Annotated in this window: 55 protein-coding genes (2 of these 55 only partly in view); 35 read left to right on the forward strand and 20 right to left on the reverse strand. The window is 71.2% G+C overall.

The features are described from left to right. The 3 genes in view from ACYVIP_RS41770 to ACYVIP_RS41780 are tightly spaced (at most 30 nt apart) and all read left to right on the forward strand, a layout consistent with a single transcriptional unit that may run on beyond the window. On the forward strand, positions 1–1,205 hold the final stretch of the coding sequence (locus ACYVIP_RS41770) for a GH92 family glycosyl hydrolase (protein ID WP_460406641.1). The gene continues 2,998 nt to the left of window position 1, outside the view; the window shows 1,205 of its 4,203 coding nt (coding positions 2,999–4,203); its start codon lies off the left edge, out of view; its stop codon occupies positions 1,203–1,205. A 30-nt stretch (positions 1,206–1,235) separates the two neighbouring features. Beyond that, on the forward strand, positions 1,236–2,183 hold the full coding sequence (locus ACYVIP_RS41775; protein ID WP_460406642.1) for a sugar phosphate isomerase/epimerase family protein: 948 nt from the start codon (positions 1,236–1,238) through the stop codon (positions 2,181–2,183). A 24-nt stretch (positions 2,184–2,207) separates the two neighbouring features. Beyond that, on the forward strand, positions 2,208–3,362 hold the full coding sequence (locus tag ACYVIP_RS41780; RefSeq protein ID WP_460406643.1) for a hypothetical protein: 1,155 nt from the start codon (positions 2,208–2,210) through the stop codon (positions 3,360–3,362). Here ACYVIP_RS41780 and dmpG read toward each other — a convergent pair whose 3' ends face one another. Beyond that, positions 3,363–4,385, reverse strand: a complete 1,023-nt coding sequence (gene dmpG, locus ACYVIP_RS41785) for a 4-hydroxy-2-oxovalerate aldolase (protein WP_460406644.1) — start codon at positions 4,383–4,385, stop codon at positions 3,363–3,365. Beyond that, on the reverse strand, positions 4,382–5,278 hold the full coding sequence (locus tag ACYVIP_RS41790) for an acetaldehyde dehydrogenase (acetylating) (protein ID WP_460406645.1): 897 nt from the start codon (positions 5,276–5,278) through the stop codon (positions 4,382–4,384). Before ACYVIP_RS41790 ends, dmpG begins: the two co-directional genes overlap by 4 nt. A 39-nt stretch (positions 5,279–5,317) precedes the next feature. Here ACYVIP_RS41790 and ACYVIP_RS41795 point away from each other — a divergent pair, with 39 nt between their 5' ends. Continuing rightward, entirely contained in the window at positions 5,318–6,079 is a 762-nt protein-coding gene (locus tag ACYVIP_RS41795) for an IclR family transcriptional regulator (protein ID WP_460406646.1), read from the forward strand. Positions 6,080–6,188: 109 nt separating this feature from the next. Here ACYVIP_RS41795 and ACYVIP_RS41800 read toward each other — a convergent pair whose 3' ends face one another. After that, complete coding sequence (locus ACYVIP_RS41800; protein WP_460406647.1) at positions 6,189–6,734, reverse strand: hypothetical protein; 546 nt, start codon at positions 6,732–6,734, stop codon at positions 6,189–6,191. A gap of 104 nt (positions 6,735–6,838) precedes the next feature. On the opposite strand from ACYVIP_RS41800, the gene ACYVIP_RS41805 reads away from it, so the two are divergent. Then, positions 6,839–7,438, forward strand: a complete 600-nt coding sequence (locus ACYVIP_RS41805) for a TetR/AcrR family transcriptional regulator (protein ID WP_460406648.1) — start codon at positions 6,839–6,841, stop codon at positions 7,436–7,438. Positions 7,439–7,510: 72 nt separating this feature from the next. On the opposite strand, the gene ACYVIP_RS41810 is transcribed toward ACYVIP_RS41805, so the two are convergent. The 3 genes from ACYVIP_RS41810 to ACYVIP_RS41820 all read right to left on the reverse strand — a co-directional run bounded on the left by ACYVIP_RS41810 (position 7,511) and on the right by ACYVIP_RS41820 (position 11,112). Next, positions 7,511–9,025 (reverse strand): alpha/beta hydrolase, encoded by a 1,515-nt coding sequence (locus ACYVIP_RS41810; protein ID WP_460406649.1) that lies wholly within the window; start codon positions 9,023–9,025, stop codon positions 7,511–7,513. A gap of 135 nt (positions 9,026–9,160) precedes the next feature. Next, on the reverse strand, positions 9,161–10,702 hold the full coding sequence (locus ACYVIP_RS41815) for a multicopper oxidase family protein (protein ID WP_460406650.1): 1,542 nt from the start codon (positions 10,700–10,702) through the stop codon (positions 9,161–9,163). Then, the gene (locus tag ACYVIP_RS41820) at positions 10,699–11,112 is read right to left on the reverse strand and encodes a hypothetical protein (protein ID WP_460406651.1); all 414 of its coding nucleotides are present in this window, start codon (positions 11,110–11,112) and stop codon (positions 10,699–10,701) included. The genes ACYVIP_RS41815 and ACYVIP_RS41820 overlap by 4 nt, the downstream gene beginning before the upstream one ends. A gap of 88 nt (positions 11,113–11,200) precedes the next feature. On the opposite strand from ACYVIP_RS41820, the gene ACYVIP_RS41825 reads away from it, so the two are divergent. Continuing rightward, positions 11,201–11,533 carry a PadR family transcriptional regulator gene (locus ACYVIP_RS41825; protein WP_460406652.1) on the forward strand — a complete coding sequence of 111 codons (333 nt, stop codon included), beginning with the start codon at positions 11,201–11,203 and terminating at the stop codon, positions 11,531–11,533. Then, positions 11,530–12,207 (forward strand): hypothetical protein, encoded by a 678-nt coding sequence (locus tag ACYVIP_RS41830; RefSeq protein WP_460406653.1) that lies wholly within the window; start codon positions 11,530–11,532, stop codon positions 12,205–12,207. Before ACYVIP_RS41825 ends, ACYVIP_RS41830 begins: the two co-directional genes overlap by 4 nt. 12 nt (positions 12,208–12,219) lie before the next feature. On the opposite strand, the gene ACYVIP_RS41835 is transcribed toward ACYVIP_RS41830, so the two are convergent. Beyond that, entirely contained in the window at positions 12,220–13,377 is a 1,158-nt protein-coding gene (locus ACYVIP_RS41835) for a hypothetical protein (protein WP_460406654.1), read from the reverse strand. Next, entirely contained in the window at positions 13,374–13,928 is a 555-nt protein-coding gene (locus ACYVIP_RS41840; RefSeq protein ID WP_460406655.1) for a hypothetical protein, read from the reverse strand. Before ACYVIP_RS41840 ends, ACYVIP_RS41835 begins: the two co-directional genes overlap by 4 nt. A gap of 121 nt (positions 13,929–14,049) precedes the next feature. On the opposite strand from ACYVIP_RS41840, the gene ACYVIP_RS41845 reads away from it, so the two are divergent. Then, entirely contained in the window at positions 14,050–16,869 is a 2,820-nt protein-coding gene (locus tag ACYVIP_RS41845; RefSeq protein ID WP_460406656.1) for an AfsR/SARP family transcriptional regulator, read from the forward strand. Positions 16,870–16,889: 20 nt separating this feature from the next. Here the strand turns inward: ACYVIP_RS41845 and ACYVIP_RS41850 are convergent, their stop codons facing one another. Then, positions 16,890–17,873: an ABC transporter ATP-binding protein gene (locus ACYVIP_RS41850; protein ID WP_460406657.1), complete on the reverse strand. Its 984-nt coding sequence runs from the start codon at positions 17,871–17,873 to the stop codon at positions 16,890–16,892. After that, positions 17,866–18,849: an ABC transporter ATP-binding protein gene (locus ACYVIP_RS41855; RefSeq protein ID WP_460406658.1), complete on the reverse strand. Its 984-nt coding sequence runs from the start codon at positions 18,847–18,849 to the stop codon at positions 17,866–17,868. The genes ACYVIP_RS41850 and ACYVIP_RS41855 overlap by 8 nt, the downstream gene beginning before the upstream one ends. Before the next feature lie 169 nt (positions 18,850–19,018). On the opposite strand from ACYVIP_RS41855, the gene ACYVIP_RS41860 reads away from it, so the two are divergent. Genes ACYVIP_RS41860 through ACYVIP_RS41890 form a run of 7 tightly spaced genes read left to right on the forward strand, consistent with a single transcriptional unit; the run spans position 19,019 to position 26,771 of the window. Next, complete coding sequence (locus ACYVIP_RS41860) at positions 19,019–20,227, forward strand: dipeptidase (RefSeq protein WP_460406659.1); 1,209 nt, start codon at positions 19,019–19,021, stop codon at positions 20,225–20,227. After that, positions 20,224–21,837, forward strand: a complete 1,614-nt coding sequence (locus ACYVIP_RS41865) for an ABC transporter substrate-binding protein (RefSeq protein ID WP_460406660.1) — start codon at positions 20,224–20,226, stop codon at positions 21,835–21,837. The genes ACYVIP_RS41860 and ACYVIP_RS41865 overlap by 4 nt, the downstream gene beginning before the upstream one ends. Positions 21,838–21,853: 16 nt before the next feature. Beyond that, positions 21,854–22,819, forward strand: coding sequence for an ABC transporter permease (locus ACYVIP_RS41870; RefSeq protein ID WP_460406661.1), 966 nt, complete (start codon positions 21,854–21,856; stop codon positions 22,817–22,819). Beyond that, entirely contained in the window at positions 22,816–23,673 is an 858-nt protein-coding gene (locus ACYVIP_RS41875; protein ID WP_460406662.1) for an ABC transporter permease, read from the forward strand. The genes ACYVIP_RS41870 and ACYVIP_RS41875 overlap by 4 nt, the downstream gene beginning before the upstream one ends. Beyond that, positions 23,670–24,857 carry a M24 family metallopeptidase gene (locus tag ACYVIP_RS41880; RefSeq protein WP_460406663.1) on the forward strand — a complete coding sequence of 396 codons (1,188 nt, stop codon included), beginning with the start codon at positions 23,670–23,672 and terminating at the stop codon, positions 24,855–24,857. The genes ACYVIP_RS41875 and ACYVIP_RS41880 overlap by 4 nt, the downstream gene beginning before the upstream one ends. 16 nt (positions 24,858–24,873) lie before the next feature. Further along, positions 24,874–25,761: an alpha/beta fold hydrolase gene (locus tag ACYVIP_RS41885; RefSeq protein WP_460406664.1), complete on the forward strand. Its 888-nt coding sequence runs from the start codon at positions 24,874–24,876 to the stop codon at positions 25,759–25,761. After that, positions 25,758–26,771, forward strand: a complete 1,014-nt coding sequence (locus tag ACYVIP_RS41890; RefSeq protein ID WP_460406665.1) for an Lrp/AsnC family transcriptional regulator — start codon at positions 25,758–25,760, stop codon at positions 26,769–26,771. Before ACYVIP_RS41885 ends, ACYVIP_RS41890 begins: the two co-directional genes overlap by 4 nt. Positions 26,772–26,787: 16 nt before the next feature. Here ACYVIP_RS41890 and ACYVIP_RS41895 read toward each other — a convergent pair whose 3' ends face one another. From ACYVIP_RS41895 to ACYVIP_RS41920, 6 genes are read right to left on the reverse strand one after another with little or no spacing between them, the layout of a single operon-like run. Further along, positions 26,788–27,360 carry a hypothetical protein gene (locus tag ACYVIP_RS41895; protein WP_460406666.1) on the reverse strand — a complete coding sequence of 191 codons (573 nt, stop codon included), beginning with the start codon at positions 27,358–27,360 and terminating at the stop codon, positions 26,788–26,790. After that, positions 27,357–28,670: a hypothetical protein gene (locus tag ACYVIP_RS41900; RefSeq protein WP_460406667.1), complete on the reverse strand. Its 1,314-nt coding sequence runs from the start codon at positions 28,668–28,670 to the stop codon at positions 27,357–27,359. The genes ACYVIP_RS41895 and ACYVIP_RS41900 overlap by 4 nt, the downstream gene beginning before the upstream one ends. Further along, entirely contained in the window at positions 28,667–29,446 is a 780-nt protein-coding gene (locus ACYVIP_RS41905) for an ABC transporter ATP-binding protein (protein WP_460406668.1), read from the reverse strand. Before ACYVIP_RS41905 ends, ACYVIP_RS41900 begins: the two co-directional genes overlap by 4 nt. Positions 29,447–29,459: 13 nt before the next feature. Then, positions 29,460–30,227 carry a zf-HC2 domain-containing protein gene (locus tag ACYVIP_RS41910; protein ID WP_460406669.1) on the reverse strand — a complete coding sequence of 256 codons (768 nt, stop codon included), beginning with the start codon at positions 30,225–30,227 and terminating at the stop codon, positions 29,460–29,462. Continuing rightward, a complete protein-coding gene (locus ACYVIP_RS41915) occupies positions 30,224–30,751 on the reverse strand; it encodes an RNA polymerase sigma factor (protein ID WP_460406670.1) in 528 nt (175 codons plus the stop codon). Before ACYVIP_RS41915 ends, ACYVIP_RS41910 begins: the two co-directional genes overlap by 4 nt. A 58-nt stretch (positions 30,752–30,809) precedes the next feature. Beyond that, positions 30,810–31,712 (reverse strand): LysR family transcriptional regulator, encoded by a 903-nt coding sequence (locus tag ACYVIP_RS41920; protein WP_460406671.1) that lies wholly within the window; start codon positions 31,710–31,712, stop codon positions 30,810–30,812. 128 nt (positions 31,713–31,840) lie between these two features. Between ACYVIP_RS41920 and ACYVIP_RS41925 the strand changes: the two genes are divergently transcribed. The 4 genes from ACYVIP_RS41925 (at position 31,841) to ACYVIP_RS41940 (ending at position 36,356) form a co-directional block, all read left to right on the forward strand. Then, positions 31,841–32,695, forward strand: coding sequence for an LLM class flavin-dependent oxidoreductase (locus ACYVIP_RS41925; protein WP_460406672.1), 855 nt, complete (start codon positions 31,841–31,843; stop codon positions 32,693–32,695). Position 32,696: 1 nt separating this feature from the next. Further along, a complete protein-coding gene (locus tag ACYVIP_RS41930) occupies positions 32,697–33,455 on the forward strand; it encodes a class I SAM-dependent methyltransferase (RefSeq protein ID WP_460406673.1) in 759 nt (252 codons plus the stop codon). Between the two features lie 184 nt (positions 33,456–33,639). Then, positions 33,640–35,844 (forward strand): eCIS core domain-containing protein, encoded by a 2,205-nt coding sequence (locus ACYVIP_RS41935; RefSeq protein WP_460406674.1) that lies wholly within the window; start codon positions 33,640–33,642, stop codon positions 35,842–35,844. A gap of 173 nt (positions 35,845–36,017) precedes the next feature. Next, entirely contained in the window at positions 36,018–36,356 is a 339-nt protein-coding gene (locus tag ACYVIP_RS41940; protein ID WP_460406675.1) for a hypothetical protein, read from the forward strand. A gap of 80 nt (positions 36,357–36,436) precedes the next feature. Here ACYVIP_RS41940 and ACYVIP_RS41945 read toward each other — a convergent pair whose 3' ends face one another. Next, the gene (locus ACYVIP_RS41945) at positions 36,437–37,717 is read right to left on the reverse strand and encodes a COG1470 family protein (RefSeq protein ID WP_460406676.1); all 1,281 of its coding nucleotides are present in this window, start codon (positions 37,715–37,717) and stop codon (positions 36,437–36,439) included. 157 nt (positions 37,718–37,874) lie between these two features. Here ACYVIP_RS41945 and ACYVIP_RS41950 point away from each other — a divergent pair, with 157 nt between their 5' ends. The 8 genes from ACYVIP_RS41950 (at position 37,875) to ACYVIP_RS41985 (ending at position 47,048) form a co-directional block, all read left to right on the forward strand. Further along, positions 37,875–38,480 carry a helix-turn-helix transcriptional regulator gene (locus tag ACYVIP_RS41950; RefSeq protein WP_460406677.1) on the forward strand — a complete coding sequence of 202 codons (606 nt, stop codon included), beginning with the start codon at positions 37,875–37,877 and terminating at the stop codon, positions 38,478–38,480. A gap of 116 nt (positions 38,481–38,596) precedes the next feature. Further along, positions 38,597–41,641, forward strand: a complete 3,045-nt coding sequence (locus ACYVIP_RS41955) for a hypothetical protein (protein WP_460406678.1) — start codon at positions 38,597–38,599, stop codon at positions 41,639–41,641. Between the two features lie 13 nt (positions 41,642–41,654). Further along, the gene (locus ACYVIP_RS41960) at positions 41,655–42,338 is read left to right on the forward strand and encodes a Pvc16 family protein (RefSeq protein ID WP_460406679.1); all 684 of its coding nucleotides are present in this window, start codon (positions 41,655–41,657) and stop codon (positions 42,336–42,338) included. After that, complete coding sequence (locus ACYVIP_RS41965; RefSeq protein ID WP_460406680.1) at positions 42,335–44,347, forward strand: ATP-binding protein; 2,013 nt, start codon at positions 42,335–42,337, stop codon at positions 44,345–44,347. Before ACYVIP_RS41960 ends, ACYVIP_RS41965 begins: the two co-directional genes overlap by 4 nt. 124 nt (positions 44,348–44,471) lie before the next feature. Further along, positions 44,472–45,983, forward strand: coding sequence for a phage tail sheath family protein (locus ACYVIP_RS41970; protein WP_460406681.1), 1,512 nt, complete (start codon positions 44,472–44,474; stop codon positions 45,981–45,983). 23 nt (positions 45,984–46,006) lie between these two features. Continuing rightward, positions 46,007–46,447, forward strand: coding sequence for a phage tail protein (locus tag ACYVIP_RS41975; protein ID WP_460406682.1), 441 nt, complete (start codon positions 46,007–46,009; stop codon positions 46,445–46,447). Further along, a complete protein-coding gene (locus tag ACYVIP_RS41980) occupies positions 46,444–46,893 on the forward strand; it encodes a hypothetical protein (protein ID WP_460406683.1) in 450 nt (149 codons plus the stop codon). Before ACYVIP_RS41975 ends, ACYVIP_RS41980 begins: the two co-directional genes overlap by 4 nt. Then, a complete protein-coding gene (locus ACYVIP_RS41985; RefSeq protein WP_460406684.1) occupies positions 46,890–47,048 on the forward strand; it encodes a DUF6760 family protein in 159 nt (52 codons plus the stop codon). Before ACYVIP_RS41980 ends, ACYVIP_RS41985 begins: the two co-directional genes overlap by 4 nt. A 426-nt stretch (positions 47,049–47,474) precedes the next feature. On the opposite strand, the gene ACYVIP_RS41990 is transcribed toward ACYVIP_RS41985, so the two are convergent. From ACYVIP_RS41990 to ACYVIP_RS42000, 3 genes are all read right to left on the reverse strand, one after another. Continuing rightward, positions 47,475–47,873, reverse strand: a complete 399-nt coding sequence (locus ACYVIP_RS41990; protein ID WP_460406685.1) for a hypothetical protein — start codon at positions 47,871–47,873, stop codon at positions 47,475–47,477. 405 nt (positions 47,874–48,278) lie between these two features. Then, entirely contained in the window at positions 48,279–48,473 is a 195-nt protein-coding gene (locus tag ACYVIP_RS41995) for a hypothetical protein (protein ID WP_460406686.1), read from the reverse strand. A gap of 42 nt (positions 48,474–48,515) precedes the next feature. Continuing rightward, positions 48,516–49,154 carry a hypothetical protein gene (locus ACYVIP_RS42000; protein WP_460406687.1) on the reverse strand — a complete coding sequence of 213 codons (639 nt, stop codon included), beginning with the start codon at positions 49,152–49,154 and terminating at the stop codon, positions 48,516–48,518. A gap of 94 nt (positions 49,155–49,248) precedes the next feature. Here ACYVIP_RS42000 and ACYVIP_RS42005 point away from each other — a divergent pair, with 94 nt between their 5' ends. The 8 genes in view from ACYVIP_RS42005 to ACYVIP_RS42040 are tightly spaced (at most 25 nt apart) and all read left to right on the forward strand, a layout consistent with a single transcriptional unit that may run on beyond the window. Then, positions 49,249–49,572, forward strand: coding sequence for a hypothetical protein (locus ACYVIP_RS42005; RefSeq protein WP_460406688.1), 324 nt, complete (start codon positions 49,249–49,251; stop codon positions 49,570–49,572). Between the two features lie 25 nt (positions 49,573–49,597). Next, on the forward strand, positions 49,598–50,023 hold the full coding sequence (locus tag ACYVIP_RS42010) for a phage tail protein (protein ID WP_460406689.1): 426 nt from the start codon (positions 49,598–49,600) through the stop codon (positions 50,021–50,023). Positions 50,024–50,048: 25 nt separating this feature from the next. After that, on the forward strand, positions 50,049–50,771 hold the full coding sequence (locus tag ACYVIP_RS42015; RefSeq protein WP_460406690.1) for a CIS tube protein: 723 nt from the start codon (positions 50,049–50,051) through the stop codon (positions 50,769–50,771). Then, positions 50,768–52,450: a VgrG-related protein gene (locus ACYVIP_RS42020; protein ID WP_460406691.1), complete on the forward strand. Its 1,683-nt coding sequence runs from the start codon at positions 50,768–50,770 to the stop codon at positions 52,448–52,450. Before ACYVIP_RS42015 ends, ACYVIP_RS42020 begins: the two co-directional genes overlap by 4 nt. A gap of 14 nt (positions 52,451–52,464) precedes the next feature. After that, complete coding sequence (locus ACYVIP_RS42025) at positions 52,465–52,779, forward strand: PAAR domain-containing protein (protein ID WP_460406692.1); 315 nt, start codon at positions 52,465–52,467, stop codon at positions 52,777–52,779. Further along, positions 52,776–53,189, forward strand: coding sequence for a GPW/gp25 family protein (locus ACYVIP_RS42030; RefSeq protein WP_460406693.1), 414 nt, complete (start codon positions 52,776–52,778; stop codon positions 53,187–53,189). Before ACYVIP_RS42025 ends, ACYVIP_RS42030 begins: the two co-directional genes overlap by 4 nt. Then, positions 53,189–55,117, forward strand: coding sequence for a putative baseplate assembly protein (locus ACYVIP_RS42035; RefSeq protein ID WP_460406694.1), 1,929 nt, complete (start codon positions 53,189–53,191; stop codon positions 55,115–55,117). Before ACYVIP_RS42030 ends, ACYVIP_RS42035 begins: the two co-directional genes overlap by 1 nt. Next, on the forward strand, positions 55,117–55,329 hold the beginning of the coding sequence (locus ACYVIP_RS42040) for a phage tail protein (RefSeq protein ID WP_460406695.1). 324 nt of this gene lie beyond the right edge of the window; 213 of the gene's 537 nt are visible here — the first part of the coding sequence; the start codon lies at positions 55,117–55,119; its stop codon lies beyond the right edge, outside the window. The genes ACYVIP_RS42035 and ACYVIP_RS42040 overlap by 1 nt, the downstream gene beginning before the upstream one ends.

A 55,329-nucleotide genomic window follows, 5' to 3' on the forward strand; every position in this document is an offset into this window, starting at 1 on the left:
GCACCAGCGCGCGCGACGTCCCGGACTCACCGACCCGGCCCGGCACGCGGCCGCGCCCGCTGCACGACGTGACCGGGAAGGGCAGGGGTCTCGCGTCGGCCAGCACCGGCGAGGACGTGACCGCCCTGCTGGACGACGACTCCCGCACCTCGACTGTCCTCAATGGACACGATCCGGCGGTGCGCTACGAGGTCAACGGCGGCGAGGACACCCTGGTCGAGTTCTACACGATCACGAGCGCGGACGATCCCGCCAAGGACCCCGGCCACTGGGTGCTCGAGGGCTCCGCCGACGGGCGGCACTGGGTGACGCTCGACCGGCGCAACGGCGAGGAGTTCCGCTGGCGGAACCAGACCCGCCCCTTCAAGATCAGGAAGCCGGCGAGCATGCGCGAGTACCGGCTCCGGCTCGGAAGCGCAGGCGGGCAACGGGTGTTCTCGCTGGCCGAGGTCGAACTGCTGACCAGGGACGACATTCCGGTGTCCCCGCTGACGGTGCGGACGAACGACATCGCGCTGCGGGCGGGCACGACCGCGCCCATGGACGTGACGGTCACCAACACCGGCGACACGGCGCTCGCGCCGCGGCTGTCGGTCACCGTGCCGGCGTCGTGGTCGGCCGAGCCCGCCACCGTCCCGCTCGCCCTGGCACCCGGCCAGTCGGCCACGGTCACCGTCGCCGTCACCGCCCCGCCCGACGCGGCACCAGGGCCGGCGCCGGTCGGGGTGACCGCCCGAGGAGACGGCTGGACCGTCGACGGCGGCGCGACCGCCCGGGTCGTCGGCGACGTCACCGAGATCGAGCCAGGTACCTCCTCGGAACAGGGCGTGCTGGTGGCCGACAACGGATCCCAGCTCGGCGGTGACGGCGAGGACGGGCAGGTGCGCTTCGCCGACCAGGAGAACTCGTTCACCTATCGCCTGCCGGTGCCGGCCGAGGTCGTCAGCGGCACGGTGACCCTGGACATCGCGAACGAGTTCCTCGTAGAGGCCTCGACCGACGGCCAGACCTGGACGACCGTCCTGCGAGAGCCGAACGCGGTCGTGTTCCAGAGCAACCGCGCGGCGCGGGCCATCGACCTGACCGAACTCCGTGCGCTGGCCGGCGGGGACGGAACGGAGCTGTACCTGCGGATCGGCGACAGCCGGCCGGCGGATGGCTGGGGTGGCTGGCTGGCGGGCGTCCGCCTGGAGACCACCGGCTGACCGAGAAATTCCCCATGATGAAGGAGAAAGATGAAGACACGTTCCACCCTGCGTGGCGCCGTCGCCATGGTGCTGGCCGCCGGTCTGTGCCTGACCGGGACCTCGGCCGCCGGTGCCGCGCCGGCCGAGGACCGCGCCGACGTCGAGAAGTGTGGTGCCGGCCGGGGCGTTCCCCTCAACCAGGTCTCGATCCAGCTCTACACCTTCGCCGAGTACGTCGGCTCCGGCGCAGACGCCGCCACGTTGGCGCGTCTCAACATCGTGCTCGCCGAGCTTGCCGAGATCGGCTACCGCCAGGTCGAGCCCTACACCTTCAACGGCCTGACCGCCGAGCAGTTCGACGACCTGCTGGCCGGCTACGGGCTGCGGGCCACCACCAGACACGGGGACACCACCGAGGCCAACTGGGACGCCGAACTGGCCGCCGCCAAAACGTTGGGGCAGAAGTTCACCGGCTCCGGCGGCTCGGCCGCCCCCGGCATCGGGTCCTATGAGGACACCCTGGCGACGGCGGCTACCCTGGACCGCCTCGGCAAGCGGTCGGTGCGCAACGGCACCGGCAGGATCTTCGTGCACAACCACCAGTACGAGTTCACCACGACCCACCTCGACCCGGAGACCGGCCGCCAGACCTCGGCGTGGGAACTGCTGCTGCGCAACTCCGATCCGCGCTACGTGAGCTTCCAGCTCGACGTCGGCTGGGCGGTGGACGCCGGTGTCGACGTGCCGCGACTCATCACGCGGTTCGGCGACCGCATCGACCTGTTGCACATCAAGGACGGCGTCGAGGTGGACGGTGAGTTCGTGCAGGCGCCACTTGGCGAGGGCGAGGTGGACCTGCTGCCGATTCTCCGCGCGGCCAAGGGAAAGGTCCGCTTCTACGTCTTCGAGCAGGACCCGATCTTCTTCGGTGAGGTGGACACCATGCTCGACGAGGCCCGCACCTCGTTCCGGTACCTGGACTGTGTGACCTTCTGACCGGTCAGTGACGGAGGAACAACCGTGACCCGTATCCGCACCGCCCTCACCGTGGTCCTGGTCGGCCTGGCCGGCTCGCTCACCCCCGTCCCCGCCGGCGCGCAGGTGCCGGTCACGCCGTCGTGCGACCCCGTCGTCGACCAGGTCCGGCCGGACCTGGCGACCCAGCGGAGCTGGCAGCGCTTCGGCGACGGGGCGCGGGCCGGCCAGTGGGCCGGTGCGGACGGCACGTACTCCGCGGCACTGCCCGACGGCCGCACCGCGTGGCTGTTCAACGACACGTTCCTTGGCCCGGTGGGGCCGGGGCACGCCATCCAGCCGCACAGCCCGGTGCACAACACGATCGTCACCACCCGGCCGGGCAGCGACCGGCCGGCCACCACCATGCTTGGCGGCGGCACACCGGCCGAGCCGCTGCCGATCGTGGGACCGCCGGGCACCGAGCAACCGTGGTACTGGAACCTCGACGGCATCGCCGACGGCGGCCGGCTCTACGTTTTCGAGGCACAGCAACAGGTGTCCGGGGACGGTCACTTCGGGTTCGAGTGGATCGGCACCGACCTGGCGGTGCTCTCACTGCCGGACCTGCGGGTCGAGCGGGTCGTGCCGACCTACGACTCGGTCGACATCGCCTGGGGCGTGGAACTGTTGCCCGTCGGCGAGCACATCTACGTCTACGGCGTGCGTCAACGCGAGGAGTGGCCGGGGACCAAGCAGGCCTACGTCGCCAGGGCGCCCAAGGGCGGGTTGGCCGGCGCGTGGGAGTTCTTCACCGGCGACGGGTGGTCCGCGACCGAGCGGGACGCCGCGCCGATCGCCGATGACGTCGGGTCGTCCTACGGGGTCGCCGAGGTGCACGGGCGGTTCGTGCTGGTCACCACGGACAGCTTCCTGAACCCGCCGATCCACGTGCTGACCGCGTCGACCCCGTACGGCTTCGCCGGCCTGCCGCGCCAGGAGATCTACGCCACCCCGGAGGGCCAGCCCGAGTTCGACGATGGCGCGTCGGGAGACATCTACACCTACAACGTCGCGGTGCACCCGGTGCTGAGCAAGCGGAACACGCTGGTGGTCTCCTACAACGTCAACAGCACCAGCATCGACGACCTCTTCGGCGACATCACCAACAACCGGGCGCGGTTCCTGGAGCTGCGGTTCGCGTCGCACTGCGGGAGGTGATCACCGTGCGGCGAGCTGGATGGCGACGTCGATGATCATGTCCTCCTGGCCGCCGACATACCCGAGCTCGCCACAGCGGCGGAGGATGTCGTGGGCCGGCACCTGGTAGCGCTCGGCGGCGCGTTCGGCGTGCAGCAGGAACGACGAGTACACGCCGGCCCAGCCCTGGACGATGGCGTTGCGGTCCAGCTTCGGCCAGCGGTGGAGGTAGGGGCGGACCACGTTCTCGGCGGCGTCGAGCAGCGCGAGCACGTCCAGGCCGGTGGACACGCCCAGCCGGTCGAACACCGCCGCCAGGACCTCGGTGGGGGAGTTGCCGGCGCCCGCGCCGAGCGCGCACACCGACCCGTCGAGGTAGCGGACCCCGACCTCCTGGGCGAGTACCGAGTTGGCCACGCCAAGGCTGAGGTTCTGGTGTCCGTGGTAGCCGACCCACGCCTGGTCGCCGACCTCGGCCACCACGGCCTGGAACCGGGCGGTCGCCTCGTGCATGAGCAGCGCGCCCGCCGAGTCGGTGACGTACGGGCACTGGCAGCCGGCGTCCACCATGATCCTGGCCTGTTTCGCCAGTTCCTCCGGAGTCGTGCGGTGGGCCATCATGAGGAACCCGACGGTCTCCATGCCGAGGTCGCGGGCGGCCGCGAAATGCTGGGGCGACACGTCTGCCTCGGTGCAGTGCGTCGCGACGCGCACCATGTCCGCGCCCGCGTCCCTGGCCCGCTTCAGGTGTTCGACCGTGCCGATGCCCGGCACCAGCAGCACCGCGATCTTCGCCTGTTTGGCCTCCTCGCGGGCCGCGGCGATCAGCGTCAGCTCGTCGGTGTGGGAGAACCCGTAGTTGAACGACGAACCGCCGACACCGTCGCCGTGGGAGACCTCGATGGTGTCCACGCCGGCGCGGTCCAGCGCGCGCACGGTGTCGCGCACCTGCCGCTCGGTGAACTGGTGGGCCATGGCGTGGCTGCCGTCGCGCAGGGTCGTGTCGGTGATGCGGACGCCGTGGCGCAGCGGTGGCCTGCTCATGCGGTCACCGCCGTCGACCGGGCGACCAGTTCGCCGACGCGGGTGGCGGCCGCGGTCATGATGTCCAGGTTCCCCGCGTAGGGCGGGAGATAGTCGCCGTTCCCTTTCACCTCAAGGAACACCGCGACCCGGCCGTGGTCGCGCCAGTCCGGGCGGGGATCGTCGAACTGGGGGTCCGCGCGCAGGGTGTAGCCCGGCACGTACTGCCCCACCTCCGCGACCATGTCGTGGATCGAGCCGGTGATCGCGTCCCGGTCGGCGTCGGGGGAGATCATGCAGAACACCGTGTCCCGCATGATCATCGGCGGCTCGACCGGGTTGAGGATGATGATGGCCTTGCCGCGGTCGGCGCCGCCCACCTCCTCGACGGCGCGGGCGGTGGTCTCGGTGAACTCGTCGATGTTGGCGCGGGTGCCCGGCCCGGCGCTGCGCGAGGACACCGACGCGACGATCTCGGCGTAGGGGACCGGGGTGATCCTGGAGACCGCGTGCACGATCGGGATCGTCGCCTGGCCGCCGCAGGTGATCATCGAGACGTTGGGGGAGCCCAGGTGCGCGGCCCCGTTCACCGGCGGGCACACCATCGGGCCCAGGTGCGCGGGCGTGAGGTCGATCGCCTGGATGCCGGCCTCGGCGTACCGCGGCGCGTTCGCGAGGTGCGCCCTGGCCGACGTCGCCTCGAACACCAGCCGCGGCAACGGGTCCTGGCGGAGCAGCCAGTCCACGCCATCGGCGCTGGCGGCCACCCCCTGTTCCCTGGCCCGAGCCAGGCCGGCGGACTCGACCACGCCGACGACGTAGCCGACCTCGACGCTGGTGCTGCGACGCAACTTCGCCAGCAGATCGGTACCGATGTTGCCCGGTCCGACGATGGCGGCGGTGACGGTGCTCATGGCTGGACTCTCGCACCGAGGGCCTGCGACGATGAACAGATGCGTGCCGCTGAGTGGAACGGTGGGCCGAATTCGGTGCTGGGGCGGGCGATGACGCTGCTGACCGCGTTCCGGCCGGACGACGTCGAGCTGACTCTCGCCGAACTGGTGCGGCGCACGGGCCTGGCGAAGTCCACCGCGCTCCGGTTGCTGACCGAGCTGACCGAGTGGGAGCTGGTGGAGCGGACCCCCGGCGGGCTGCGGCTGGGGATGCGGCTGTTCGAGCTGGGTTCGCTGGTGCCGAGGCAACGCGGGCTGCGGGAGCTCGCCGCGCCGTTCCTGGCCGACCTGTTCGAGGCAACGCACGAGACCGTGCATCTGGCCATTGTGGACGGATCCGAGGTGGTCTACGTGCAGAAGCTGGACAGCCGGAGCGGGCCGAAGGTGCCGTCCCGGGTCGGTGGCCGCCTGCCGGCCCACTGCACGGGGGTCGGCAAGGCGCTGCTGGCGTTCTCTCCACAGGAGACAGTCGACGCGGTGCTGGCCGACGGCCTGCGCCGCCGGGCGCCACGAACCGTGGTGGCGCCCGGCCTGCTCCGCCAGGAGCTGGCGGAGATCCGACAACGTGGGGTCGCCACGGAACACGAGGAGTCCACTGTGGGCATCACGTGCGTCGCCGCGCCCGTCCTTGGCGCCGACGGCACGGCGGTCGCCGCGGTCTCCATCACCGGCTGGGTCAACCGCCTGGAGACCGCGCGGTACGCACCGGCCGTGCGCACCGCCGCCCTCGGCATCTCCCGCACCCTTCGAGGCGGGCGCTAGCACAGAAACCCGCCGCCGCAGCACGGCTCCGGATGCGATGCCCTGAATGAGGCATTGGCGACGCTCAACGCCCTGAATGGGGCATTCAGGGCGTTGGCCTGGCCACGGGCTACCGCCGGCCGAGGTGCAGTGCGGAGACCAGGAAGAAGACGCCGCCGAGCAGGGCGTAGCCGGCCAGGTTGGTCAGCGTGGCGTCCGGGGCGGCGGCCTGCAGGGCGAACGCGATCCCGGCGAACGTGGAGATGGTGCCGCTGGCGATCATCGCCAACTGGCCGCCGAGATCGCGGCGCCGCAGCGCGACGACGAGCTGGATCAGGCCCGCGACGACGGCCCAGGCGCCCCACACCCGTAGGACCGCCGGAACGCCGGAGCTGACCGCGAGGACCAGCCCGACGGCGGCGAGCAGGCTGATCGCGATGTTGGCCTGGAGGCCGCGGGTGGACCGGGTCGCGCGGGTGTGCCGGGCGTCGACAACGGCGGCGCCCGCGTCGAACAGCGGGTACAGCACCAGCAGGGTCGCGCTGAGCGGCCCGATGCTCGACGACGACAGGAACAGCGCGCCGGCCCAGAGCAGGGCGAACCCGAATCGAACGAGGTAGAGGCGCCGAAGCGTCGGCGCGCCGGTGGTGGGGGCGGGCGCGGTGGTCGTGGTCATGGGTTCCTCCGGAGTAGAAAGACCGTTCTCTCTTGCATGACCCAGCCTGACATGAGCGGCGGGCGAAATGCAAGACCGATCGTTCTTTCTGCTATCGTGGTGTCATGCCCACCCGAACCACGTCGACCGGCCACCGGTCCGAGGCGAGAGCGAAGTTGCTCGCCACGGCCAGCGGGCTGTTCTATCGCGAGGGCATCCGGGCGGTCGGGGTCGATCGGATCCTCGCCGAGGTCCCGACCACGCGGGCGACGTTCTACCGGCACTTCCCGTCGAAGGAAGATCTCGTGGTCGCCTATCTGCGCGGCGTCGACTCGGGGATCCGGGCCGGCACCGAGGCCGCCGTCGAAGCCGCGCCGACCCCGGCCGACGCGCTGCGCGCGATCGGCGCCGCGGTCGCCGACGACCTGGCCAGGCCGGAGTTCCGCGGCTGCGCGTTCCTCAAGGCCGCCGCCGAGTACCCCGACCCCGACGACCGGGTTCGCCAGGTGATCCTCGAACACCGGGCGTGGTTCACGACCACGCTCACCGAGCTGTTCGCACAGGTCTTCGGTGACTCGCCGCGGCGCGGCAAGCCCGAGCACGCGGCCCGCCACTTCGTGATCATGCGCGACGGCGCCATGAGCGGCGCCGACCTCGATGGCGTCGACAGCGTCCGCGCCGTGTTCCACCGCGGCGTCGAGGGCCTGCTCACCGTCCTCCACTGAGGACTCGTCGGCCGGGACGGAAACGGGGCCCGGCGATGAACCGGGCCCCGCTTCCATCAGGTCGTTGCTGGGTCAGCGCGTCCAGGCGTACGGGCCGGGACTGTGCGGGTTCAGCTCACTGGTGCCCGGCGATGCCGGTGTCTCGGTCGCCGGGCAGGAAAGGCCGTCCGCCGGGACCGTCAGCTCCAGCAGGTAGGCGTCCACGGCGTCATTGACACACGTGCTCGGCCCGCCGTAGGCGGTGTGGCCCCAGCCCTCGTAGGTGATGAGGTGCGAACCACTCTGCTCGGCGGCCGCCGTGTTCCACGAGTACACCGTCGCCGGGTCGTGGATGTTGCCGACCATCACCAGCGGCGGCGCGCCCTCGATCTCGAGCGGCCGCTGCGGGTTGGTGTTCTCCAGCGGATCGCCGGCGCACGTCAGCACGTGGTCGACGTAGGGACTCCACTGGATGTTCGGCATCTTCTTGGCCAGTTTTGTGCGCAGCTTGTCGTACTCGGCGAAGTCCTTGACCGGGTAACGCCAGTCGCTGCACCAGATCGGCGGATACGGGTTGCTGATCGCCTCGGCCGCGTCCAGCGTCACCGGCGACAGCGTGCCGGTGCCGTCCCTGAGCGACCTGAGGCTCCCCGCCAACGCGCCCCACGCCTGCGGGGAGTTCACCGAGAAGGCGTTCGACGACAGGCGGTAGAAGTCGATCGGCTCGCCCGTCTCCGGGTCGGTGAGGGTGCCCTCCTTGGCCCGCTCCCGCAGCTGACCGTAGACCTTCCTGGTGTCCAACCCGTTGAGCGCGCACGTCGTGGTCGTGTCGCACCACTCGGCGAACTCGACGAAGTTCTGCTCGACCGGTTCGGTCTCCGAGCGCATGAAATCCCACGCCGAGGTGAGGCTGTGGTCCATGTTGCCGTCGTTGACCATCGCGCGGATCCGGTCCGGGAACAGCTCCGCGTACTGTTGGCCCATCAGGGATCCGTAGGAGTAGCCGACGTAGTTGAGCTTCTCCTCACCGAGCGCGGCCCGGATGGCGTCCATGTCGCGCACGGTGTGCAGGTTGTCGACGTGGTCGACGAGCGCGCCGGTGTGCTGGCGGCAGTCGTCGATCAGCTTTCGGTTCAGGTCGACCAGCGCGTCGAACTCGTCCTGGCTCGCCGGGTGCCGGGCGTTCATCGCCTGCTCGGACAGCGTGCTGTCGCAGCGCAGCCGCTCGGAGGTGTTGATACCACGCGGATCGAAGCCGACGACGTCGAACCGGGCGTTCACCTCCTCGGTGAACACGTCGCCGCCCATGACCATGCCGACACCCGAGCCGCCGGGTCCACCCGGATCCACGAGCAGCGAACCGATCCGGTTGGCCTGGTCGGTGGCCGGCCGCTTCGCGAGGCCGATCCTGGTCCGCGCACCGTCCGGTTCGGACCAGTCCAGCGGCACCTCGATGGTCGCGCAGACCACGCCTTCCGCGTCCGGACAGGGCTTCCAGTCCGGGGCGGCCACCTCGTACCCGGCCACCCCGGCGAGGTCGGCTTCCTCGGCGACTCCCACGCCGTTGGACACCGTGACGACGCCAGTAACCACCAACACCCCGGTCATCGCGCCCAGCAGAGATCTCCTGGCAGTCCGCATACAGCGATCCTCCTTTTCCGGTAAGGGTGATCACCACGCTACCGGCGCCCGCGGTATGTCCACGGTGAACCGACTACACAGGACGATGCGCGGCCGGTGCGGTCAGGCGATGGTGTCCACGGCCGCCATCATGGCCATGTCCTCGTGTTCCAGGTTGTGGCAGTGCATGACGAACCGGCCGGCGTAGTCGGTGAACCGGACCGCGATGTCCACGACCTCAGCGGGTTTGAGGTCGACGGTGTCCTTCCAGCCGCCGTCCAGCGCGCCCGGCCCCCGGCTGCCCCGGCGCAGCACCTGGAACGGGTCGAGATGGACGTGCACGGGGTGGTGCACGTCGGTGACCAGCCGCCAGATCTCCACCTCACCGAGCCGGCTCTCGGCCAGCGGGCTGCCCGGCGCGAACGGCGTGCCGTTGATCGTCCAGCCCCGGTGGTCGCCGACGCGGCCGCGGGAGAAGTCGAAGGTGCGCAGCGGTGCCCCCGCCGGCGGCGTCAGCGGCTCGATCTCGGTGAGCCGCTTCGGGATCCGGCTGTCGTCGGGTGCCGTGCGGACCACCAGGAACCGCATGATGTCGGCGGTGCCGCCGCTGCCGAGCCCGTTGGTGACGGTGACCTCGGTGCCGACGGGCAGTACCGAGAAGTCGACGACCACGTCGAACCGTTCGCCCGGCGCGATGTCGATCGCCTGGTGCGACACGGGTTCGGCGAGCAGGCCGCCGTCGCCGCCGATCTGGGTCAGCGGCAGCTCCGGCTTGCCAGGCACGGACATCGCTATCCGGTAGCGGCGGGCGTTCGAGGCGTTGAGCAGCCGCAGCCGGTAGCGGGCGGCGTCGACGTCGTGCACCGGCCACGGCGCGCCGTTGACCAGTACGACGTCGCCGAGCACGCCCTCCATCCAGTCCTCGCGCACGCCGGGTACCGACCACATCTGTTCGTCCACCGCGGGGTAGGCGAACGAGCCGTCCTCGGCGAACGCGCGGTCGCAGATCATCAGGGGCAGCTCGCGGTCGCCGCCGGGCAGCGGCAGCGCGTCCTCCTCGTCGTCGCGCACCAGATGGAAGCCGGCAAGCCCGCGGTACACGGCCGGCCCGGTGAAGTCCATCCGGTGGTCGTGGTACCAGAGCGTCGCGGCCCGTTGGGCCATCGGGTAGTGGTAGTCCCGCTCGCCGTCGGACTGGTCGCCGCGGCCGTGGTGGGTGGACCAGTCGCGGGTGGAGCCGACGGGGAGCACCAGGTCCAGCGGCCACCCGTCGTGCTCGTGCGGGGTGTGTCCGCCGTGCAGGTGCACCACGGTCGGCACGGACAGCTCGTTGCGGTGCCGGACGACCGCCGGCCGGCCCCGGCGGGTCTCGAACGTCGGGCCGGGGAAGACGCCGTCGTAGCCGAGGATCGGCGTGCGCAGACCGGGCAGGATCTCGGCCAGCGCGGCGCGCTGGGTCACCCGGTACAGGTCGGCGCCCGCCCGCGTGGTGCCGACCGGACGCGCGACCGGCGGTATGGGCAGCGGCACGCGGAACGGCTCGGGCAGCCGCGCCGTCGTGCCGAGCCGCTCGCCGGTCTGTCCGGACGTGCCGAGCCCACAGCCGGCCAGCGCCACGCCGGCGGCCGCGCCACCGAGCAGTCCGAGGAACGACCGGCGCCTCACCGCGCACCCCCACGGGCACGCGCGGCGGACGGGCTCCACACCCAGACCGTGAGCAGCGCCGAGGCCGTCACGATCGCGACGCCGAGGGGGACGTGCACCGCCAGCGTGCGCGCGTATCCCATGCCGATCTGGAAGCCGACCGTCAGGAACAGCGCCACCATCACCGGCAGCACCCAGAGCCGGCCGCGCCGGCTCACGTAGAGCAGCGACACGGCCACCAGCACCATCGAGAACGCGGCCGTCGTGGAGCCGATCGTGCCGTGGACGGTCATCGCGTCGATGTCGCCGGTGAGGAACAGGCCAGCGAGGACCGGCTGGGCCAGCACCAGCACGAGATGCACCGTGATCACGATCCGCAGTGACCAGAGGGAGAGACGGGGCCCGCTCGTGGGCCGGACAGGTGTGTTCACGGCGTCGACCGTATGAGTAGACAGGCTACCTATGAATCAGGGTTCTCCCTGATCCGATCCCTGGGAACCGTGAGTAGAGTCCCTACCTGTGCGACCTGCAGCCGTACGCGGCCACCTCGACGGGATGATCCTTTCCGTGCTCGAGCACGGTGCCCTGCACGGCTACGCGATCATCGAGGCGCTCCAGGTCCGCAGTGGCGGGGCACTGGATCTGCCGACCGGCACCGTGTACCCCGCGCTGCGCCGGCTGGAGCGGGCGGCGCTGCTGTCCGGCTCGTGGAGCAGCGTCGGCGGCCGCGACCGCCGCACCTACACGCTGACCCGCGCCGGCCGGCACGCGCTGGCGCGCCAGCGGACGGAGTGGCGCGAGTTCACCTCGGTGGTCGACGCGGTCCTGCGTCCGGCGGGCGGCACCTCATGACCACCACGAAACGGGTGGCCGACCCGATCGCCGAGTACGTCGGGGCGCTGCGCGGTGCCCTGCGCGGTCCCCGCCGCACCCGCCGGAGCATGGTCGCCGAGGCGCACGCCGGCCTGACCGACGGCGCCGCGGCCTACCGCGACGGTGGCGTGGCGGCCGAGCGCGCGGCCGTGCTGGCGGTCCGCGACTTCGGCCCGGTCGCCGTGGTCGCGCCGGAGTTCCAGGAGGAGCTGACCGCGCGCCAGGGGAGACGGGCGGCGATCCTGCTCGCCATGGTGTTCCCGGCGATGCTCCTCGGCTGGGACCTGCTGTGGATGAGCGGCACCGTGCGCCGCGAACCGAGCGCCAGCACCGACCTGGTGCGCACGCTGGCCGTGACCCAGGACCTGATCACCGCGGTGGTCGCGGTCACGGCGCTGGCGTTGCTGGCGACCACCTTCCGCCGCGCGGTGTCGCCCCGCGCGCTCACCAACACGATCGGCCTGACCGGCGTGACCGGTGCCCTGCTGTGCGGCGGCATCGCGATCGCGATGAACACGGCCGGCGGCCCTGGCGCCACGACCCCGGCCGCGATGGCCGCCTACACGGTCAGCGCCACGGTGATGATCCTGACCATGTCGCTCTCGGTCCGCACGCTGCACGTCGCCATGGCCCGCCAACCGAAGCCGGCGTGACCCCGGCCTTGGCTAGTGCTTGCCCGTCGGGCTGTTCTGTGTGATGTCGTAGAGCTCGAGGAAGGTGCTGGACACGGAGTTCAGGTCCTGGCGGAACTCCGTGGTGTCCCTGCGGTACTCGTCCTCGGAGGTGTTGAGGTCCTCCAGCATCTTCAGGACGGCCTCGTGCAGGTTCGTCGCCACCTCGCCGGGGTGGTGGGTGAACGTCGGCGCGTGGTTGTCGATGCCGAGGAACTTCTCACCAAGCCAGCCGACCAGGATGAACCCCGCACCCACGAAGGCGGAGGGTGGGGCGACGGCGCCCACCATGCCGATCGCCTGGACGGTCTGCCACTTCGCGGTGTGGTCGGTGGAACCGCCGTCGGTCTTCGCGCCGAGGGCGGCGGTGGCGCTCTCGACCAGCTTGATGGTGTTCTTCTGGTACGTGTCGATGATCTTGGCCCGCTCGTTGATCATCGTGGCGAGGCCGTTGGCGATCCTGGCGTGGTTGTGCAGGGTCGGTTTGGTGGAGGAGAAGAAGCCCTCGGAGATCCGGTCGGCCGCGGTGCCGGTCCAGTCGGCCCGCCAGTCCTGCTCCTCGCCGCGGTTGCCGAACAGGTAGTCCACGTCCTCGGCGAGGGTGATGTCCTGCTGGAAGTCGGGATCTGCCCCCTCGACGGAGAAGTCCCCACCGAGCTCACCGGCCATCGTGAGCAGGTGCTTGCGGGCCTCCTTGAGATCGTCGAGGCGCCCCTGGGGGAACAGCGGGCAGATGTCGAAGACGTAGCTGCGGTCCTCGTAGGCCCAGCCCTCGACCTGGCTGAACAGCCCGGGAATCCCGCACTCGATCTCGTCCTGGTCCACCGGGATGTTCGCCCCCTGCCACCAGACGGTCATGTTGTCGGGGCTTCCCGGGTCGCGGATCTTCCCGTGGCAGGCGGGCACGACGCCCTTGGCGCCGCCGTCGAACCACTCGAGTGCCTCGCAGCCGTAGGTGAGGTGGGCCTGCACCTCGGGCTTGCGGTACTCCCACACCTCGGGCGACCGGTTGTAGTTCTGCCGGAAGTGCACCGGCGGCGGGGTCCAGTACTCCATCGCGCGCACGGAGTCGGCCATCGTCTGCTGCCAGCGCTCCAGCAGCTTGGTCTGGAACGTGGACAGCGCGCTGAGCAGGTCGTCCAGGTAGCTCATTCGGCACCTCCCCGCCGGTCGTCGCCGACGCGTTCGAGGCCGTCGAGATTGTCGCTGTCCTCGTCCGGCTCGCGGGGGTTCTCGTCGGTACCGAACCCGGGAGCCTGGTCCTCGTTGGCCTCGTCCGGCCGGTCGGTGGCCTCGGCGTCCTCGTCGGGGTCGATCCGCTCGTCCTCGGGCACCGCCGACCGGTCACCCTCGAAGTGGTCGCCGACGCCGTACTCGTCGAACTCGTCGCGGTAGCGCCGGTAGACCTGCTCCTGCTCGGTGTCGGTCTGGACGTAGGCCGCCGCGGCCTGCTCCAGCTGCTCGCCGGTGAGCTGGTAGCGCGCGGTGGTGGTGCGCAGGTACTCGAAGAACTCGTCGATGATCGCGATGACCTCGGTGTCGGCCGCGGTGGCCTCGCCGTACTGGTCGGCGAGGCAGACGTTGGCCAGATCCGTGTCGGCGAGCTTGCGGGTGATCCCCTCGTAGCGCTCGGCGATGTCGTAGTTCTTCTTGGCCAGCTCCATGATCGTGTCGATCTTGACGCTGTACCCGGTGTCGTTCATGGCGGCGACGGTAGGGACGCGCGCTGCAGTTCCACTGCAGTGCGCCGAGCCGAGCCGGTGACCGGCCGGCCGACGGTGCGAGGTACCGTCGGGGTTGCCCGCGAGGGGATGGGGATTCACGATGGCGGGTCTTCGTTTTGGCGTGTTGGGGCCGGTCACGGTCTGGCAGGGCGCCGCCGAGATCGGCGTCGGCGCGGCCAAGCACGCGCGGGTCCTGTCGGCGCTGCTGCTGGACGCGAACAAGCGGGTCGACCGCGAGAAGATCATCGATCTGGTGTGGGGCGAAGACCCGCCGCGCAGCGGGGTCAACCTGGTCCAGAAGTACGTCGGCGACCTGCGCCGGCTGCTGACCCGGCACGGCGCGGGCGAGCTGATCGAGTCGATGGGCACCGGCTACCTGGTTCGGCTGGCGCCGGACCAGCTGGACAGCTGGTCGTTCGCCAGGCGGGTCGCGGACGCGCGGGCGGCCAAGACCGCCGGGAAGCTGATCACCGCCCGCCAGGGGCTCGACGCGGCACTGCGGCTCTGGCGTGGCGCCGCGTTCGGCGACATCGACGCCGGCGCCGTGGTGGCCGAGCGGGTCCGGCTCGAGGAGAGCCGGCTGGCCGCGACCGAGGAACGGGTCGAGCTCGACCTCATGCTCGGCGACACCGCCGCGGCGATCACCGAGCTGTCCCGGCTCAGCCACGAGTACCCGTTGCGCGAACGCCTCCGCGAGCTGCACATGCTGGCGCTCTACCGGGCCGGCCGGCAGGCCGACGCGCTCGCCGTCTTCGACCACACCCGCCACCTGCTCGCCGACGAGCTCGGCGTGGACCCCGGCCCCGGGCTGCGTGCGCGGCACGAGCAGATCCTGCGCGCCGACGTCGAGCTCGACCGGCTGAGCGCGGTGTCCCCGGACCGGGCGCCGGAGCCGGGGACGCCGCCGGCCAAGCAGCTGCCCCGGGACATGCCGGACTTCGTCGGCCGGGCGCGGTCGCGGGCGGCGCTGCTCGGCATGCTGGGCGCGGGCGACGGGCCGCCGCCGGTGGCGCTCATCGTCGGCCAGCCGGGCGTCGGCAAGTCGACGCTGGCGGTGCACGCCGCGCACGCGGTGACCCCGCTGTTCCCGGACGGGCAGCTCTACCTCGACCTCGGCGGGACGTCCGACGCGCCCCGCGAACCGGCCGCGATGCTGGCCGAGCTGCTGCGCGCGGTCGGGGTGCGCGGTGCGGCCGTGCCGGACGGGTTGGCCGAGCGGGCCGCGCTCTACCGGTCCCGGCTGGCCGGCAGGCGAGTGCTCACCGTGCTCGACGACGCCGCCTCGGCCGGCCAGGTCCAGCCGCTGCTGCCGGGGACAGCCGGCTGCGCGGTCGTGGTCACCAGCCGACACCAGCTCGCGGACCTCGCCGGTGCTCGGCGCATCGACCTGGACGTCTTCGGCCAGGACGAGGCCCACCAGTTGCTCGGCCGGATCGTGGGCGCGGACCGGGTGGCCGCCGAGCCGGAGCACGCCCGCGAGATCATCCGGACCTGCGGGCACCTGCCGTTGGCCATCCGGGTCGCCGGCGCGAAGCTCGCCAGCCGGCCGGGGTGGTCGCTGCGCGTGCTGCGCGAACGGCTCGCCGACCAGTCGCGTCAGCGCGGGGAGCTGCGGGTCGGCGAGCTCAACGTGTTCGCGAGCTTCGACCTGAGCCTGCGCCTGTTGCCCGCCGACACCGCGCGGGCGTTCGGGCTGTTGGGCCTGCTCGGCTCCGAGCCGCTGCCGGGATGGGTCATCGGCTCACTGCTGGACGGCCCCCGGCACGAGGAGGTGCTCGACGAACTGGTCGACGCGAGCCTGCTGACCGTCGTGGACACCGACTCGCTCGGCCAGCCGAGGTACTGGTTGCACGACCTGCTCCGGGAGTACGCGGCGCACACGGCCGCGACCGAGCCGGCCGACGTGCGCCGCGCGGCGGTCATCAGGCTGCTCGCCGGCTGGCTGCAGCTGGCCGACCAGGCCAGGAACGGGTTGCCGTCCAGTGTGTTCCGGCCTCGCCGGGGTGGCGCCCCGCGCCGCCCACCCCCCGGCTGGCGACAGCTCGTCGCCGATCCGCTCGCCTGGTTCGACGCGGAGCGGTTGACGCTGCGCGGCGCGGTGACCCTGGCCGCGGACTGGGGACTGGCGGAGCTGGCCTGGGAGCTGGCCGCCACGCTGGTGCCCTACCACGACCACCGCAGCCTCTACGACGACTGGCAGCACAGCCACGAGCGGGCACTGCGCGCGGTCGAGGCGGCGAACAACCGGCGTGGGGAGGCGGTGCTGCTGCGCGGGCTCGGCCAGGTGCACACCTACCGCAACGCCTACGACGAGGCCAGCCGCACGCTGGAGCGGTCCCGCCTGCGGTACGCGGAGGTGGGCGACCAGCGGGGCGCGGCGACGGCCGTGGCCGGTCTCGCGGCGGTGAGCCGGATGACCGGTCACGTCGAGGACGCCCTGGCGCACGCCGGCACGGCGTTGGACCTGCTGGCGAAGGATCCGGACCCCGATCCCGGCGCCGAGGCGCAGCTGCGCACCGGGATCGGTCTGATGCGCCTGGCCACCGATGACGACGACGAGGCCGAGGCGTCGTTCCACCAGGCGCTCGTCCTCGCCAGGGAGATCGGCGACCAACATCGGGAGGCCACCGTCCTGCGGGAGCTGAGCGGCCTGCACGAGAAGTCCGGTGACCTCGCCAGGGCCCTGGTCGGCCTGGACCGCGCCCTGACCATCTTCGAGCGCGTCGACGACGAGCGGTGCGCGGCGTTCACCCTGTTGAAGACCGGACGGGTACAGGCGGCCGCCGGCCGCCGGGCGGTGGCCGTGGCCACCACCGAGCGGGCGCTGTCGGTGTTCTGGCGCCTGGGGAACGACCCGGAGATCGAGGAGTGCACCCAGCTGCTGAACGAGCTGCACCTCGCCGCGGTCGCCAGGGACTGAACACCGACAGCGCGTCCGGGTCAGGGTGCCGCGGTCTCGGCCGCCGCCTCCTCCGCGAAGTGGCACGCGGTCAGCCTGCCCGCCACCTCGCGCAGCGGGGGCGTCTCGGTCCGGCAGCGGTCCCGCGCGAGGTGGCACCTCGGGTTGAACCGGCAGCCGGCCGGCGGGTCGATCGGCGACGGTGGCTCACCCCGCAGTACCCGGCGGCGTGCCAGCGCGCCGCGCGCCGCCCGGCTCGATGACGGCACCGCCGACAGCAACGCCTGCGTGTACGGGTTGGCCGGCGACTCGTAGATCCGTGACGTGTCCCCGATCTCGGCGATCCGTCCCAGGTACATCACCGCGACGCGGTCGGCCAGGTGCCGGACGACCGACAGGTCGTGTGCGATGAACACGATCGCGACGTCGAGCCGTGCGCGCAGGTCGGCCAGGAGGTTGATCACCTGTGCCTGCACGGAGACGTCGAGCGCGGACACCGGCTCGTCGGCGATCAGCACCGACGGGTCCAGCGCCAGGGCCCTGGCGATGCCGATCCGCTGCCGCTGTCCGCCGGAGAACTGGTGGGGGTACCTGTTCATCAGCTCCGGTGCCAGCCCGACCAGGTCCAGCAGCGCCGCGACCTTCGCACGCCGGGTCGACCGCGTGCCGGACCCGTTGGCGGCCAACGGTTCGGCCACGATGTCGAGCACGGTCATCCTCGGGTCGAGCGAGGCGTACGGGTCCTGGAAGATCATCTGCACCCCGCCGCGCAGCCGGGCCCGGCGGCCGGCGGTGACATCGGTGCCGTCGTAGTGGAGCGTGCCGCCGTCGGGGTGCTCGAGTCCGACGAGCATTCTGGCGAGGGTGGACTTGCCGCACCCGGACTCGCCGACCACGCCAAGCACCTCGCCCCGGCGCAGCGACAGGCTGACGCCGTCGACCGCCGACACGTGTCCGCGCCGCAGCAGCGAGCCGACCGGGTAGCGCCGGACGAGGGAGTCGGCGACCAACACGTCATCAGACACCGAGCATCATCTCCGACTGGTGGCAGGCCACTGTGCGGCCGGCCAGCGGCACCAGTTCCGGCCGGACCGAGGAACACGCGTCCACGACGCGGTGACACCGAGGGTGGAACGGGCACCCCGGCGGCACCCGCGCGGGGTTGGGTGGCGAGCCGGGGATGGTGAACAGATCGGCGCCGTGGTGTTCCAGCCGCGGCACCGACCGCAGCAGCGCCTCGGTGTACGGGTGGGACGGTCGCGAGAGGACGGTGTCGGCGTCGCCGGCCTCGACCACCCGGCCCGCGTACATCACCGCCAGCCGGTCGGCGACCTCGCTGACCACCGCGAGGTCATGGGTGATCAGCAGCACACCCATGTCGAGCTTGGCGCGCAACGAGCCGAGCAGGTCGAGGATCTGTGCCTGCACGGTCACGTCGAGTGCCGTCGTCGGCTCGTCGGCGATCAGCAGCTCCGGCTCCAGCGCGATCGCCATCGCGATCAGGATGCGCTGGCGCATGCCGCCGGAGAACTGGTGCGGGTAGTCGCCGATCCGCTTGGCCGCGGCGGGGATGCCGACCAGGTCGAGCAGCTCGACCGCCCTGGCGGCGGCCACTTTCCTGGACGCTCCACTGTGCACTCGGAACAGCTCGCCGAGCTGGTCGCCGATCGTGAGCACCGGGTTGAGCGCGGACAGCGCGTCCTGTAGCACCAGGCTCATCCGGGTGCCGCGATGCTCGCGCAGTTGCCGGGGTGTCGCCAGGCGCAGGTCGGTGCCCGCGACGGTGATCTCGTCGGCCGCGACCGTCGCACCGGGACCGGCCAGGCCCATGATGGCGCGCGCGGTCACCGACTTGCCGGAGCCGGACTCGCCGAGCAGCGCGACCAGCTGTCCACGAGGGACATCGAGGTCGACGTGCCGGACCGCCTCGACCTGGCCACCGTCCAACTGGAACGAAACAGACAGGCCGCGGACCCGCAGTGCGTCGGGAGGACTGTTCACCTGGCCATCCTCACATGCCGCGTGTTGCCGATAAGTTTCATCTTGTGTCCTGTCGCGCCTCATCTGAACACATGCATTGACAACTATGCCGGATAGTGATGACACTCTGCGGCATTCCACATGACACAGTCAACTGCTGCCGCACACCACGCGGAGACAGGAGCGCAGCGTGCTGGAGCCCGCTTCCCGCTACACCGGCTACACGGCCTACGAGTACCTGGAGTCCGGTAAGGACTACCGGGAGTTCACCTACGCCAAGCAGGTCGGCCGGGTGCCCGCCTACGCCGGCCTCGGACTCTCCGCCGAGCAGGAGGAGCGGACCAGGCGGCTGCTGGCCGACGAGACGGTGATCTCACTGCACGAGCACGTGCAGGTGTTCCCCGACGACATGGCCGACCTGCGGGAACACATCCGCAACGGGCGGGAGCCGACGGGCTACCAGGGACTGTCCCGCTCCGGGCTCACCGCCGTGTTCGACAACGGCATGGACGGCACCTGCTGCATCAGCTCCGACGCGGGCTGGAAGTACCAGGACGTGCTGTTCGACCTTGGCGTGCGCATGGCCGACCTGGCCCACCAGGACTTCGTGATCAAGGCGGAGTCGGTCAAGGACATCGAGCACGCGGCCGAGACCGGCCGGATCGCGCACATCTTCGCACTCGAGGCGGCGACCCCGATCGAGAACGAGATCGACCGGCTCGACGTGCTCTACGGCTTCGGCGTGCGGCAGATGGGCATCGCCTACTCCGAGGCGAACCTGCTTGGCAGCGGGCTGAAGGAACGCGGCGACGGCGGCCTCACCTATCTCGGCGACCGCGCCGTCGAACGGATGAACAAGCTCGGCATCGCCATCGACATCTCACACTCCGGCGACCGCACCGGCCTCGACGTGATCAGGAAGTCGAAGACCCCGGTGTTCATCACCCACGCCGGCTCGCGGACCGTCTGGCCGACCAACCGGATGAAGGACGACGAGACGATCAGGGCCTGCGCCGAGCGCGGCGGGGTGATCGGCATCGAGGCGGCACCGCACACCACGCTGTCGCCCGACCACCTCCGACACTCGATCGAGTCCGTGATGGACCACTTCACCTACTGCGTCGAGCTGGTCGGCATCGACCACGTGAGCTTCGGGCCGGACACCCTGTTCGGCGACCACGTCGGGCTGCACGACACGTTCGCCGCGAACCTGTCGCTCGGGCAGGCACACGGCGGGGTCGAGTTCCCGAAGGTCGAGTACGTCGACGGGCTGGAGAACCCGGCGGAGGGCTTCTTCAACATCATCGGCTGGCTCGTCAAGCACGACTACAGCGACGACGACATCCGCAAGGTCATCGGGGGCAACACGCTACGAGTCCTCAAGGAGGTCTGGGTTTGACCGCACGTCCCAGGCTGACCGCGGCCATCGCCGCGGCGGTCAGTATCGCCACGTTCGCCGCGTGTGCGCCCAGCGCTCCCCCCGAAGACGGTGCGGGCGGCGCGGCGGTCACCGACGCCACGCTGACCATCGCGACCACGACCGACGTGGTCAACTACAACCCGTTCGTCGGCAACAGCCGCAGCGACTACTGGATCACCAACCTGATGTACCCGCACCTGCTCACGATCGGCGCGGACGGCGAGAAGGCGCCCGAGCTGGCGGAGAAGTGGGGCTACGTCGACGACACCACCGGCTTCTACGAGATCCGCGCCGGCATGAAGTGGTCCGACGGCACGCCGCTGACCGCGAAGGACGTGGCGTTCTCGCTCAACGCGGTGAAGCGGGACAAGCCGGCCGGCACGCTGTACGGCCAGCTCACCAACTTCGAGTCCGCGACCGCGGTGTCCGACACCCGGGTCGAGCTGACCCTGTCCGCGCCGGACTCGACGGTCGTCCCGGAGGTCGGGTTCTGGGGCAACGTGGTGCCACAGCACGTGTTCGAGCCGGCCGGCTCGGTCGCGACCTTCGCCAACGACGGCTCGAACGGCGGCTGGGTGTCGGCCGGCCCGTACGTGCTCACCGACGTCCAACGTGGACAGAGCTACACGATGGAGCGGGTCGAGAACTACCCGCTCGTCGACGGCGGCCGGCCGAAGGCGGCCAAGATCGTCTACCGGGTGTACCCGGACGTGAACACCGAGATCCTGAGCCTCAAGAACGGCGACGTGGACGTCATCGCGAACACGCTGCCGCCAGCTCAGGTCAAGGGCCTGCAGGACACCCAGGGCATCACGGTCGAGGAGGTCCCCGGCCTCGGCTACGCGCACATGACCTACAACATGACCAAGCCCGACCTGGCGAAGAAGGAGGTCCGCCAGGCACTCGCGTACGCGGTGGACTACGACGCGATCCGCGAGGTCGTGCTGGCCGGCCAGGCCGTGTCGACCGGCTCCAGCCCGATCACGCCGGTGCTCAAGGACTTCTACGACGACTCGATCACGGAGTACGCCCACGACCCGGAGGAGGCCAAGCGGCTGCTGAGCGACGCCGGTTATCCCACCGACGGCTCGTTGACCTTCCGGCTGATCTACTCGCTGCAGGACCCGGTGACCACCCAGTGGGCCACGCTGGTCAAGGACGGTGCGGCCAAGGCGGGCGTCACGATCGAGCTGCAGGGCCTGGAGCGCAACACCTACCTGTCCAAGACCGACGCCGGTGACTTCGACATCTACGCCGGCAACTTCGCGATCATGGACGACCCGGCGACGAACATGGCGCTGACCTACCTGCCGGACGGTGCGATCAATTACTCCTATGTGGACGATCCGGAGCTCTCGGCGCTGATCGAGCGGGCGCGCGTCACGTTCGACCGGGACGAGCAGAAGCCGATCGTGCGGCAGGCGGCGAAGCTGGTGCGGGACAACGTGTACGACAGCGTCATGTACATGCAGAACCTGTTCGTCGCGCACCGCGACGAGTGGAGCGGGTTCGTCGTCAAGCCGAGCGAGCTGCTGTCCATCGTCAACCCGATCTCGGTCGCCTCGGCGACCAAGTCCGCGTCGCAGTGAGCTGAGGGTCGCCCGGATGTCGCTGTTCTTGTTCGTGCTGAAGAGGTTGGGCCGTGGCCTGCTCACCATCTGGTTCGCGGTGACGGTCACGTTCCTGCTGCTCCGGCTGCTGCCGGGGGATCCGGTGCTGGCCGTGGCGAGCCCGAACATGACCCGCGAGACCCGGGCGGCCCTGCTCACCGACTACGGGCTGGAGCAGTCGCTGCCCGTGCAGTACGTGAAGTACCTGTGGCAGCTGCTGCAGGGCAACCTCGGGATCTCCTTCCACCAGAACACGACCGTCGCGAACGTCCTGATCGAACGGTTGCCGTGGACACTGCTGCTGGCCGGGGCCTCGTTGCTGGTGACCGTCGTGGTCGGCATCCCGCTTGGGGTGCTCGCCGCGTCCCGGCGCGGCGGGCTGTGGGACCGGCTCGTGCAGATGATCGCCGTGGCCGGGCAGTCGTTGTTCGTGCCAAGCCTCGGGATCCTGCTGTTGTACGTGTTCGGGCTGCAGCTCAACTGGTTCCCGATCGGCGGCGCCTACACCGACGGCACCTACGGCGGCCAGTGGTACCTGTCAGTCATCTCCCATCTCGCGCTGCCGTGCCTGTCGCTCGTGTTCGCCCAACTGGGCGCGTACGTGCTCACCATGCGGTCTTCGCTGATCGACGCGCTCGGCGAGGACTACGTGGTACTGGCCAACGCCAACGGGCTACCGGCAAGACGGGTGTTGTGGAAACACGCCCTGCGCAACGCGCTGCTGCCGACGACCACGCTCGTCGGCCTGCAGCTCGGGTTCGTGGTCGGCGGCGCGGTGCTGATCGAGACCGTCTACGCCTACCCCGGCATCGGCCGTGGCATCTACGAAGCGGTGACCCAGCTGGACTTCCCGGTGCTGCAGGGCGCGTTCCTGCTGCTCGCGGTGACCGTGGTGGCCGTGAACATGGTCACCGACATCGCCTACGGCGTTCTGGACCCCCGAGTCAAGGCGGCCGCATGACGCTCACTGCCCAGGCCCCGAGGGCGGCGCGCGTGACGTGGCAACGGTTCCGGCGCGACCCGCTCGGCATCGCGGCGCTCGTCGTGCTGGTGCTGCTGGTGGTCGCCGCGGTCGCGGCGCCACTGCTGGCCGACTACCCGACCGGCTACGGCGAGGTGGTCCTCGCGCCGCCATCGGGGGCGCACTGGTTCGGCACCGACAGCCTCGGGCTCGACGTGTTCGCCGAGGTCGTGTGGGGCGCGCAGCAGAGCCTGCTGGTCGCGGCGGCCGCGTCGCTGATCGCGATCGTGTTCGGCACGCTGCTCGCGGTGGTTGGCGCCTACTTCCGCCGGATCGACTCGGTCATCAGCGTGATCGTCGACCTGACGCTGTCGCTGCCGATCCTGCCGCTGATGATCCTCGTCGCCGCGCTCGTCGGCCCGAGCACGATGACGATCATCCTGGTGATCGCGGCGTTCTCCTGGCCGGAGGTCACCAGAGTCGTGCGCTCGCAGGCACTCTCGGTGGTGCGACTGCCCTATGTGGACGCCGCGCGGCTGATGACCAGCTCCCCGGTGTGGATCATCCGGCGGCACGTGCTGCCCGCGGTGATGCCGCTGGTGCTGGTGTCGGTGGTGCTGACCTCGTCACGGGCGGTGCTGTCGGCCGCGGGGCTGGCGTTCCTCGGCCTCGGCGACCCGAACACGTGGTCGTGGGGCCGGATCCTCTACGAGGCCCAGCAGGCTGGCGCGATGTCCACCTCGTGGTGGCTGCCGCTGTTCCCCTCACTCGCGATCTTCCTGCTCGTACTGGCATCGACGCTGCTGTCCACCGCCTACAACGACGCGCGCAACCCACGAAGGAACACCGGATGACCGCACCCTCTTTCCCGCAACGGCTGGACCACGCGTTCTTCGTGCGGGTCCAGGACCGGGTGCGTGCCCTGGCCGCCGAGGCCGGACTCGACGCGGTCCTCACCGACGATCCCGAGGACGTCGCCTACCTGACCGGGTTCTTCCACCACCCCGGCGAGCGGCCGGTGGCGGTGTGGCTGCCGGTCGACGGCGGCGCCACGCTGCTGCTGCCCGAGCTGGAACGCGAGCACGCCGAGGCGCAGCACGCGGTCGCGGACCTGGTGGCCTACCCCGAGTACCCGGGGGTGGTGGCGCCGTTCGCGGTGCTCGCGGGCGCGGTCGGCGCCGGCCGGCGCACGGCCGGGCACACCACGTCGATGACCTACGCCCGGCTCACCGCAGCAGGCGCCGCGTTGTCCACTGTGGACCTGGTGCCAACGGACCTGGTGACAGTGGCCCGGTATGTCAAGGAACCCGCCGAGGTGGCGCTGCACCAGGAGGCCGCGCGCATCACCGACGTGATGCTGACCGAGGGCGTCGCCTTGGTCACCGCCGCGCTCGACGTCGGCGGTGAGCTGCCAAGCGAGGCCGAACTTGCCGCGCACGTCGGCCGGGTGGGCACCGGCGTCATGTACGCCGAACACCGCGACGTCGTCGTGGTGTCCTTCCTCGCGGGCGGTCTCGTGTACGCGGGCGCCAACTCGTCCTACCCACACGGCCTGCCCTCCGGCTACCGGCTGCGGCCGGGCGACACGTTCATGCTGTCGCTCGGGTGCGCGGTCGGCGGCCGGTTCGTCGAGGGGGAGCGGACCTTCGTACTCGGCGAACCGTCGCCGCGACAACGCGAGTACCACGAGACCATCCGCCTCGCCCAGGAAGTCGGCGGGCACGCGATCAGACCCGGCGCGGAGTGCCGGGCGGCCAACGAGGCGTGCCTGGCCGTGGTCCGCGAGGCCGGGCTCGGCCGCTACCTGCGACACCGGCAGGGACACGGCATCGGCCTCGGCATGCACGAGCCACCGTGGCTGGAGGCCGGCGACGCGACCGTGCTCGAGCCGGGAATGATCGTGTCCAACGAGCCGGGCATCTACGTTCCCGGCCACGCCGGGTACCGGATCTCGGACTCCATGCTCGTCACCGAGAACGGCTCCCGGCCCCTCACCGCCTACCCGCGCGGCCTCGATGACTGCCTCATCCCCGTCTGACCCCGAAGGAGTTCCCGTGTCCGAGGTATCGCCAGAGTTCGCCGCCGCCACCACCGAGGCGACCATGGTGGAGATCAACGGCAACCGGCTCGCCGTGGAGGTGCTCGGGCCGGTGGGCGCACCCGTGCTGATCGCCCACCACGGTGCCCCCGGCCTCGGGTCGCGGGCCGAGCCGCGTGCGAGCTTCGGCCGGCTCGCCGACACCTACCGGGTCGTGGTGTTCGACGCCCGTGGTTCCGGGCAGAGCGAGGGCAACGGCACGTTCAGCCACGAGCAGTGGGCCGCCGACATCGACGGTCTGCGGGAGTGGATCGGCGCCGAGCAGGTCATCATGGCCGGCGGCTCCTACGGCGGGTTCATGGCGATGGAGTACGCCACCCGCTATCCCGACCGGGTGCGCGCCATGGTGTTGCGCGATACCTCGCCGGACAACTCGCACGAGGACAGGGCACTGGCGAACGCGCTGGCCAACACCCGGGTGACGATCGACCGCGAGAAGCTGGACCGGATCTTCGCCGGCACCGTGCGCGACGACGAGGACCTGCGGGACTGCTGGCGGGAGATCCTGCCGCTGTACGACTTCGTGTACGACCCGGCGGCGGTGGCGCGCAAGGTCGAGGCCACCCCCTACCGGTTCGAGGCGCACAACTACGCGTTCCGGGTCAACATCCCGAACTACGACCTGAAGCCGGTGCTGCCAAGGGTCACCGCGCCGACACTGGTCACGGTGGGCCGCACGGACTGGATCACCCCGGTGGCGTGCAGCGAGCTGATCGCTAGTCTGATCCCCGGTTCCCGGCTGGTCGTCTTCGAGAAGTCGGGCCACTCGCCGCAGATCGAGGAGGCGCCGGCGTGGACGAAGGTGGTGCGCGAGTTCCTGGCGGAAGTCATCCCCGGCACATGAGGTCGCTCGACGACCTCGACCGCCAGATCGTCGTCGCGCTGCAGGGCGACGGCCGCGCCAGCTGGACCTCGATCGCCGCGATGTGCGAGACCTCGGTGCCGACGGTGGCCAGGCGCGTCCAGCAGCTGATGGCCGACAACCTGCTCAAGGTCGCGGTGCTGCCGAGCCTGGGCAGCACCGGGCCGGTGGAGACGTTCTTCACCCGCATCGGCTGCCGTCCCGGCACGCAGCTGGACGTGGCCGAGCAACTGGTCGCCCGCCCGGACGTGCGGTGGGCGTCGCTGATCACCGGCTCGTACGACATCGGCATCGAGCTGGTGGTCAACTCGGGGCCGACTCGGTATCCGAAGACTATGTTGGAGTTGCAGCAGATCGACGGGGTGCAGCGGTGGTACAGCGACCTGCTGCTGCACGTCTACAAGGTTGCCCACGACTGGTACAAGCAGTTGCTCGACGACCGGGACGCGTTGCCGCCCGAGGTGCCGCTGTGCTCGCCGGAGCATGTCGACAAGGTTGACTGGGCGATTCTTGATCAGTTGCGGGACGATGGCCGTGCGAGCTTCAAGACCATCGGGGCGGCGTTGGAGCTCAACGAGTCCACCGTGCGCCGTCGCTTTGAGCGGATGATCGGCGAGCGGTGTGCCGCCGTGTTCACCATTGTGCCCGCGCAGGCGCTGGGCCTGGAGGCGGAGACGCTGATGTGGGTCACCGTCGAGCCGTCGAGGTTGAACGAGGTCGCGGCGGCGTTGGTCCGGCATCCGTCGGTTCGTTACCTCGGCGCCACGCTGGACGGGAACTCGTTGCTGTGTGAGGTGATCTCCGAGTCGACCCGTGGTCTGTTCGAGTTCACCACCTCGACGCTCGCGAAGCTGGAAGGCGTGATCGGGTGGAACGCGTCGGTGGAACTGCTGTCGCTCAAGCGTGGTTTCGTGGAGACCCCGTGGTGGCGCGACCAGCTGGCCGAACACCACGCGGACACGGTGCTGCACCTCGGGCCGGGCACCGCCTGACGGTCGCCTGGCAGCGCTACTGGACCCGGGTCGACGGCCCGGTCAGCGCGTAGGCCGCCAGCCCGGCCACGCCGAGCACGGCCGCGGCGACCGTCGCCGCGCTCGTGCCGCCCGGCTGCACCGGCCAGGTCAGCAGCGGCGCCGGCGGCGTGCGCGACGCGAGGAGCGCGGACACGCCGACGACCGTCCAGGCCATCGGCGCGCACCACGCGAGCCCGCCGCCCAGCACTGTGGCCCCCAGCGCGGCGAGCCCGGTCAGGCCGATCGCGTTGCGCACCACCATGTCGGCCGGGACGACCCCCATGGCCGCCACGGCGCCGGCCGCCAGCACGCCCACCGCCACCACGTGCAGGGTCCGCGCCAGTCGCCAGTCCAGCGCCGCGGTCCGCTCCAGCGACGGGTCCGGGCCGGCGAGGGAGGTCGACATCGTCGCCACCACGACCGTGACCGCGGCCAGGGCGAGGACCGTCCGGGTTGGCTGCGCGTCGCTCCCGGCGGCGAGCAGCCCGAGCACGGCGACGGCCGCGAGTGCCGCGCCCGTGCTCGCGACCGCCCGCCGCGACCGCACGTACAGCGCGAGCCACCTCACCGTGACTCCGATGTGGACAGCTCGCCGCTGCCGTCGCAGGCGAGCGCGGCGTCCCGGTAGGCCGCCACCGTCGCGGTCTGCTCGTCGGCGGGCAGTGATCGCAGCTCCTGCCACACGGTCTGGACGTGCTCCCGCGCGGTGTCCCACATGTAGCTGGTGCCGGGCACCGGCGCGAGTTCGCCGGTGAACCAGGACGCGGTGACGATGCGCGCCGAGAACGAGTCGGTCGAGCCGCTCCAGCCCGGCGCGTTGCCGCACTCCGGGGTGCCCGCGCCGGCCAGCACGGCGAGCGTGACCTGCTCCGGGTCGGTGATCCGCCGGTTGACGAAGAACGGGACCACGTCCGCCGACGGCGACTCGTAGTTGTGCGGATCCGGGTACTCCACGACGGACGTCGGTGGCGAGGGCAGCTTTCGCATGAGTGCCAACGCTTCCCGCGCCGGCCCGGTGAGCGTCGGCAGATAGTCGGCGTGCACTCGGCGCACGCACACCCTCGGCCCGTTGTCGTCGCACACCAGCGCCATCGCGTCCTCGTCGGGCACCACCGCGCTGCCCGTCCCGGACAGCACGGGCACGGCGACGACCGCCGCCACCGCCACCGGCAGGACCGCGGCGACCCGCGTCCGCGCCCGCACGGACATCGCCAGCACGAAGCCGGTGACCCCGATCCCGGTGAACCACAGTGCCTGCACGAGGGTCACCGGCACGGCCACGGTGGTGAACGCGGTGACGTCCTGGTCCACGAACACCGGCGTCAGCAACTGCGGCCAGCCGAGCTGGACGACCGCGATCTGCGCCGCCAGCGCGGCGACCGCCAGCACCGGCGGGGTGATCAGCGACGGCAGGAGCGTGCCGATGCCGAAGCCCAGCAGCACCATGCCCACCAGCGCGAGCACCATCACCCCGGCCACCGGCAGCCACTTGAGGTGGAAGTAGGTCGCCATGCCCGCCACCTGCACGCCCCCGACGACGAGCAGCACGGCGTAGGCGGCGGTGAGCGTGCCGGCGAGTGCGCCCGCCGTTGGCCCCAGCCGCCGCCAGGTCGGTTTGGGGGTGGTCGCGAACAGCTCGGTCACCCGCGACCGGCGATCGCGGAGTCCTTGCCACGCGCCGACTCCGAGTACCAGCGGCCACAGGAACACGGCCAGATAACGGGTCCACTGGGCCAGGCCGATCCATTCGGTGTCCCACGGCGCGGTGCCGTGGATCCACGGGCCGGTCAGCGAGTAGACCAGGCCGAGGGAGCCGGCGAGGAAGCCGATCCCCAGCACGGGCGCGGCGGAGCGGCGCAGTTCGGTGCGCAGGATCATCGGTCGGCTCCCCTCGCGAGCAGCGCGGAGTAGCCGCGTTCCATCGGGCTGTCGCCCGCGTCGGCGTCCGTGCCCGCCGCCGCCAGCTCGGCCGCCGTTCCCTGGAACACCACCTGGCCCGCGTCGAGCAGCACCACGTCGGAGCACGCGGCGGCCACGTCCTCGACGAGGTGGGTGGACACCAGGACGCAGGTGTCGTCGGCGAACTCCCGCAGCAGCGTCCGGAACTGCATGCGCTGCGCGGGATCCAGCCCGGCGGTCGGCTCGTCCAGCAGCAGGATCGCCGGGTCGTTGACGATCGCCTGCGCGATGCCCGCGCGCCGGACCATGCCGCCGGACAACGTCTTCAGCTTGCTGTCGGCCCGGTCGGCCAGCCCGGTCCGCTCGATCGCCCGCTGCACCGCGCCGGGCACCTCCGCCTTCGGCATCTCCTTGAGCCAGGCCATGTACTCGACGAACTCGCGCACGGTGAACCGGCGGTAGTAGCCGAACTCCTGTGGCAGGTAACCGAGTCTGCGGCGCACCGACCGCTGGTCCGTGCCGCCGAGCAGGCGGAGCTCGCCGCCGGCCGGGCGCAGCACGGTCGCGAGCGCGCGGATCAGCGTGGTCTTGCCCGCGCCGTTGGGGCCGAGTAGCCCGTGGACGCCGGTGGTGAGCGACAGGTCGACGCCGTCGACCGCCATCCGCCGACCGGCGCGGACCCGTAGCCCGCGTGCCTGTATCTCGAACGGATAGGTCGTCGGTGCGACCTCCTCCGCACTGACCATGCGCGGCATGCCGATCTCCCCTTCAGTTGTCGAGTCGCGTGTAGACGGTGGCGCGCAGCCGGACCACGGCCACGCCGACGATCAGTACGGCCGCCCAGATCCCCAGCGCGGCCGGTTCGAGCAGGGCCGGCGGTCGGGCGGTGACCAGACTCGGCCCGATCACCAACGCCGACCAGCCGCCGATCAGCCCGCCCGCGGCGCGGCGCACGCCGACCAGCCCGCCGAGCGCGAGCGTCGCCACCGCGAACGCGAGGCAGGGCAGCAGCCACCGCAGCGGTGTGGTCCAGGTGGCGATCGCCAGCAGCGGGATCAGCACCACGAGCACCGTGACCGTGCGGCGGAGCACCAGGTGGAGCCCGGCGCGGGGGGTGGCGGCGACCAGTTCGTGCGCCGGGTCCAGACCACCCGCCCAGGCCGCCGCGACCCCCGCGACCGGCGCGATCGGTGCCAGCAGCAGGGCCAACGACGGGAACGGCTCCGGAATGAGCCGGTCGGTGAGCAGGGCCAGCAGCACGATGACCGCGGTCATCGCGAGCCAGGGAGCCATGGCCGGGGTGGCCCAGGTGGCCAGCCACCGGCCGCGGCGAACGGGCGCCGGTGCCGGGTCGAGATCGAGGCCGGCCCACACCCGGTCGAGCAGGGGAGCGACCGGCGTCGCCTCGGCGGCGAGCCGAGCCCGGCAGTCCACACAGGACTCCAGGTGTACCTCGACCGCCCACCCGACGTCGGCGGCGAGGTCCTCGCCGGCCGCGTAGTCGCGTAGCAGTTCGGTGGACGCGTGCCAGGTCATGAGAGCGCCTCCCGCATCGCCAGCCGGGCTCTGCGGGCCCGGGTCTTGACCGTGCCTTCCGGCAGTCCCAGCAGCGCGGCCGTCTCGCGGACGGTCAGCCCGTCGACGACCATCGCCTGCAGTACCTGGCGCAGTTCCGGCGCGAGCCGGTCGAGCGCGCCCCCCACCCGGTCACCGACCACATCGGACAGTGCCTCGTCCTCCGCGGCGGGTGCGACCGGTTCGGCCGCCAGTGGCAGTGCGGAGTCCCGCGCGCGCCGGCGGAAGGCGTCCACGAGCCGGCGCGCGGCGATCGTCCACAACCAACCGACCGCGGTCCCGTCCACTGTGGCGCCGGCGAAACTGCCGGCCGCCCGCCACACGGCGAGGTAGGTCTCCTGCAGCACCTCGGCGACGATCTGGTCGTCGGTGCAGCGCCGCCGCAGCCGCACCGCGAGCCACGGCGCGGTGCGTCGGTAAAGCTGCTCGAACGCCGCCCGGTCGCCTCGTGCCACTCGCCGGACGAGGTCCTCCTCGTCACACATACCCGGCTAGACGACCACCTCGTTCCCCAGGTTCTCGAATCGATGTGACGTGCGTCACTTATTCTCCGGGGCGGTTGGCGATCTCGGCGGCGACCTCGACCGCGATCTCGATGGCCCGCGCGGCGAGTGGCGACTGCGTGCGTCCGGCCGGCCAGTGCAGATGGATCTCCCGTGCCGGTGGGGACGGTCGCAGCTCGTGGACGCGGAGCCGGTGATCAGCGCGGATGTCGGCGCCCTGGATCGCGAGCCAGGGCAGCACCGCCGATCCCAGGCCGGCGCGCACCATGGACAGCAGGGTGTCGTTGATCGCGCTGCGGAACACGATGCGCGGACAGGCGCCGCCGCGGGCGAGTGCCTGCTCCATCAACGGTTGGTCGCAGGTCAACGGCCAGGCCACCATCGGTACCTGGTCGAGCTGGGTCAGCCGGACCGGACCGTCGGGGAAAACACCGTTGCCGGCCACCAGGAGGTAGGGATCGTCGAGCAGCTTGACGTGGTCGACGTCGCCCTCGATCCGGCCGTCGTAGAACAGCAGGTCGAGATCGCCGATCCGCGGTAGGTCCGGCTCCTCCTCGGACAACCGGATGTCGCAGGCGGGGTGCTCGTCGCGCAGCCTGCGGACGACGGCCGGCAGGATCATGCTGGACACGCTCTGAAACGTGCCGATGTCGATCCGGCCGTCGCCCGCCTTGAACCGGTCGACCGCGTCGGCCAACCGTGCCGCGTTCGCCAGCAGGTTGCGCCCCTGGCCAAGGACCACGGCGCCGAGCGGGGTGAGCCGGACGGGTTTGGGTCCGCCCGGTCGATCGAAGACCAGGCCGCCGACCGCTCGCTCCAGCGCGGCGATCTGCTGGCTCACCGTCGACTGGGTGTAGCCGAGCAGGGCGGCCGCCCGGCCGAAGGAGCCCTCGTCGGCGACGGCGACCATCGCGGCCAGGTGGCGCAGCTCGACATCGGTCACGAGCCCGAGGGTAACAGTGATCATTGCGAATACCGATCGAGTTGATCGGAGATTATCGCTTTTCACGATGGAGCAGGCGGCCTTAGCGTGACCGGACCAGCTAGTTCACGTCCGAAAGTAGGGCCGACATGACCGCGTTGACCACCTCCGCCGAGCCGCCGAGCCGGCTGCGGTCGGCACTCTGGCTACCGCTGTTCGACGACCTCGCCGACCCGACAGTGGTGGCGCGACTGGCCGCCGACGCGGAGGAGGCCGGGTGGGACGGCTGTTTCGTGTGGGATCAGCTGTGCTGGCGGCCGCCGGTCCGGCAGGTCGCCGACCCGTGGATCACGTTGGCGGCGATGGCCACCGCGACCGAGCGGCTGCTGCTGGGCCCGCTGGTGACGCCGCTTCCCCGTCGCCGGCCGGCCAAGGTCGCCCGGGAGACCGCGACTCTGGACCGGCTCAGCGGCGGGCGACTCATCCTCGGCGTCGGCATCGGCAGCGACCGGTTCGCCGCCGAGCTGTCCAGGACCGGTGAGCAGCTCGACGATCGGCTGCGCGGCCAGCTGCTCGACGAGTCCCTGGAGATCCTGGCCGCGGCGTGGTCCGGCGAACCGGTCCGTCACCGCGGCGAGCACTACCTCGTCGACGATGTCGAGTTCCGGCCGCGACCGGTTCAGCGGCCCGGCGTGCCGGTGTGGGCCGCCGGGTTCCCCGGCAACGTCCGGCCGATCCGCCGGGCCGCCCGGCTCGACGGGTTCTTCCCGGTCAACCTCGAGCACCCGGACCAGCTCGCCGAGATCGCCGCCACCATCGCCGACTTCCGATCGGGCGTGCCCGGCCCGTACGACATCGCCATCGGTCTGCCCGCCGACGCCGACCCCCGGCCGTTCGCCGCCGCCGGTGCGACCTGGTGGTTACCGGAGCTCGAGCCCGGCGTACCGCTCGACACGGTGCGCGGGGTACTCCGCGATGGTCCGGCGAGCAAGGGAGCTGCCTGAGATGTTCGACTACGACGCCGAGCTGCGCCGCTACCAGCCGCGGCTCCACGCCGCCGCCGGCGTCCGGCCCGCTGATCGCGTGCTCGACATCGGCTGCGGTACCGGCCAGGCCACGCGGGCGGCCGCCAACTCCGCTACGTCGGGAAGCGCGCTCGGCGTGGACCTGTCCGGCCCGATGGTGGACCGCGCCCGCCGGTCGAGCGAGACGGCGGGCATCCGCAACGTCCGTTTCGAGCGGGCCGACGCCCAGGACCACCCCTTCACGCCAGGGGATTTCACCGTGGCGCTCAGCCGGTTCGGCACGATGTTCTTCGCCGACCCGGTCGCGGCGTTCACCAACATCGGGCGAGCGTTGCGGCCGGGGGCGCGGCTGGTGCAGCTGGTGTGGCAGGCCGGCGACCGCCAGGAGTGGGTCGGCGCGGTCCAGCAAGCACTGACCGGCGACCGGACCGCACCGGCCGGCCGTGGCGCCTTCTCGCTGGCGGATCCGACCGTCACAGCCGGCGTGCTCACCGCTGCCGGCTTCACCGAGCTCGAGATCACCGAGGTACACGAGCCGGTCTACTACGGCCAGGACGCAGCCGGCGCCCGGGACGCCCTGTTCGCACTGGGGATGGTCCAGAACCTGCTCACCGGCCTGGATGCCGCGGCGACGAATCGCGCCCTCGACCGGCTGCGGACCATGCTCGACGCCCATGACACCGGCGATGGCGTGTGGTTCGACGCCCACGCCTGGCTGGTAACCGCGCGTCGCCCCTGACCGGACAGCCGCTCCACGGTGAGCGTCCCGAACGGCGCGTTCAGGGCACTGGTGGGTGTCCGATCGGGCAGACGTGCTGGTCCGCCGGAACCAGCGCCTGGGTCACCGCGTGACGAGCTGATAAGCAGGAGTCACCGCTCCGCGGGAAGCGGATGCCGTCTGTCTGCCCTCTGGAGGCTCTCCGATGCGCAAGCTCGTGCCCGGTCACGGCCACCGGCGAACCAGGACCGCCGAGGACACCACGCGGGAGCCGGCGCCGACGGGGGTCGCGGCGCTTCAGCGGCTGGTCGGCAACGCCGCCGTCAGCCGGGCGATCCAGCGGTTGACCAACCCGCCTGCGGACACCGACGCCGGCTCGGCGGCGGTGACCGTGCTGCGTAGCGCGGGCCAGCCGTTGGCGCCGCCCGTTCGCCAGGAGATGGAGGCGCGTCTTGGCGCGGACTTCGCCACGGTACGGGTGCACGAGGACGGCGCGGCCCGCCGGGCGGCGGCCGCGCTCGGGGCCCGCGCCTTCACCTCCGGCGATCACGTCGTCATCGGCGAGGGTGGCGCGGACCGGCACACCCTGGCCCACGAGCTCACCCACGTGATCCAACAGCGACAGGGGCCGGTGGCGGGCGCGGACAACGGCGCCGGGCTGCGGGTCAGCGATCCCGGCGACCGGTTCGAGCGGGCCGCGGCGGAGAACGCCAGGCGGAGCCTGGCCGGGCCGGTGGCCGACCCGGCCACGGTGCACGAGCCGGCGCGGCAGGCATCGGCGCCGACGGTGCAGCGGGCGCTCACCGTCGGGCAGGAGGACCTCACCGCGCAGTACCAGACCAGAACGGCCAGGCTCGACCAGCAGCAGCAGCGGGAGTTCCTCAACCGGATGTCGGCCAGGGTCTTCCGGCAGTTCTACACCGAAGCCGCGCCGAACTTCTCGCCGGCGGAGCGGGCCGCGTTCCGGACCGAGCAGAACAGGATCCAGTGGCAGCTGAAGAAGATCATCGTGGCACCGATCGGACACCAGGGGTATCACCCGGTGCTCGAACGCGAGATCGGCGTCCACCCGGACTTCGGCACCAAGAACCACGACGTCCGGGTGGCCAACTACACCGACCTGGCGCGCAACCTCATGGGGTGGGTCTACGCGAAGGAGAACCGGCACGAGGAGAAGGAACGCGCGCGGGAGATCCAACAGGACGGCGAGGTCGAGCAGCTGTTGAACGTGCTGCTGCGGCGCATGGCACGCAGGGTCGAGCGCATCGAGTACCGGAAGACGGTACGTCCTGGCGGCCGGGTTGACCGCTCGCGGATGTCGACCAGGCAGCAGGACCTCATGCTGCGGGAGCTGCGGACCGGGATCGCCCATCTCGAGTCACAGCCGAAGATCCGTCCCCTGGTCGGTCCGTCCCGGTACGATTCCGCACGCGCGGGGGAGCCGGTCGGGCTCTACGCCAAGCATTTCGCCATGAACCCGAAGTTCGAGGGCACCGACCTGCACAGCGACCTGTTCGAGCGCGGCGGGTTCCTCGAGCTGATGCGGCATCCGGAGCAGTTCTCCTTCCGGGACAAGATGATCGGCCTGCACGACCTCGCGGACTACTTCGGCCACTCCAGACACACCCCACCCACCATGGGCAAGCACTATGTCGACGACATCGACGACGAGGACAAGAAGAGCACCGTCGGCTTCGACCGCCGGGGCAGGCGAGTGACCAAGAAGGACCGCGGCCAGGCCGGTCACCCGTCCACGCGCGACGAGAACTCCGACACCACGAAAATCGCCCGCGCCAGGGAACGCCCGGTGTGGGCCGGCCAGTCCTACACCGCGGCCAGGATGTTCAAGCTGGCCAGGAAGTTCGACGCGACCGACGAGGAGGTCGCGGCGGTGGCCTGGGGCATCTTCTCGTTCTGGCGCGTCAACTTCGACCACACGACCGAGTTCGCCTACCACACGCTGCACGAGATCATGGACATCGGCCAGAACTTCCAGGTGCCGTACGACATCGACAACCCGTACGCCTCCCTGTCCATGGTCGACGTCGACACGATCACCGACCGGCTGCGCCAGGTCCGGGACAGCACGAACGGCGTGTACGACGACGCACTGGCGCAGGTCGAGGAGATGTCGGACGCGCGAGAGGAACACCGCGACCGCCGGGTTCGCCAGACCCTGCGGGACTTCCTGGACACCGCCCGCGACACGGTGGCCGAACTGCGCGAGATGCGCGAGGATATCGCCGACCGGATCGACGACCTCGACGACTGGGACAGGCTGCGTGCCAGCGAACGCACCAGCCTGGTGCGGTTCTGCCTCGATGACCTGGAGAGAATACGCAGGCGGAGCGTCACCCTTGGCCGAAAACTGCGCCGGCTTGACCGCAAGTACCGCAGGGAGACTCGCTGACTCCGGTCGCGGTCGTCGACGGCGACGACCGGCCGGTGTCCGGTTCGATGTCCTGTTCGGTGCCCGAAGTCTTCGGGTTTCCTTCCCCGACAGGCACATCGCACCGGATCGCTTGGCTTTCGGCGCCGTCGTGTTGGAGTCTGGCCACACGCCAGGTTCGGTGCGGAGGTGCGATGCGATCCGATGAGAGCGGCGGCTTAGAGTCACCCGGCTCGACAGAGCGTTTTGCCGGCGACCTCTTCCTTCGCCTTGCCGTCGAGGGTTGGCTGGTGGTGTCCTCCTCGGAGGCGGAGTACGCCATCAGCGAGTTGGAGTCGACGTTGGCCGAGATTCGCTCGCGGCTGCACGAGGCCAACGTCCGGCCGGTGGACGCCGACGTCCCGCCCGAGGTGGACAGTCCGACGGTGGAGTCCGCCTTCGCCGGCCGGATCGCCGCGGATCGCTGGGAGCGGGCGCTGGTCGAGCTGCCGAAGTACATTCTGGCGTTGCGGATCGCGGGAAACTGTTGGTGACGGGCCGTTTTCGGCCAGGCAGGTGAAATCGCCGGGAGTGCGCGCACTACCCGGCGATCAGCGAGTCCCGCGTGGATGGATCAGTTGCCGTTGGGCTGGTCGACCAGCTCACCGCTGACGTTGAGCACCTGGAAGCAGTTGGGCGCCTGCCGTCCGCTGATCGGCGTGCCCGGCCGGGAGCACTCGACGGTGGCGGTCACCCGGGATCCCGCCTGGACATCGATCGGGGTGACCCAGTGGTAGTCCTGGTTGCGGAACGTCTCCAGGGCGATCGTGGTGATGGTCCGGTCGCCGAAGTCGATGGTGAGCACGCCCTCGTCGCCCTGGTGGTTGGCCAGCACGATGTCGGTGATGCGGAAGACCTTTCCAGGATCCACAGTGTACGTCTCGATGCCCTGCTGGCCGCGGTTGGTGCGCACCTCGATGGTGGCGGAACTCTGCTGGCCAGGACCACCGCCGCCGCCGCCGGCCGCGGCGCCGTCCTGTTCCCCCTGTCCCTCGGCGTCCTGCTGGTCGCCGGCCTCGCCGCCCGCCGGTGGTTGCGGCTCCGGTGGTGCCGCGTCCTGTTCGGACTGGGCGATCTCCGCCGTCCGGTCGTCGGCGGCCTCACGCGCGGCGCTCTGCACCGCCGGCCGCACCAGTAGCAGCCAGGCCAACAACAACGCCAGCAACGCGGCGAGCAACGCCAGCAGCCACTTGGCGAACACCGGGAGCTGGATCAGCTCGCCGTCGAGCGGGTGCTCCTCGGCGTGCTCACCGGCGGCCGCGACCGCCGTCAGCCGCAGCGGCCATTCCACGGGTTTGCCGAACCACAACACCTTGGCGATTCGTACCCGCAGTTCCAACTCGGCGAGGTCGCCGGGTTCCACGGCAGTCGGGCGCGCTGGCAGGTCGTAGGTGAGCTGGTCGTCGGTCTCCGGCGCCGACAACGCCACCCCCACCGGGATGTTGCCGTCGTTGTGCACGTTCACGTGGTAGCGGGCGCGTCGCCACGCCCGGCGGCGTTCCGGGACGAGCTCGACTCGTTCCTCGGTGAACGGCTCGACGACCACGGTCGCCTCCGTCACCACCACCGACTGCGGCCGTTCCGTTGGCAGCACCCGAACTCCGAGCGGTTTCTCGCCGGCGCGCACGGTGGGCGAGCGCGGCGGGCTGAGCACCACCGTCACCTGTTCGGAGGTGCCGGGGTAGAGCGACAGCCTGGCCGGCTCCACCACGGTCCAGGGGGCACACTCGCCCACCACCTCGAACGTGTACGCCTCGACGATGTCGCTGTCGTTGCGCACCGTCATCGCCGTCCTGGTCTCCTGGCCGGGCGTGACGGCCACAATGGGGAGACCGAATTCTGTCGTTGCGGTCACCACCGGAACGTAGGCCCGCGCGCCGATCCGCTGGCAGGGACAAAAAGGCACCGTGTGGGCAAAACACGTGCACTCGTGCGCCGGGACGGCTGCCCGGCCGTCGCCCGGCCAACATGATTTGGGTGGAGGTGCCGAAATGACCACGAGAATCCCGGTAATGGTATACGCGGAGGACCCGGTGCTGCGGGCCGGCGTCATTCACCAACTCCGACCGCGTCCGGAAGTGGAGATCCTGGCGGTGGAGGAGCAACCGCGGGCGGAGGTGTCGCTCGTGGTGGTGGACGAAGTGGACGACGCGGCCACGAGACTGTTGCGCAGACTCCAGCGAACATCGACGACCAGGACCGGTGTGGTGGTCGGCCGGATCGATCGGGAGTCGTTGCAGATCACCGTGGAGTGCGAGGTGTCGGCGGTGATCCGGCGTGCGGACGCGCGCCAGGACCGGTTGGTGAGCGCGGTGCTCGCACTGGCCAACGGTGAGGCGGTGTTGCCGGGGGACCTGGTGGCCACGTTGCTGGACCACGTGGGGCAGCTGCAGCGCAACTCGCTGGATCCCAACGGTCCCACGCTGTCCACGCTCACCCCGCGCGAGGTCGACATGCTCCGGCTGATCTCGGAGGGCTTCGGCACCGCCGAGATCGCCGCCAAACTGTCCTATTCGGAGCGAACGGTGAAGAACATCCTGCACGGCGTCACCACCCGGCTGCACCTGCGAAACCGGGCGCACGCGGTGGGCTACGTGATGCGGCACGGCCTGATCTGACACCGGTTGCCCGAAACTCCCTCGAGCCTGCCCCGACCGTGCCCGCCAGGACCTCGGTACGGCGTGCCGGTGGGGGCGACGATTCGCGGAGATGGTCTGTGACCGGAGGTGTGAGCGTGTTCAGCAGGGCGAGAACCCGATTCCTCGCCGTACTCGCCGCCGGCGTGGCGTGGTGCGGTGTGCTCCTGGTGGTGCCCGGCGCCACCGCGCCGTCCGCGGTCGCCCAACCGGAGGAGGAGGCCGCCGGCCGGATCGCCTTCGCGGGCACCGGCCACCGCAGTGTCGGGGTGCTGACCGAGCCGGTCCCCGACCAGCTTCGGCCGACCGAGCCACTGCTCGGGAACGGGACGGCGCATTTCGACGACCACGTGTCGGCACGGGGAAACCTGGTGGTGTTCACCAGCCTGCGGGACAGCCGCCTGCCGCAGGTCTACCTGCGCGCCGAGGACGGGTCGGTGCGCAGGCTCACCGCCGACCGCGACGCCGGCCATCCGCAGCTGTCGCCGGACCTGCGGTCGGTGGTCTTCGACTCCGCCGAGGACGGCCAACGCGACCTGTGGCTGGTCGGCGTCGACGGGACCGGGCCGCGCAGGCTCACCGACACCCCGAACAACGAGACCTGGCCGGCGTTCTCGCCCGACGGCACCGAGATCGCCTACGCCGACGACCAGGACGGTGAGATTTACCGCAGGCCGGTGGCCGGCGGTGACCCGGTCCAGGTGACCGACGAGCCAACCGGGACCGCCGGGCAGCCATCCTGGAACCCGGTCGACGGCCGCATCGCCTACACCGTCGACCAGGGTGGCGAGACACCCGTCCAGGTCTGGGTGACCGGGGGCACGGGTGACCGGCAGCCGATCCTTGGCGGCGACCAGGCCGGCTGGGGAAGTCATTGGCCTGTCTGGAAACCGGATGGGACCGGTCTGCTGTTCCTGAGCATCGACCAGGTGTGTGACTGCCCGGCCGACCCGAACGTCGAGAAGGTGTACCAACTCGACACCGCCGCCGGACTGCCGGTGACCACGCCGCCCAGTCTGCTGCTGGCCGAGGACCGGTTGGTGTCCTCGCCGGCGTGGCTGGCCGGGCCGGATCGGCTGCTGGTGTCCCGCACCACCGCGCAGACCAGGAACACGGCCACGCTGCAGGACATCCGGCCAGACGGCGCGGACCCGCGCGACCTCGGGCTGGCGGTGCTGCGGGAGGACCCGGCGGCCGTCGACGACCCGAACCTGCTGTTCCGCCCGAACCCCGGCTTCGACCCCTGGTTCCAGCGCCAGAGCTACTCCCCGGACGGCCGCCAACTGGTGCTGAGCCGGTTCGAGGACGTCGACGGCGTGCGGGCGCAGCGGATCTGGCTCGTGGACGCGGACGGCGGCAACCCTCGCCGGCTGCCGGTGGCCGACCGGGCCGCGACGGACTGGGAGTTCGACCCGGCGTGGTCGCCGGACGGCAGGTTCGTGGCCTTCGCCCGGCGCTCGCCCGGCGGCGTGCGCCCGGCTGGCGGACCGAGCCGGGTGGTGGTTGTCGAGGTGGCGACCGGCGCGGTGGTGGGACAGTTGCTTCCGCCGCCGGAGGTCGCCGACCGGGAGGACACCCAGCCGGCGTGGTCGCCGGACGGGGCCACCCTGTCGTTCACCCGAGGGCTGATCACCGACGGGCCGGACGGGGAGATCCGCGACAACCACGTGTGGACCGCGCGGGCCGGCACGCTGGACCAGCAGCGGGACATCTCCAGCGAGGTCTGCGGGTTCGACTGCGAGGTGACCGACGACAGCTCGGGGTTCAGCAACGCGGGCGAGCGTCTGGTGTTCAACCGGGAGCAGGACGGCCTGCTCGAGGTTTCCCTTGCCGACAGCCAGTGTGCGGTGCTGCTGCCGGCCACGCCGAGTACCTGCGCGGCCCCGGTGACCGCGCCGGCCGGTCCGTTCCAGCCCCGGGACGCGGCGTTCTCGCCGGACGACGCCCGGCTGGTGGTGTCCACCCGCCGGGAGCAGGCGGCCGCCTCGCCGGAGGAGCTGGCCGTGCTGGACCCCGTCACCGGCCAGCTCGACCGGATCGCCACCGGCCTGCCCGGCCGGCAGAAGGAGCCCACCTGGCAGCCGTCCGCGGACCTGACGGTGACCGCGCCACCCGATGTGTCCACTGTGGACATCGGGAGCCCGGTGACGGTGCCCGTCGAGGTCGGCAACCGTGGTCCGGGCAGCACGGACGGGGTGCTGACCGTCGCGGTGCCCGACGGCGTCGGGCTGGACGCGCTGCGGCCGGCGCGCGGGAGCTGTGTCGTGGCCGAGCTGCGCTGTGACCTCGGGGTGCTGGCCCCCGGGGAGACCGTCGAGGTCTCGGTGGACCTGGTCGGCCTGGTGCCCGGCCGGCCGGCGGTGACCTGGTCGGTGGCCGGGCAGGTGCTGGACGTGCGGCCGAGCGACAACACGGCGGAGACCGAGATCCCCGTACGGGAGCCGCCGGCACCACCGCCACCGCCCGCGCCACCCTCGCCACCCGCGCCGCCGGCGCCCGACGCCGGGCCAGGGGTCGCCGTCGTCGTGCTCCCCAATCCGTCCTATGTGGGCGGTCGAGCGACGGTGCGCTACACCGTGGTCAACCGTGGCGGCGCCCTGGCCACCGGGCTGCGGCTGGCCTTCGAACTGCCCGCGTCCGTGCCGGTGGTCGCCGTGCCGCCTGGCTGCTCGGCCTCCGGGTGCGCGGTGCCCGACCTGCCGCCGGGGGCGACCCAGGTGGTCACGGTCCTGCTCGCGCCGAACGCGCCACTGCGCACCACCGTGCGCGGCCGGTTGCTGACCACGGGCACCGACGCCGACCCCGCCGACAACCTGGCGAGCACGCCCATGCGCGTACTGCGGCCGAGAATCGTGGCCGTGCCGGACATCGGTGAGCCCGGCTTCGTCACCTCGGTGCGCGGCCTGGACTTCCCGCCCGGCACTCCGGTCCGGCTGACCTGGTCGCCCGGCATCACCGCGGCGGCCGTGCCGACCATTCCCCGCGCCGACGGCGGGTTCGCCGCCCAACTGCTGATCCTGGCCAAGGACCAGACCGGGCAACGCGTGATCACCGCGACCGGCACCGGCTTCTCCGCCGCGCGCACACCGTTCCTGGTCGTACCGGGCTCGGTCGCGCCACCGGACATGGTCGGGCGCCGATGAGGGGAGGTAGGCGGTGATCGACGAGGTGGACGAGGGAATCCGCCGGCTGCTCGCCGAGGGCGGCGTGCCCGGCGACCAGGGCGAGCTGGCGTTCGACGCGCCAACAACGGGGTGGGCGTCGCGGCGCAACGCGCCGACGGTCAGCGTGTTCCTCTACGACATCCGGGAGGACCTGAGCAGGCGCAAGACCGGCGCGGTCGAGGTGTTCGGCGAGGACGGCGTGCTGCGCGGCCGGCGCGGTGTCGCCCGCTGGTTTCAACTGTCCTATTTGGTCACCGCGTGGACCAACCGGCCGCAGGACGAGCACCGGCTGCTGTCCCAGGCACTGAGTTGCCTGGTGGGCAGCGAGCGGCTGGAACCGCGATGGCTCACCGGCACGCTCGCCGAGTTGGGGCTCTCGATCGGACTGCGCGTGGCCGGCCCGATGTCGGAGAGCGGCGCGGCCACCGACGTCTGGTCCGCGCTGGGCGGTGAGCTCAAACCCGCCCTCCAGCTCACGATCATCGCACCGCTGGCCGGCGAATGGACCCCGGCCGGACCGCCGGTGACCGAGGGCATGGTGCTGCGGTCGACGACCGACGAGTCGCGCAGGCTGCGGTACGAGGGCCGGCAGACGGCCGAGGGCGAGGGGTTCGCCATGGCGCGGCCACGACCGCGCCCAGGCGCCAGACGCCGCCGGGGTGAGCCGATCCGATGACGCTCGCCGAGCACGACCTCACCCACCTGTGGCAGCACCTCGGCGCGGTCGAGCAACGGGTCCGGCAGGCGGTGGCCGCACGGCTGGACACCGACCCGGACCCCGACGACCCGTACCGGGGCCTCTACCTCACCCCCGAGGCGGCGGAGCGGGTGCTGTCGGCCCCCGCCCGGCGACACGACTTCGCCGACCCGGACGACCTCGAGCCGGGCTCCCGGCTGCACGAACTGGTCGAGCGGTTCGGCCTTGACCAGCTGGACGTGGAGTTCCTGCTGGTCGCGATGGCGCCCGACGTCGACGTCCGCTTCGAATGGCTCTACGGCTACCTCAACGACGACCTCACCCGCCGCCGCGCGACCGTCGGCCTCGCGCTGGAGCTGTGCGGGCAGCCGGCGGCCGGTGCCGGCCGGTTCCGCTTCGCGGCCACCGCACCGCTGGTGGCCGCCGGCCTGCTCGAGGTCCAGGAGCCCCGGCTGCCCGCGCTGTCCAGGGTGTTGCGCGTGCCCGACCGGGTCGTCGCCCATCTGCTCGGGGACGACACGCCCGATCCGGCGGTGACCGAGTTGGCGGCCGTCGTGCCAACGGCCGTTGCCACCCAGGAGGAACTGCCGCGCCGGATCGGGGACGCGCTGCGTGCCGGCGTCGGTCCGCTGCACCTGCACGACCCCGACGGCGACGCCGGGCGGACCGCGGTGGCCGCGCTGGCCTCGGCCGGTCACGGCGCGGTCGCGATCGACACCGTGACGCTGGCCGACCGCGACGAGCCACCGGTGGCGTCGCTGGTGCGCGAGGCGCGGTTACGGGGCGCCGGGATCGTGCTGGGCCCGCTGGAACCGTTGCTGCCCGCGAAGGTGCGGTTGATCAGGCAACTCGTCACCGAGGCTGGCGGCCTGCCGCTGATCATGCACGGCCGCGGGCACTGGGATCCGAAGTGGACATCGGCGGTGTCGATCCCCGTGCCACCGCTGGACCCCGATCGGCGGGCCGCGCGATGGGAACACGCGCTGCGCGAGGTCACCGGCCGGCCACCCTCGCCGGAACTGGTGGCCGACCTGGCCGGCTACCGGTTGGGCGTGTCCGAAGTGGACCGTGCGGTCGCCGTCGCCGCGCGGCTCGCCGTGCTCGAGAACCGCCAGGTCGCCCTCGGCCACGTGCGTGCCGGGGTGCGGGCGCAGAACGGCGCCGGGCTGGACCGCCTCGCCCGCCGGATCGTCCCGGCTGTCGGTCGGGACGACCTGGTGCTGACCGACGCGACCCGAAAGCAGCTCACCGAGGTGGTCACCCGTGCGCGCCACCGGGAACGGGTGCTGGGGGAGTGGCGGATGCGCCCCGGCGGCGGGCGGGGGCGCGGCGTGGTCGCGTTGTTCGCCGGCGAGTCGGGCACCGGCAAGACGATGTCCGCGGAGGTGGTCGCCGCCGAGATCGGCATGGACCTGTACGTGGTCGATCTGTCCACAGTGGTCGACAAGTACGTCGGCGAGACGGAGAAGAACCTGGAGCGGATCTTCACCGAGGCGGCCGGGGTGCACGGGGTCCTGCTGTTCGACGAGGCCGACGCGGTGTTCGGCAAGCGCTCCGAGGTCAAGGACGCCCGCGACCGGTACGCCAACGTCGAGTCGGCGTACCTGTTGCAGCGCATGGAGTCCTTCGACGGCATCGCGGTGCTCACCACCAACCTGCGGGCCAACGTCGACGAGGCGTTCATCAGGCGGATCGACGTCATCGCGGAGTTCCCGATGCCCGATGTGGCGCAACGCCGTGCCCTGTGGGACCGCTGCCTCGGCACGGCGATGCCGCGGGGGGATGATCTCGACCTCGCGTTCTGCGCGGAGCGCTTCGAACTGGCCGGCGGGTCGATCCGGGCGTGTGCGGTGACCGCGGCCTACCAGGCGGCGGCGGCCGACCGGCCACTGTCCATGGCCGACGTGGTCGCGTCGGTGCGCCAGGAGTACCGCAAGCTCGGCAGGCTGGTGCTCACGAGCGAGTTCGGCGCTTGGGCGGGAAGTTGAGCACCGCCGGCGGGCCATAAGGGCAACCGGGTTGCCCGCACTCCGGGTACGGCGGTCCTGTCGCCACCCACCCGTTTCGGGCGAGGCTTGTCCTAGCCAGAGCGAACCTTGCGAAGGAGCGAACATGCCGCAGTACCTGTCCCCAGGGGTGTACGTGGAGGAGGTCCAGTCCGGGGCGCGACCGATCGAGGGGGTTGGCACCGCGGTGGCCGCCTTCGTCGGCTTCGCCGAACTGGGGCCGTTCCACCAGCCGACCCTGGTGGCCAACTGGAACCAGTACGTGCGGCAGTTCGGCGGTTTCGTCGACGACGCCTACCTGCCGCACGCGGTGTACGGCTACTTCGCCAACGGTGGCGGTGCGGCCTACATCGTGCGCGTCGGCGGTACCTCGCAGGACGCCACCCCGGTGTCGGGCCCGCCGGTGCGGATCGGCGGGCTGCGGGTCGCCACGCTGCCAGGAGCCGGCGCGGACGTGACCGTCGAGGTCGCCGACGCCGAGGGCGAGAACCCGCCGGACGACCGTTTCCGGTTGGTGGTCCGGCAGGGCGGCAAGGTCGCCGAGACGTTCGACGTGTCGACCCGCAAGAACGTCAAGAACTATGTCGTCACCCAGGTTTCCGCGCAGTCCAAGCTGATCGAGGTCAGCGAGCAGTCCAGTGGCGCGCTCGCCCGGCCGGACAAGCAGTCGGTGAACCTGCCGGCCGGGGACGCCACCAGCCCGGCCAGGGTCGACGCCAGCGAGTATCTCGGTGATCCCGAGGCGCGGACCGGTTTCGGTGGCCTGGAGAGCATCGACGAGATCACCATGGTGGCCGCACCGGACCTGATGAGTGCCTTCCAGCGCGGCCTGATCGACCTCGAGGGTGTCAAGACCGTGCAGTTGGCCATGATCTCGCACTGCGAACAGCTGGGCGACCGGGTCGCGGTCCTGGACACCCCACCGGGGCTGTCCGCGCAGCGGGTGCGTTCCTGGCGGATGGACGAGGCGGGCTACGACTCGCGGTTCGCGGCGCTGTACTACCCGTGGATCTCGGTGTTCGACCCGCTCGGTGGGCGCAACACGATGGTACCGCCGTCCGGGCACGTCGCCGGGGTGTGGGCGCGCAACGACATCGAGCGCGGTGTCCACAAAGCACCGGCCAACGAGGTGATCCGCGGCGCGGTCAGCCTGGAGTACCTGCTGAGCAAGAGCGAGCAGGACCTGCTCAACCCCATCGGGGTCAACTGTGTGCGCGCGTTCCCCGGTCGGGGCATCCGGATCTGGGGCGCTCGAACGCTGTCCTCCGACCCGGCCTGGCGGTACCTCAACGTGCGCAGGCTGTTCAACTTCCTGGAGGAGTCGATTCTCATCGGCACCCAGTGGGTGGTCTTCGAGCCCAATGACGATCGCCTGTGGTCGAGCATTCGGCGCAACATCTCCGCGTTCCTCACCGAGCAGTGGCGGCAGGGCGCGTTGTTCGGCCGGACGGCGGCCGACGCGTTCTACGTCAAGTGCGACGAGGAGAACAACCCGCAGGAGTCCATCGACCTCGGTCAGGTGGTGTGCGAGATCGGTGTCGCGCCGGTCAAACCGGCCGAGTTCGTGGTGTTCCGGCTGGCGCAGTTCTCCGACAGCACCAGTCTCGTCAGTGAGTAGGCAGCGAACGAAAGGCGAATTCCATGGCAGAAGGCGACGCTCTTGCCACCCATGTCTTCGGCGTCCAGCTCGGCGGTTTCATGGTCGAGTCCCTCCAGGAGGTCAGCGGGCTGACCGTCGAGGAGGACGTGGTCGAGGTCTTCCAGGTCACGCCAACCGGGAAACCCATACTGCGCAAGCAACCCGGCGCGCAGAAGGGCGGCGAGGTCACGCTGACCCGGGGGCTCGACCAGAGTTCTGAGTTCACCAAGTGGCTCACCGAGACCCTGGAGAAGGGCGCGGTGAACTCGGCCAGGCAGAACATCACCATCGAGATCAAGGACACCGAGGGTAACTCGGTGCGGCGGATGCAGCTGATGAACGCGTGGGCAAGCAAGTGGGAGGGCCCGACGCTCAAGGCCGGTGAGTCCAGCGCCGCGACCGAGAAGGTGACACTGACGTTCGAGGAGATCAAGGTCGAATGAGGCGCAGAACGATAGGCCTGGACGCGTTGGACGAGCTGGTCGGCCAGCAGCCGAAGCGAGTGACCACAGTGGACCCGCCGAGGACGGAGTTCGACTTCGAGCTGCCGAGGGGGTATGTGGACGGCGACGGTGTGGTGCACCGGCACGGGAAGATGCGGTTGGCGACCGCACGGGATGAGCTGCGCCCGCAGATCGACCTGCGGGTGAAGGAGAATCCCGGCTACCTGAGCGTGGTGTTGCTCAGCCAGGTGATCACCGAGCTCGGCACGGTCGGCGATGTGCATGTCGGGGTGGTTGAACAGATGTACGCCACCGACATCGCGTTCCTGCAGGACTTCTACCGGCGGGTCAACAGCGAGGGGCACACCAGGGCCGGGGTGTCCTGCCCGTCCTGCGGTACCGCGTTCGAGGTCGACCTCGCGGGTGGGCGCCTGGGGGAATCATGACGTACGCGGCCGACCGGCTGCTCGAGGAGGTCGCGTACGTGGCCTATCACTTCCACTGGCCACGCGCGGAGATCCTGGACCTGGAGCACCACGAGCGCCAGCAGTGGGTCAGGGAGATCGCACGCATCAACACGAAGGCGAACGAGGGGCGGTGACCTGATGTCCTTTTTGGACAGATGGCGCGGTCGGCGGTGGGCTGAGCCGGCGGTCGCGCGTCCGCTCTGGGACGGTGGCTGGCGTGCAGTGCCCGCGCCAGGCGGGGTGATCCAGCGAGACGTCGCGATCGGCGACGGTGTGCGGTTCAGGTCGGAGTTGGCGTCCTGGCGGGATCACCGGTTCGGTACCGGGCTGGGGCATCTGGTCAGTCCCGATGCGCCGGCGGGTGTGCTGCACGGGCTGGTCACGTCGTACTCTGGCGACGCGCCGATGGTGATGGCGGCGCCACCCCCGCCCATGTCGGCCGTGCCGGCCGAGCCGGCCGAGCCGGCCAGGGCGCCGGTGCCCGTGCGGCCGTTGGGGCCGGCGCTGACCGTGGCGCGAGTGGCGGTCAGCCCGGTGCGGCGGCTGCCGCAGGCGCGGCCTCACCCAAGGCATGAGGCGACGGTGCCACCGACGCGTTCGGGTGAGCGGGCCTCCGGTGTGCTCGGGGAGCCGCTCACGAGGATGCCGCCGACGGCCGAGGCGCCGTCGGCCCGGCCTGGTCCCGGTCCGGTGGTGCGGCGCAGGGAGGCTGGTGGCCTGGGTGCCCCGGTTCCGGCGATCCCGCCCACGGCGAGGCCGGCCGGATCGCCTGCCGGGCCGGAGCGGCGGTCACGAGCCGCCGATGGTCGGACTGCCGCGGTGCCGTCGCCGACGCCCGTCGCGCGGGCCATGGCCGGCACGAGCGGTACCTCGTCGTCTTCGCCGATCGCGCCGGTGGTCGGCGTGGGAGGGCAGGGCGCTTCCACGCCGCGGCCGGCGAAGCCAGTAGCGGAGAACATGGGTGGCACATCGCCGTCACCGGTTCAGCGGATCGCGAGCGTGCCGGATGGCGACAGTGGCAAGGCGCCGACGCGACCCCCCGCCACATCGCCAACATCAGTCACTACCGGGGCGTCGACCCGCACAGCAGGCATTGTGCCATCGACACCCGCGAAAACCCCGATCCAGCGGTCCATGACTGGCACACGTGGCGATATGCCAGCGCAGTCGTCGGCGATGCCGCGGATGCCAGTCACCGCCGCAACAGGAGGCACCAACGGCACCTTGCCGGCGACAACTCCGGTCGCAGGGGAACCGGCCGGCAGAGCTGGCGCATCGCCATCGCCGGCCGCTGTTGTGCCGACTTCCCCAGCAGCGGGCCAAACGACAGGCACTGTGTCGTCGACCCCTGTGGTGAAGCCTGTTCAGCGCGCGACAGCTGGCAAGAACAGCGCATCTCCATCACGGTCGTCGGTGGTGCCGGCCACGGGTGCGGTGGATGGCAACGGTGGTACATCGCCGTCGCGCCCGCCGGTGATGCCGGTCGCGGCTGTGGTGGGTGGCGAAGGTGGAACGTCGCCGTCGCCGTCGCCGTCGCCGTCTCCGGTGGCGTCGGCCACGGGTTCGATGGGTGGCAACAGTGGGATGATGCCGGGGAAAACTCAGATGACGCCGGTCGCGCGGAAGATGAGCGGCAACGCCGGCACATCGCCGTTGCGGTCGTCAGTAGCGCCGGTCGCGAGTGTGCTGGGTGATGACAATGGCTCGCCGTCGATGTCGCCGGTAGTGACGGTCGCGCGTTCGGTGGGCGGTGCGCGTGGCACATCGCGGTCGTCGGTGACGCCGGCCGCGAGGGTGGCGGGTGGCACTCTGCCATCGGCACCCCCGGTGATGCCGGTCGCGGGGGACATGGGTGGCGGAAGTGGCACGCCTTCGGTTGCTCCGATCCAGCGGGTGCTGGATGGCGAACCCGGCACACTGCCATCGCGATCCCCGCTGGTGCCAGCGGGTGGCAAGGTCGGCCCGGCGCCGGCGAGGTCCTCGGTGGTGCCGGTCGCGAGAGCAGCGGATGACACCCGCGCCACCCCCGCCCCTTCGCCGGCGGGTGCCGGCGTGTCGACGATCAGCGCTTCGGGTCGGCACGGCACCTCGTCGCCGGCCTCTCCTGCGATGCCGGTTGTCGCCCCCGGCGGGACGTCCGCGCCGGCCGGCCACCATCGGGCCACTCCGGGATCCGGGTCGACGACCGGCGATCCGGTGCGGCGGGCGATCGAGGAGGCGCCGGCCGCGCGACGCACCACTGTGGACACCACGCCCGGTTCGAGCCGGGGGACCGGAAAACCAGCGCTCGTCCCGCTCCTCGGCGTCCGTCAACTGACAACGTCCACGAGACCCGTGCAGCGCGCCGAGGCGACCCCGCGCACTGTTCAACCGCGCCAGGACACCACGGTCACCTCCCCACAGACACCGGTCCGAGCCGCGCCGCCGGCCACCACGCCACCGAGCGCGGACCCGCGCCCACCCACCGCACCCGCCCTACCGAGCGCTCCGGCCAGGACCCCGTCCATACAGCGGCGCGCCGTCCAGCCCGCCGCAGACCAGGACAAGGACCTCGACGACCTCGCCCGCAGGCTCCTCGAACCCGTCGGCCGGCTGTTGCGGGCCGAACTGCGCCACGGCCGGGAACGCACCGGCCGGCTACACGACCGGCGCCGCTGACCCGCACCCACCCGAGGAGAAACCGATGGCCGACACCGTCTTCGCGAGCAGTGTCTTCTTCCAACTGTCCATCGCGGGCAACAATCTCGGCGCGTTCCACACCTGCGACGGCCTCGGCGCGCAGCTCGAGGTCGAGCAGTACAGCGAGGGCGGGAACAACGAGTTCACCTGGCAGCTCCCCTCCCGGATCACCTGGTCGAACATCACCATGACACGCCCGGTCACCGCCGACTCCAGCAAGGTCCTCACCTGGTTCAACGAGGTGATCCAACAGGCCGAACGCAAGGACGGCGAGATCGTCGCCCTCACCCCGGACCTGAAGACGATCGTCCAGTGGCAGGTGCTCGGCATCATCCCGATCCGCTGGCAGGGCCCCACCTTCGACCCGAGCCAGTCGCAGGTCGCCGTGGAGACGCTGGAGTTCGCCCACGAGGGGCTCCAGGCCTCCTGACCCCCACCACGGGAGGAACCCCACAGTGGCAAGGAAATCCGGCAAGAGTCTGGTCAAGGCCCGACTGGTGATCATGGAACCGCCCGCCTCGGTCGGCGCCAAACCGGGCGCGAAGCTGGCCACGGTCCAGTTCCAGTTCAACCCCAGCACGCTCTCCCTGTCCAAGAACACCGAGTGGCGGCGCAGCCCCGCGCGCATGGCGAGTGAGGCCTCCCTGCCCGAGTTCGTGGGCAGCGGCCCGCGCGAGCTGTCGGTCGACGTGTTCCTCGACGCCACCGCCACCCACGACAACTCCGTCGAGCAACGGGTCGAAAGCCTGCTGACCGCCTGCGTGCCGACGAAGAAGAGCATCGGCAGGAAGAAGCCGGCCAGCCCGTGGGTCCGGTTCGAGTGGGGCACCGCGCGCTCGGTCTCGTTCGACGGCGTGCTGTCCAGCCTGTCGGTCGAGTACGCGCTGTTCGACGTCGACGGCAAACCGCTGCGCGCGACCTGCTCACTGTCCATTGAGGAGGCCGGCGTCGACATCCCCGGCCAGAACCCGACTTCCGGCACCCGCGAGGCCCGCCGGACCCATCGCGTGGTGGCCGGCGACAGCCTGCCGCAGCTGGCCTGGCGCGAGTACGGCGACGCCTCGGCCTGGCGGGTCATCGCCGAGGCCAACGACATCGACGACCCCATGACGCTCGTCCCCGGCACCGAGCTCCTCGTGCCGGCCACGGAGACCAGACCCCTGGAGGAAGTTCGATGACCAGTAGCGTGCGGTCCTTCGCCGCCAGCGCCGTCGTCGAGGGCCCCGGTCTCGGCCGCGCACCGTGGATCGAGAAACTGCGCAGCTGCGTCGTGGACGAGAACGTCGACCTGCCCGACACCGCCACCCTGGTCTACGAGGACGGCGACCGTGAGCTGCTCGCCAAGACCGGCATCACCATCGGCAGCAAGCTCACGGTGTCCGTGGCCGCGACGCGTACCCAGGCCCCGGAACGGCTCTTCCTCGGCGAGGTCACCGCACTGGAGATGGACGTGGACGGCACCGGCGCCCACACGGTGATCCGCGCGATGAGCAAGGCGCACCGGCTGTTCCGCGGCCGCCGGGTGAAGGCGTTCACCAAGATGACCGCCGCCAACATCGTCCGCCAGGTCGCCAGGAACGCCGGGCTGACCCCGGGCCGGATCGAGACCTCGTCGATCACCTACCAGCACCTCAGCCAGCCCGGAGTGTCCGACTGGGACTTCCTGCAGCTGCTCGCCCGCGAGCACGGCGCCGTGGTCAGTGTGGACGATCGGAACCGGCTGGACTTCGTCAAGCTCAAGCCGGCGTCCGGCGCGCCCGCACCGACCGCTCCGGCCAGGACCAACCCGCACGTACTGGAGTTCGGCGCGAACCTGCTCGCCCTGCGGGCCGCGCTGAGCAGCGCCGAGCTCGCCGGCGGCGTCGAGGTACGGGCCTGGGACGTCGCCAAGAAGAAGAAACTGGTCGCGGTCCGCAAGAACATCACGAGCAAGACCGTGACCCCGGGAGTGTCGGTGAGCACTGCCGGCGCGGCGATCGCCGCGAAGACCCGGATGCTGATGACCGGCACGCCCTACGCCACCCAGGCCGAAGTGGACGCGGCGGCCGACGCGCTCGTCGAGTCGGTCGGCGCAGGCTACGGCGAGCTGGAGGCGGTCGTCGAGGGGAACCCGAAGCTGCGTGCCGGTGTGCCCATCGCGCTTGGCAACGCCGGCCCCGCGTTCACCGGCCGCTACACGGCGACGGCGGTGACCCACGTGCTGGACCCGGACGGCGGCTACCGCACGACCGTCATCGTCAGCGCGTCCCACGACCGTTCGCTCGCCGGGCTGACGGCTCCGGTCAACGAGCTGCGCATGCCCGGTCTCGCGACCGGGGTCGTCACCGACATCAAGGAGATCGGCGGCGAGCGCGGCTGGGTCCGGCTCAAGTTCCCATGGCTGGACGACACCTACGTCACCGACTGGGTGCGCACCGTGCAGCTCGGCGGGGCGGGCGGTGGCGGGGTGTTCTGCCCCGAGGTCAACGACGAGGTCCTGGTCGGGTTCGAGCAGGGCAGTGTGGACCGCCCCTACGTCCTCGGCGGGCTCTACAACGGAATCGATCGGCCGTCCCTGCACGACCTGCCGCTGGTCGACCGAACCAGTGGCCGGGTCAACCGCCGGTCGCTGGTGTCCCGCAAGGGAAACCGGCTGGAGCTGCTCGACGGCACGCGCAAGTCGGGTGTCCGCCTCGCCTCCGGTGACAACCAGCTCGAGGTGTTGCTCGACGAGCGGGCCAACAGCCTCCAGCTCAACGTGTACGGCCTTGGTGGCCGCCGGGTGACCAGCTCGATCACCCTCGACCGCACCGGCATCACCATCGACGCCACGACCGGCGTGGTGCGGATCAAGGGCTCGATGATCCGGCTCAACTGACAGGAGAACCGCACATGCCCCCCGCAGCTCGGCTGGGTGACAAGACATCCCACGGCGGCACCCTCGGGCCACCGCCGCCCCCGCTCGCGGTCCGGGTGGCGACCGTGCTGATCGAGGGCCTGCCCGCCGCGGTCGTCGGCAGCGTCCACGTGTGCGTCAAGCCACCGGACCCACTGCTGGGGCCGACCAACCTGGTCCTGCCACGGCAAGGCCCGCCGCACGGCGTGTTCGTCGCCGGGGTGCCCGCGGCCACCGTCCGCGACCGCACCGTCTGCTCGGCCACCATCGTGCTCGGCGCGAAGACCGTCCTGATCGGAGGCCCACTGTGAGCTCAGCCGACTTCATCGGGCGTGGGTGGGGTTTCCCTCTTGGTGTCGGGCCGACCGGTGGCATCGGCATGGTGTCGCGCGAGCGGGAGATCCAGGAGGCCATCCGGCTCGTGCTGGGCACCGCGCCCGGCGAGCGGCCGATGCGCCCGGAGTTCGGCTGCGGCATCCACGAACTGGTCTTCGCCTCGGCCGACGAGGCCACCGCGGGGGACATCGCCCGCGAGGTGCGGGCCGCGCTCGACCGTTGGGAGCCGAGGATCGAGACCACCGACGTGGTGGTGGCGTTCGACTCGGTCGAGACCGGCTGCCTCTACATCGAGGTGCAGTACACCATCCGGTCGACCAACGACCAGCGCAACCTGGTCTTTCCCTTCTACACCATCCCATCTGAGGAAGCAGAGGCGAGCTGATGGCCCTGCCCGCACCCAACCTGGACGACCGGCGGTTCCAGCAGCTGGTGGACGAGGCCAAACGCTACGTCCAGCAGAGCTGTCCGGAGTGGACGGACCACAACGTGTCCGATCCTGGGGTGACGCTGATCGAGACCTTCGCGCACATGGTCGACCAGCTGGTCTACCGGCTCAACCGGGTGCCGGAGAAGAACTATCTCGCCTTCCTCGACCTGCTGGGCGTGCGGCTGTTCCCGCCAGCCGCGGCCAGGACGGCGGTCACCTTCCTGCTTTCCGCGCCACAGCGGGAGACCGTGGGGGTCCCGGTCGGGACCGAGGTCGCCACCGAGTCCGCGGAGAACGCCGAGCCGGTGGTGTTCGCGACCGCCGACCCGCTGTCGATCGTGCCGTGCTCGCTGTCCTGGCTGGTGACCAGGACCGCGGGCGGGGACCATGTCGACCGCACCAGGGACCTGGCCGAGGGCAGGGACGTGCCCGCCTTCCAACCGGCTCCGGTGCCCGGTGACGCCACGCTGTTCGGCCTGTCCACGGCCGTGCCGCGGTGTGTGGTGGTGCTGCGGCTCGACAGCCAGGTCGAGGGCGTCGGCGTCGATCCGCGACAGCCGCCGCTGGTCTGGGAGGCCTGGGACGGGCAGGAGTGGCTTGGCTGTGACACCGAACGGGACACCACCGGCGGGCTGAACCGGCCAGGTGAGGTGGTGCTGCACGTGCCGGCCGGGCACACCGCGTCGGCGATCGCCGGCCACCGCGCCGGCTGGCTGCGCTGCCGGGTGACCGAACCCGTTGCCGGCCAACCGTTCTACTCCGAGTCGCCGACCGTGCGGGAGGCCGAGGCGTTCACCGTCGGCGGCACCACGACCGTCGAGCACGCGCGGGCCGAGACCGACGTCCCGGTCGGCGAGTCCGCCGGGGTGCCCGGCCAGCGGTTCACCCTGCCCACTGCCCCGATCCTGCTCGACGGTGAGCCGGTGGTCGTCGAAGTGTCCTCGATGGACGGTTGGCAGACCTGGGCCGTCGTGCCGGACTTCGGCGCCTCCGGGCCGGCCGACCGGCACGTCGTGCTCGACGCGAACGGCGGCGAGCTGTGGTTCCCGCCCGCGGTGCGCGACGCGGACGGGACGCTGCGCCGCTACGGGGCGGTGCCGCCGAAGGGCGCGGCCATCCGGTTGCCGCGCTACCGCACCGGCGGCGGCCGGGCGGGCAACGTGGCCAGGGGCGCGATCTCGGTGCTGCACAGCTCGGTGCCCTACGTGGCGGAGGTGGTGAACCGGGAGGCCGCGACCGGGGGAGTGGACGCGGAGACGGTGGCCGAGGCGAAGGTGCGCGTACCCAACCAGTTACGGGTGCAGGAGCGGGCGGTCACCGCTGCCGACTACGAGCTGATCGCCCGGCGGGCGGTGCCGTCGCTGGCCAGGGTGCGTTGCCTGCCGACCGAGGGCGGTGCCCGGGTGCTGGTCGTGCCGGACGCCGTGGCCGATGCCGGCGAGCGGCTGCGGTTCGAGCAGTTGGTGCCCGCCGAGGATGTGCTCGCCACCGTCGCCGGGGAGCTGGACGGGCGCCGGCTGCTCGGCACCCGCCTGGTCGTGGAACCCCCGCGCTACCAGGGGATCACCGTGGTCGCGCGGCTCGTGGCGCCGGAGCCGCAGGCGGTCCGGGTCCGCGACGACGCGCTGGACGCGCTGTACCGGTACCTCAACCCGCTGCGCGGCGGTCCGGCCGGCACGGGTTGGGAATTCGGCAGGCCGGTGCAGTTCGGCGAGATCTTCGCCGTGCTGCAACGGATCGCGGCTGTGTCGCTGGTCGCCGAGGTCCGGATGTTCCCGGCGAACCCGCTCACCGGCGAGCGGGGCGCGCCGGTGGAACGGCTGGAGATCGCGGCCAACGCGCTGGTGTTCTCCCACCAGCACCTGGTTTCGGTGGGTGCGTGATGCGGGGCGCGTTGCCGGAGCTGCCGAGCAGGTACCCACTCGGCGCGATGCTGCCCGCGATGTACGCCGCCGACGACTTCGCCCTGCGGTTCACCACCGGGCTGGACGCCGTGCTGTCCGCCCTGCTGTCCACTATGGACAATCTGCCCGCCTACCTGGACCCCGGCCTCGCGCCCGCGGACTTCCTCGACTGGCTGGCGTCCTGGGTGTCG

The sequence above is a fragment of the Actinophytocola sediminis genome, assembly GCF_054779715.1.

Excerpts from the sequence above, each read along its gene's own strand:
- ACYVIP_RS41905 (WP_460406668.1), bottom strand. The coding sequence starts at position 29,446 with ATGCCGCGCATGGTCAGTGCGGAGGAGGTCGCACCGACGACCTATCCG.
- ACYVIP_RS41870 (WP_460406661.1), top strand. The coding sequence starts at position 21,854 with ATGTCGCTGTTCTTGTTCGTGCTGAAGAGGTTGGGCCGTGGCCTGCTC.
- ACYVIP_RS41890 (WP_460406665.1), top strand. The coding sequence starts at position 25,758 with ATGAGGTCGCTCGACGACCTCGACCGCCAGATCGTCGTCGCGCTGCAG.
- ACYVIP_RS42035 (WP_460406694.1), top strand. The coding sequence starts at position 53,189 with ATGGCCCTGCCCGCACCCAACCTGGACGACCGGCGGTTCCAGCAGCTG.
- ACYVIP_RS41975 (WP_460406682.1), top strand. The coding sequence starts at position 46,007 with ATGGCAGAAGGCGACGCTCTTGCCACCCATGTCTTCGGCGTCCAGCTC.
- ACYVIP_RS41915 (WP_460406670.1), bottom strand. The coding sequence starts at position 30,751 with ATGTGTGACGAGGAGGACCTCGTCCGGCGAGTGGCACGAGGCGACCGG.
- ACYVIP_RS41935 (WP_460406674.1), top strand. The coding sequence starts at position 33,640 with ATGCGCAAGCTCGTGCCCGGTCACGGCCACCGGCGAACCAGGACCGCC.
- ACYVIP_RS41990 (WP_460406685.1), bottom strand. The coding sequence starts at position 47,873 with ATGTTCTCCGCTACTGGCTTCGCCGGCCGCGGCGTGGAAGCGCCCTGC.
- ACYVIP_RS41950 (WP_460406677.1), top strand. The coding sequence starts at position 37,875 with ATGGTATACGCGGAGGACCCGGTGCTGCGGGCCGGCGTCATTCACCAA.
- ACYVIP_RS41830 (WP_460406653.1), top strand. The coding sequence starts at position 11,530 with ATGACCACCACGAAACGGGTGGCCGACCCGATCGCCGAGTACGTCGGG.
- ACYVIP_RS41810 (WP_460406649.1), bottom strand. The coding sequence starts at position 9,025 with ATGACCGGGGTGTTGGTGGTTACTGGCGTCGTCACGGTGTCCAACGGC.
- ACYVIP_RS41900 (WP_460406667.1), bottom strand. The coding sequence starts at position 28,670 with ATGATCCTGCGCACCGAACTGCGCCGCTCCGCCGCGCCCGTGCTGGGG.
- ACYVIP_RS41875 (WP_460406662.1), top strand. The coding sequence starts at position 22,816 with ATGACGCTCACTGCCCAGGCCCCGAGGGCGGCGCGCGTGACGTGGCAA.
- ACYVIP_RS41845 (WP_460406656.1), top strand. The coding sequence starts at position 14,050 with ATGGCGGGTCTTCGTTTTGGCGTGTTGGGGCCGGTCACGGTCTGGCAG.
- ACYVIP_RS41930 (WP_460406673.1), top strand. The coding sequence starts at position 32,697 with ATGTTCGACTACGACGCCGAGCTGCGCCGCTACCAGCCGCGGCTCCAC.
- ACYVIP_RS41795 (WP_460406646.1), top strand. The coding sequence starts at position 5,318 with ATGCGTGCCGCTGAGTGGAACGGTGGGCCGAATTCGGTGCTGGGGCGG.
- ACYVIP_RS42010 (WP_460406689.1), top strand. The coding sequence starts at position 49,598 with ATGGCCGACACCGTCTTCGCGAGCAGTGTCTTCTTCCAACTGTCCATC.
- ACYVIP_RS41835 (WP_460406654.1), bottom strand. The coding sequence starts at position 13,377 with ATGAGCTACCTGGACGACCTGCTCAGCGCGCTGTCCACGTTCCAGACC.
- ACYVIP_RS41965 (WP_460406680.1), top strand. The coding sequence starts at position 42,335 with ATGACGCTCGCCGAGCACGACCTCACCCACCTGTGGCAGCACCTCGGC.
- ACYVIP_RS41985 (WP_460406684.1), top strand. The coding sequence starts at position 46,890 with ATGACGTACGCGGCCGACCGGCTGCTCGAGGAGGTCGCGTACGTGGCC.
- ACYVIP_RS41790 (WP_460406645.1), bottom strand. The coding sequence starts at position 5,278 with ATGAGCACCGTCACCGCCGCCATCGTCGGACCGGGCAACATCGGTACC.
- ACYVIP_RS41980 (WP_460406683.1), top strand. The coding sequence starts at position 46,444 with ATGAGGCGCAGAACGATAGGCCTGGACGCGTTGGACGAGCTGGTCGGC.
- ACYVIP_RS42020 (WP_460406691.1), top strand. The coding sequence starts at position 50,768 with ATGACCAGTAGCGTGCGGTCCTTCGCCGCCAGCGCCGTCGTCGAGGGC.
- ACYVIP_RS42025 (WP_460406692.1), top strand. The coding sequence starts at position 52,465 with ATGCCCCCCGCAGCTCGGCTGGGTGACAAGACATCCCACGGCGGCACC.
- ACYVIP_RS41805 (WP_460406648.1), top strand. The coding sequence starts at position 6,839 with ATGCCCACCCGAACCACGTCGACCGGCCACCGGTCCGAGGCGAGAGCG.
- ACYVIP_RS41940 (WP_460406675.1), top strand. The coding sequence starts at position 36,018 with ATGCGATCCGATGAGAGCGGCGGCTTAGAGTCACCCGGCTCGACAGAG.
- ACYVIP_RS41970 (WP_460406681.1), top strand. The coding sequence starts at position 44,472 with ATGCCGCAGTACCTGTCCCCAGGGGTGTACGTGGAGGAGGTCCAGTCC.
- ACYVIP_RS41800 (WP_460406647.1), bottom strand. The coding sequence starts at position 6,734 with ATGACCACGACCACCGCGCCCGCCCCCACCACCGGCGCGCCGACGCTT.
- ACYVIP_RS41775 (WP_460406642.1), top strand. The coding sequence starts at position 1,236 with ATGAAGACACGTTCCACCCTGCGTGGCGCCGTCGCCATGGTGCTGGCC.
- ACYVIP_RS41880 (WP_460406663.1), top strand. The coding sequence starts at position 23,670 with ATGACCGCACCCTCTTTCCCGCAACGGCTGGACCACGCGTTCTTCGTG.
- dmpG (WP_460406644.1), bottom strand. The coding sequence starts at position 4,385 with ATGAGCAGGCCACCGCTGCGCCACGGCGTCCGCATCACCGACACGACC.
- ACYVIP_RS41925 (WP_460406672.1), top strand. The coding sequence starts at position 31,841 with ATGACCGCGTTGACCACCTCCGCCGAGCCGCCGAGCCGGCTGCGGTCG.
- ACYVIP_RS41840 (WP_460406655.1), bottom strand. The coding sequence starts at position 13,928 with ATGAACGACACCGGGTACAGCGTCAAGATCGACACGATCATGGAGCTG.
- ACYVIP_RS41910 (WP_460406669.1), bottom strand. The coding sequence starts at position 30,227 with ATGACCTGGCACGCGTCCACCGAACTGCTACGCGACTACGCGGCCGGC.